The sequence below is a fragment of the Microcoleus sp. PH2017_12_PCY_D_A genome (assembly GCF_020738565.1).
In the GTDB taxonomy this organism is placed as follows: Bacteria; Cyanobacteriota; Cyanobacteriia; order Cyanobacteriales; family Microcoleaceae; genus Microcoleus.
In genome coordinates this window covers 107,051-158,821 of record NZ_JAEQCI010000020.1, presented here as the reverse complement: position 1 = coordinate 158,821, position 51,771 = coordinate 107,051, and the positions used below count along the sequence as shown (strand labels likewise).

Genomic DNA, 51,771 nt, shown 5'->3' with positions numbered 1-51,771 from the left:
TCATCGCGACTTATGTTATTCAGCCCTAATTTCCACAGTCGTCTTAAGACGACTTCAGCTATGAGCCAGGGAATTAATTCCCTGGCGGCCTGTCGGAATCGCCAGCTAACAAACCCGCCGACAAAACAAAGTTAAGCCTCTACCTTAACTCCTTTCCAAAAAGCAACATATCCTGCAATATTTTTAGCAGCATCTTTCGGAGTAGGATAGTACCAAGCAGCATCCTTATTAACCTGTCCGCCGACTTCAACACTGTAGTAACTAGCAACACCTTTCCAACCGCAAGTAGTGTGAGTGCTGCTATCCTTGAAATACTCGCGGTTGATGGCATCCGCCGGGAAATAATAGTTATTATCTACCATTTCGCACTTATCGCTCTCGGCCAAAACGGCACCATTCCAAATTGCTTTCGGCATCGGTTTATCTGCTTAAATTGAGATTCTCAAATATTGTAACTGTATTTGTGCTCAAAAGACCTAGAATAAGGTAGAAGTCAACAACCAATTACTGCAAATGTCAGGGTCGAATCCGCCAACATCTCTCGCGCCCTCATCCCTCGAACAATCCCTCAAACATTCCTTTGGCTACGACTCTTTCCGCCCCGGGCAGCGGGAAATTGTCGAAGCTGCTCTCCAACAACGCGATATGATGATTGTCATGCCGACTGGCGGTGGCAAATCTTTGTGCTTTCAATTACCGGCTTTGTTGAAACCGGGATTGACGGTGGTTGTTTCGCCGCTGATTGCCCTGATGCAAGACCAGGTGGAAGCTTTGCAGGATAATGGGATTGGGGCGACTTTTCTCAACAGCACTTTGAGCGCTATGGAAACCCGATCGCGCTCCACAGCAATTCTCGAAGGTAAAATTAAACTGCTGTACGTTGCGCCCGAACGCTTGCTGGGCGAGAGATTTTTACCGTTTTTAGATATAGTAGCTTCTAAGTTAGGAATTTCGGCATTTGCGATCGACGAAGCCCACTGCGTTTCGGAATGGGGACACGACTTTCGACCAGAATACAGACAAATGGAGCGAGTGCGCGATCGCTACCCAGACATCCCCATTATGGCACTAACCGCCACAGCCACCGAGCGCGTCCGCCAAGACATAATCCAGCAGCTAAACCTGCGAAATCCCTACATCCACGTCGCCAGCTTCAACCGTCCCAATTTATACTACGAAGTCCGCCAAAAAACCAAGCACAGTTTTGCCGAAGTCTTGCAAATCATCCAAAAAAAAGGCGGTTCAGGAATCATCTACTGCCTCAGCCGCAAAAAAGTTGACGAAGTTGCCTACAAATTGCAGCAAAACGGCATTCAAGCCTTACCATACCACGCCGGCATGAGCGATAGCGATCGCGCCACCAACCAAACCCGCTTCATCCGCGACGACGTACAAGTAATGGTAGCCACAGTCGCCTTCGGGATGGGAATCAACAAACCCGACGTAAGGTTTGTAATTCACCACGACTTACCCAAAAACCTAGAAGGATACTATCAAGAATCAGGCCGCGCAGGCAGAGACAACGAACCATCCCACTGCACCTTATTCTTCGGATTCGGCGATGTCAAAACCATCGAATACATCATCGAACAAAAACCAGACGAACAAGAACAAAGAATAGCCCGCCAACAGTTAAGGCGAGTAATCAACTATGCAGAATCCAGCGATTGCCGCCGCACAGTCCAATTAAGTTATTTCGGCGATTCATTTCCCGGCGATTGCGGCAACTGCGACAACTGTTGCAACAAAAAACCCGTAGAAGACTGGACGATTGAGGCCATGAAATTTCTTTCCTGCATCGCCCGATGCCAAGAGAAATTCGGCATGAATCACATTATAGACGTGCTGCGCGGCTCAAAAAATCAAAAAATATTGCAATACCAGCACAACCAACTTTCCACCTACGGCATTGGCAAAGATAGAAGTGCCGACGAGTGGAAAAAGTTAAGTCGTTCGCTGATAAACCAAGGTTTCTTAGACGAAAAAACAGACGGCTTTCCAGTTTTGAAACTCAACGAAAAAAGTTGGGAAATCATGAAACGCCAGCGCACAGTAGAAATCGCCATCGAAGCGCCGCGAGAAGTACAGGGAAGAGTGCGGTCTTTAGCCGTAGAAGTAGAAGGCTTATTTTCCATATTGCGAAGTCTCCGCAAACAAATTGCCGACGAACAATTCGTACCGCCTTACGTAGTGTTTGCTGATAGAAGCTTGCGAGACATGGCAGAAAAACGCCCGCAAACTCTCACAGAATTTGAGGAAGTTTACGGCGTCGGCAGTAACAAGCGAGATAAGTACGGCAAAGTTTTCTTAGAAGCAATTCACACTTTTTGCAAAGAACAAGGATTGCCAACAAGTGCAGCATCTTCTGCCGCCGCCAATCTTCCCACTCTTGCTAACGTTCCGTCTTATTCGCAGATGCAAACCTGGGAATTGTACCGCCAAGGTTTGACAGTTCAAGGCATAGCCAACGCGCGGGGCATGAGTCCGACTACTATTGCGGGACATCTGGTAGAATTAATTGATATGGGCAAGGAAGTTGATATAAATTTGTTGGTGGAATCGGAACGCCAGCAGGCTATTGTACAAGCAATTGAAGTTATTGGAGATGAAAGATTGAGAGCAATTTATGAGTATTTGCAAGAAGGTTATACGTTTGAGGAGATTAAGTTTGTGCGCGCTTGGTGGCGGCAAAATTATGTCAGTTTTTAACCGCAGATGTCGGCGGATTAGCGCGCTATGGACGCAGATGATTAATGGATAGGAGGGGAAATGAGAATTAAAAAAGTAGCTTTTTGGGATAATGAATTAGAGTGGCGTTTTGAACCAATCTATTTTTCCAATCTTGCCTTGCTAGTTGGAGTATCGGGCGTTGGCAAAACTCAAATACTTAAAGGAATTTTGGGGCTAAAAGAGATAGCGAATGGTGCTTCGTTAAACGGCTTAGCGTGGGATATTACATTTTCGACAGTAAAAAATGTCGAGTATCGCTGGCAAGGCGAATTTGAAACTAAAAAAAACTTTTCCATGATTTCTAATGAGATTGAAGAGGAAATTAATAAATTTAGAATTGTTCGAGAACATCTATTTAAAGAAGAAAATGTTATTATAGAAAGAACACCTAACGATATTATATTTAAAGGAAATAAAACACCCAAGTTATCGCCGTTTCAAAGTGTAGTTGAAATTTTAAACCAAGAAGAAGATATTTCACCTGTTCAGCAAGGGTTTAATAAAATTATTTACAGCGATAATTCGAGATCGTCTAATGGGATTTACGCTATACCAATAAGGGTACTATCGATAATCAAGGACAATATTGCCCTGGAAGATATTCAAGCGAGTAATATACCAATTCTTCTTAAGTTGGCTTTGATTGCTCGGCATTATCCAGATGTTTTCAATAAGATAAAATCAAAGTTTATCGAAATTTTTCATCAAGTGGAAGATGTTAAAATAGAAGCAATTGAAAATAATGAAAATCCATCATTTCCCAATTTTCCTGTTCAGATAAAAGAGACAGGTATCAATGATTGGATTTTTCAAAATAACATTTCTTCTGGAATGCTGAAAACGCTAATTCTTATTAGCGAACTGTATTTGTCGCCAGAAGGAACTTTAATTCTGATCGATGAATTTGAAAACAGCTTGGGAGTTAACTGTATAGATGTTGTAACTGATTTACTTTGGCAAAACCGAAATATTCAAATTATCCTCACCAGTCATCATCCGTACATTATCAACAATATCAGCATGGAATACTGGAAAATAGTAACTCGCAAAGGAGGTGTAGTAACGGTAACTGATGCGAAAGATTTGAACCTGGGAAAATCTAGACATCAGGCTTTTACGCAATTGATTAATCTAGAAGAATATAGCGAAGGAATTAAAGTTGAATGAATTTGTATTTTTTAGTCGAAGGGATGCAATCGGAGAGAAAAGTTTATCCAGCTTGGCTAAGTCATTTATTACCTGAATTAACACGAGTTCAGAGTTACGATGAGGTGAAGGACAAAAATTATTACTTGATTAGTGGGGAAGGATATCCTTCATTATATGATTTTATTCCTCCTTCGATTGAGGAAATTAACTTAAGCGGAAAATACAACTATTTTGTAGTGTGTTTTGATGCGGAGGAAAATACTGTTGCTGAAAGGCACGCAGAAATTTATGATTTTTTTGATCGGGAAAAGCTAGTATTAAAAAATACAGAACTTGTGCTAATTGTTCAAAATCGCTGTTTGGAAACTTGGCTGCTGGGAAATCGTAATATTTATGCAACACATTCTCAAAAATTAATACATCCTAAGAATCAATTTTTATTAGATTATACTAAGTATTATAATGTTTCAGTTGACTGTCCTGAAAAAATGGGAAAATATCTAGATTTTAATACTCACGCTCAGTTTCACGGAGCTTATTTGAAAGTGTTATTTGAAGCTAAAAATGCTACATATTCTAAAACAAGGCCCGGAGATGTACTCAAGCCCTTTTATTTGGAACAGCTATTGAAAAGAATTGAAGAGAAGCCAGGGCAACTGAATACTTTTCGTCATTTTGTCGATTTTTGTAAGATAGTTAAATCTAAATTGCAGTATTAAACGGCAATAATTATAGAAATTACGCAGAACCTCTATATAGCCTTTCTCAAAAAGATGACCTATGACTGATAGCTTATATAACCACTAAACTCAGAGGGCCCAAGCCCAACTACGTACCTCAATTTCTGAGAAGCTCTATATGGTAGGACTCAATGCCCTAACCTGAGAATGATAAATTATGACTCTGTGCTCCGCGTGCACCCTATACTTTACAATTGTACAATAAATAGTTGACTTCATTAGCCAGCCATTCGTTAAACAGATTGTGCAATATTTCTTGATAGCGTTCAGGGGTTAATTCCGCTGGAATAAACTTTTCAACCATGAACAAGTGATATCCTCGCTCTGTTTCAATTGGACGAATCACTTCCCCGGGTTTAGCGCTAAATATGGCAACGGCTATGTCTGGTTTTAAACTCCACCGATAAACATTGCCTTCGCAACCGCATAAATGTCGGCGATTTTCATCAATGTCGTAAAGGTGGGCTGCATCAAAAAAGCTGATTTCTCCTTCTTGAATTTCATAAAATATTTCTCGGGCAAGTTGTACGTTCGCAACAATTATTTGATAAAGAATTATTTGATCGAATTGCAATTTGCTTTGCACGAAAATCTTTTCTACGTCTTTGGCAAATAAGTGTTCTGCTAATTTTTGGGAGAGGATTCGATCGCAAATTCCGGCCTCTAAGTCTTCTACCGAAATCATCTGCTCCGCCAGCCACGCAATCGTATCCGCCGCTTTCTCCAGACGCTTCTCGCGCCGCAGCTTGTCGCCGGCAACTTGAATTTCTTCGGGAGTCACAGTTAACCCCCGTTCCTCGGCTGCTTTGTCAATAACTTTTTTCTGCAAAACTTGTTGACAAAATGGCTTTAATTGCCGCTCTTTTCTGAGTAGTTTGATGATTTCACTGGATTCTATCAATGGCTGGTAAAAGTCTTTCATATTTCTCTCTCAAGCTATAGAAGTTGATTGAGCTCATCCCCACGAGGCTTCCTGCGGGGGAGTTCGTGTTAACGGTTAGCTACAAGGTTTTATGCAAGCAAACTGATAAAATCACCATTGGTTAAAGTTGTTGTACCTGCTGCGTTTACTGTCCCCAAAACAACGGCTAAAATTCGATCGCCATTATTGGAACTAAACTTGACCAAAGTTGCGTCTGCGGTACCGTTACCGTCAGTATCAAACGCCACCAGCGCAATATCTGCGGCAGAAAGTCCGCCTGTCAGGCCGATTTTATCACCTTCAGCGGCATTGAAATCAACCAGTATATCGGCTAAAAATAGATTAGCCACAGAACTCGTTGTTTCAGGTCTAAATACAAACGTATCAGCGCCGGCACCTCCAATCAACGTATCGATACCGAAGTCGCCGCACAGAAAATCGTCGCCGTTGCCGCCAATCAGCAAATCTTGACCTCTTCCTCCCCGCAAAGTGTCATTTCCATCCCCTCCTTCGATCGCATCGTTACCTCTGTTACCTTTGACAAAATCGTCGCCGCCTCCAGCAAAAACGCGATCGAACCCGCTACCGCAAGCAATCACATCAATGTCGCTGCTTCCCTGCCAATATCCGCCGCCGTTGCTGTCGTAGGTGACAGTTAATTCCGCAGGATTTTCTGGGGGGGTGATTTCTGGCGCTGGGGTTGTATCGGCATTGCTGTTGTTGCTACTGTTAGCGGGAAGTGCGATCGACAAATTGCTGCTACTGTTATCTGTTGGCTCAGCAACGATCGTACTCTCGCCACCACCACCGGTACTTTCTGGAGACAAATTAGAAAGACTTGAATTGCTAGAAGTTCCGCCAGTCACCGCAGCAAGCGGCGCACCGTCATTATTATTTGACGGTGTTGGAGTTGGAGTTGGTGCTGGTGTTGGAGTTGAAGCAGGTGTTAGCCGTATTGGTATTGGTATTGGCGCTGGTGTTGGTGTTGGCGTTGGCGTTGGTGTTGGCGCTGGTGTTGGCGCTGTGATATTAATTGCCGGTGCAGAGTCTGTAGCAGCCGCCGCTGGAGTCGGCGCTGGAGTCGGCGCTGGAGTCGGTGCTGGAGTTGGTGCTGGAGTTGGCGCTGGAGTCGGTGCTGGAGTCGGTGCTGGAGTCGGGGCTGGTGTTGGCGCTGGTATTGGCGCTGGTATTGGCGCTGGAGTCGGCGCTGGAGTCGGCGCTGGAGTTGAAGCAGTGGCGCTCGTAGCCGGCGGAGTCTCTAAACCGCTGCTAGCTGAGGCGATCGCGCTACTAGAAGTACCACCGGGATCCCATGCTGTCTGAGTGCTGGTGCTGCTCCCAGTCGGAGAAGTCGCTGTCGCGCTGCTGGTGCTGCTCGCACCGCTGCTGTCTCCTAAGGGCGCAGGTGTTGGTGCGGGCGCTGGCGCAGGTGTTGGTATTGGTATTGGCGCAGGTGTTGGTATTGGTATTGGCGCAGGCGCAGGTGTTGCTGCTGGCGCCGAAGCAGTGGCGCTAGTAGTTGGGGGCGCGACTGTAGAAGCACTCGCTGCCGCGCTGCCGCTGCTAGATGTAGCCCCCGCAGCGTAAGCAGTCTTACTACTGCTACTGCTTCCGATCGGCGAAGTGGCTGTCGCACTGCTGGTACTGCCCGCACCGCTGCTATTTACAAAGGAACTAGACTTGCTGGAAGAGCTGGTGCTGCCCGTACCAGAGTTATTCGCCGCCTGCGAATTCAAGGTGTTTAAACTATTGCTGTTTCCAACAATATTATTTAAGGGCTCAGGAGCTAATGAATCTAAAGAAGGCATCGCGATTTATCTCCTTTTATCTGTATGGCTGTCCCGCTGATTATTTATTAAATTTGATTTAGCCATTATTATCAAAACGCCTTTTAAAATGTTGTTCTGCATTTAAATTGCATATCAAAAAAAATCAGACTATTGTGGGGTGGGCGTCCCGCCCGCCCTGAATATACAATTTAAACGTGCGACAGCTTAGCAGTTTTTGATTTGGTGAGTACAGCCAACATTTTTGGAATTACTATTTCTGATGAAACTGCCAACCGCGATCGCAAATCATTAGGGCTGACCGCTAGAGATGAACAAAGATCTGCTATCGTTCAAGGAGACAGAATAACTGTTGCCAGTGCGAGCGTAAGAGTTAGCTGTAGCTGAGGCTTCAGTAAAAGCCATATAAGGGCTAACATACACCTTTGTGTAAGTGTTAGCATCAGTCGAGGTATTTTGGCCAATAGCAAAAGCATTAGCATCAGCACTGCCAAATCCATAGGTAGCAAAAGTCTGAGCGCTACCAGCAGCGCGCGTATAACCAGCACCTACAAGTTTGCTCGCTCCTAAAACTGCCTCTACATAATCTAAATCATCAATAATCATGTTTTTTCACCGCAACAATTTTTAGTGGCTGCTTAACTGATGTGAGAAAGCAAGCCAGCCAACGCCATTAAGTATGTTGGCACAGTTCAAAACAGCTATGTAAAGTTTGGCAAGCATTTGTGACTTACTTATCTAGAGTTCGCTCCCGCATTTTTTGCATTGCTTTACATAGCTGGGTTTCTGACTGCTTGTCTGCGCTGTGGTTAGTAGCAGTAGCAGCTAAAACCAGAAGTAGCTGCGATCGAAGCACCGCTAGAGGAAGAGCTGTAAGGTGTGGTAACAGCGTTGTTGAAGGTCTGAGTCATAGTGCCCGGGCCTACGGCGGACGCTTTAGATTCAGCAGTGGCTGCATGACCGTAAACAAACACGTTCGAGCTGATGTATTTATTCAGCTTGAAATTTTCGTAAAACTGCACGTTCGAGTAGTCATTTTCTAAGTCAAAACCGCCGACTACGCTGGTGGATTCAGAAACGCTTTCGACATGGTTCAGGTCAGAAATAATCATGGTTTTTCTCCGCGATATTCAGTGTATTTTGTGTAAAAATTGCAAAATTTTGTCGGGAGTTTAAACTGTAGTTACCGTGAGGGTTTTACTGACTTTTTGACGGTCAAACTGCTGCGGCGATGCGATGGATTGAGTTTAAACTCCCAGATGATAGAGAGTCTGGCTTCAATGTGGTGATTACCAGCGGTAGTAGAAACCAGAAGTAGCTGCGATCGAAGCACCGCTAGAGGAAGAGCTGTAAGGTGTGGTCTCTGCGTTGTTGAAGGTCTGAGTCATAGTGCCCGGGCCGTAGGCGGATGCTTTAGATTCAGCAGTGGCTGCATGACCGTAAACAAACACCTTCGAGCTGATGTATTTATTCAGGTTGAAATTTTCGTAAAACTGCACGTTCGAGTAGTCATAGCCTAAGTCAAAACCGCCGACTACGCTGGTGGATACTGCAACTTCTTCGACATGGTTCAGGTCAGAAATAATCATGGTTTTTGTCCTTTTAATTTAGCGGTTGTTTGAAGCAACCTTGTTTTGTTTCGATGTACCTAATATATCTGGGCTAATTAGAGCTGTGTTGCCAATTTGGCAGATTTGTTTAAAATGAAAATCTCAATGTAACTTCATGAATATATGTTAACTATTTGCTCCACAACTACAGAAGATATCTCTACGAGTCCTGGACGCATCAACTGGGTTTGATGGAGGAAAATACTTGCTTGTAGCCCTCGATCGCTGTTGAAAAACCCGGCTGGTGAGAGTAATGAATGCGTCCAAGACGGTCTGCATTCAAACACGAAAAACAGCCTCGTTTTATACTTTACGAACGAGACTGGAATTAGATTTTAGTATTTGGCTCGATCGATCGCCCGTACAGACAAACCCTGCTCCAGCTCAACAGCATGAATGGCAGCTCGGTTTGTCTTTTTTGAGTCGCAAACACATTATCAGGGACGATCGCACAACCGTGTTGCCATTTTGGCAGAAAACTGCAAAAACCAGGCTTGTAGCGACTCAACGCTCAAAATCGGGTTGTCGCACCACTAAATTACTTGCCCCCAAAATTAAACCAGCGCGTCTTAAATCCCGCAAAAAATCCTTGATTTGGAACATCAACCGCCGGCGCCGAGATATTGGAACCTTCGCCGCCGACTTGGGTGACAAAACCTGCGGTATCTGAGTGCAACTCGCTTACAACCTCAATTGCACAACCACCTCGAACTCCGGCTCGTTTTTCCCTCACGACTTCCACATAATCTAAATCCGCAATTTTGCCCAGCGCCGGCTGAGTTTCCGATTTCCTCGTTTGGGTATTTTCCTTGAGCAAGCGGTTAGAAGTGCGGTAGGGGATATAGTCGAGAGGGTTGTAACCCGTGCACCGCAAAAGCAAAAAACAAGCCCAAGAATACTTTCCTGCCAGAATCGCTGAAATTATCTCATCCAATTGTTCGGGTTTGATTCCAACTTGGGAATGATTGGCAGAATGGTTAAATTGCGAATTCATCGTTTTATCCTATTTTGCGTAAATTAATTGACTGTTGACTGCGGTTTGTAGTGAGGACTCCCTTCCGCAGAAAGAAGGACTAAAGTCGTGACTACAAACCTGACTACAAACTCATGGCTGGGGTTTGTAGTGAGGACTCCCTTCCGCAGAAAAAACGACTAAAGTCGTGACTACAAACCTGACTACAAACTCATGGCTGGGGTTTGTAGTGAGGACTTCAGTCCGCAGAAAGAAGGACTAAAGTCCTGACTACAAACCTGACTACAAACTCATGGCTGGGGTTTGTAGTGAGGACTTCAGTCCGCAGAAAGAAGGACTAAAGTCCTCACTACAAACCTGTAAATTAATTGACTGTTGACTGCGGTTTGTAGTGAGGACTCCCTTCCGCAGAAAGAAGGACTAAAGTCCTCACTACAAACCTGACTACAAACTCATGCCGCCTTTTTGTAGTTGCTTGAGCGGATCGAGCAAAATGTCGGCTATGCTCCGCTGGCGGATGATAATTTCCGCCGTGGCTGTCTGGCCCGCTTTGAGTTTCCAGGTTTGATTGTTGGCTTTCACTGAGTCTCGATCGATACTCACTTCCACCCGGTAAACAACACCCAATCGCTCGTCGGTTTTGGCATCCGGCGAAATTGAGACAACTTTTCCCGGCATCACGCCGTAATTTTGATAGGGAAAAGCATCGAATTTGACTTGTACCGGCATTCCGGTTTTGACAAATCCCGCTTCTCGGTTCGGTAAACTCACTTCCAGCACTAGCGGAGCGTAATTCGGAGTCATTTCTGCAATAGTTTGACCCGGTTGCACGACTTCGCCGGTGTTGTGAATGTTGAGCGCGGAAATTACTCCGCTGACTGGTGCGTAGAGAAATCTTTGTTTGAGCTTGTTTTTGGCTTGAGCTAGCAGGGTTTGGGTTTCGGCAATTTTGGATTTGACTTGGTTTAATTCCATTTCCAACTGCTGAACTTTTTGCTGTTTTTCTAACTGCATTTGGCGCGCTGCTGCTTGTTTGCTGGCGGCTTCGGCTTGCAGCCGATCGACTTCTGCGAGTTGTTCGGTTAATTGGCCTTGCATTTTGCCGATCGAACTGGTGCGATCGCGCAAACCTTGCTCGACTTCAAACAGCCTTTCCTTAACCTGAGTCGCCTCAGACAGTTGACTCCTGATCGCAGCACTTTGTCTGTCGCGCACGGTTTGCTCGACCTCAAAAACTCGATCGTCAGCCTGAGTTTTCTCCCCCAACTGGCTTCTAATGACCGCATTTTCGCTTTCCCGCAGAGCATCTTCAGCTTGAAACAATACATCTTTAGACAGCGCTCCCTCATCTACCAAAGGTTTGAGCCGCCCGATCCGCTCTTTGTGGGCCGCCACTTTTGCTCGCAATTGTGCTAGCAAGTCTTGACTCTTATTTTGCAGCGGTTTCACGCGATCGCGCCTCGTCTGTTGAGAAGTGATATCTGTTTTCAATTGCGACAACAGATTTTGTGCGTGCTTTTCCAGAGGTTCGATCTGCTCCTGCCGCGCTTTCTGAGACACCACATCTGCGTGCAATTGCTCGATTTGAGACTGCGTGGTGGCTGCTGAAGCGCGAGATCTGTCGATCGCAGCTTGAGCCCCCCGCTTGTCCGCAGCAGCAATGGCGAGGCTCGCCTGAGCCTCCAGTCGAGTTCTCTCGATCGAACTAATTTGCTGCACCAATTGAATCTGATAAGCGTCCAGAATTTTATCGAGACGCTCCACCTCGCTCGAAGCATTTTCCGGGTCTAATTCCGCTAATAACTGTCCAGCTTTGATTTTTTGACCTTCTTTAATCGCGAGGTTAATAATTTTTCCCGGCTCCGTCGGATGAATTTTGTAAACATCACCTTTGGGAACTAATTTACCCTGAGCGTGGCCGACTTGATCTATTTTTCCCAAAGTTGCCCACGCTGCAAAAGCTACGGCAAACACCAGTCCTCCTAATATCAACCGCTGGGGAAAAGATACTGGCGGTTGGTCTAGTACCGAGTGCAAAGAAGTAGACCAATTATCAGCCTGAGGCTGCCGGAATTGAGCCGGATAGATATAGTCATTAGTTTTAGAAGAGCGATTTTTAGATTCAACTACTTCTAAAGTTCGGTCTGTTTTTCTGGCTTCGTTTTCTTGCCTTAAAGCTACGCCCCCATAGACTTCAGCTATCTCGTCAGGACTCGTGCTTAATTCTTTGCCATCTTGTGAAACCATGATATTTACTCCAAATAGGGACTTGGGAATTGGGCATTGGGCATTGGGAATTGGGCATTGGTAATTGGGAATTGGTAATTGGGAATTGGTAGGGAGCATCTCAGTTTTGCATTTACAGTGATGCCCCGCTCAAAAAAGGAACGCACGTGCGGACTGAAGTCCGTTCTTTAAAAAATGCTTCTTGCAAAACTGAGATGCTCCCAATTGGTAATTGGTAATTGAAAATCATCTTTAGTCTTGTGTTGGTTGCTAATGACTAATGACCAATGACTAATGACTAATGACTAATGACTAATGACCAATGACCAATGACTAATGACTTAAAGATCCAGTTGTTGCTGAGCTAGGTGATAGTAAAGCCCGCGTTGGGCCATTAATTCGTCGTGGTTGCCTTGTTCGGCTAAAATGCCTTTGTCTAAAACCAAAATGCGATCGGCATTCCGCACCGTAGACAATCGGTGAGCGATGACAAAGACAGTGCGATCGCGACTGATGCGAGCCAGATTTTGCTGGAACCTGCGCTCAGACTCGGTATCCAGCGAAGAAGTTGCTTCGTCCAAAATCAAAACTCGGGGATCGCCCAACAAAGCGCGGGCGATCGCAATTCGCTGGCGCTGGCCCCCAGACAAACTCGTACCCCTCTCCCCCACAGGAGTTTGATAACCCAGCGGCATATCTTGAATAAAAGCGTGAGCTTCTGCTAGCTTCGCCACTTCGATCGCCTCTTCCAAGCTTGCAGAATCACCAAATGTTCCTTCTTCGCCATGACTGGCGGGGTTTTCCAAATTTTTGTACAGCGTAATATTTTCCAAAATCGTTCCCGAAAACAAGAAACAATCTTGAGGGACAACACCCAACTGCACTCGCAGCGACTGCAACGAAATGTGGCGAATATCGTGGCCGTCAACAGTCAGCCGCCCTTTTTCTGGATAATAGAAACCTTGCAGCAGCTTCACCAAAGTGCTCTTACCGGAACCGCTGCGGCCGACTATTGCCACAGTTTCTCCAGCTTGCACCTCAAAGCAAAGATTTTGCAGCGTATTGCGTTCCTCATCCTGAGCATAGCGGAAAGAAACATTGTCAAACTTGATGCTTCCGTGAATGCGAGGCAGTACCAGCATTGGTTTGTAAGGGCTTTCTTCAGGTTCTGCCGAAAATACGTCATCCAAACGCTCGATCGACACCAACACTTCCTGAAACTCATCCCAAAGTCCCACCACCGAAAGCACAGGAGAAATCACGCTCCCGATCATCATATTAAAAGCCACAAATTGACCGATCGTCAATTCGTCTTGAATCACCAGCATTGCCCCGTACCACAGCAACGCCGTACTGCCCAAAGTATTAATCCCACCCCCAACTACCTGCAAAGAGTTCGCCAACTTCTGCCCCCGAAATTTAGCATTAATCATGCAGGTTAATTGGTCTTCCCAGCGCCAGCGCATTTCTCGATCGGCAGCAGTTGCCTTAATCGTCGCCACCCCACCGATCATTTCCACCAAAGATGAATTTTGCTTGGCACCTTCGTTAAAAATCTCCCGCGATACTTGGCGCAGAAACGGAGTTGCCACCAAAGTCAAAATTACGATCGGCGGAATCAAAGCCAGCACCAACAAAGCCAGACGCCAGTTATAGTAAACCATCAGTGCGATGTAAACCACAGCCATCAAAGCATCCAACCAAGCCGTAATCGCTTGGCGAGTCAAAAACGACTGAATTTTTTGATTTTCCTGAACCCGCGTCAAGATGTCGCCCACCTGACGAGATTCAAAAAATTTTATCGGCAAACTGAGAGTGTGACTGATAAACCCGCTAATTAAAGTCAGATCGATGCGGTTGGACAAGTAATCCAGCAAATACTGTCTCGTTGCCCCCAAGAGCGATCGCCAAACACTAAACAGCAGCAGTCCGATCGCAAAAACGTGCAAAGTAACAATGCTTTTGCTGACAACTACTTGGTCGAGAATTACCTGAGTAAACAGGGGAGTAACGATCCCAAACATTTGGATCAACAAAGAGATTGCCAAAATTTGGGCGATCGTAGCGCGGTAGGGCCAGATTATGCCCAGAAAATTCTTAACTTTGATGCCTTTATGTTCGGCACTGTGGTTGCGGTATAGCTGCGCTGTCGGGTCTAAAATCAGGGCGTACCCAGTCCAACTGTCAGTAAAATCTTTAATGCTCATCCACCGCTTGCCCGCCGCCGGATCGGCAACTAAAACCTGTTGATTTTTAAAGCGGTAAACTGCAACGTAGTGATTGCCTTGCCAGTGAGCTATCCAGGGATTTTGATTGCGGAGCGGAGTCAAAGAAGCTCGCACCGGACGGGTTTGAAACCCCATCCTTTCCGCTGCTTTTGCCAAACTTTTTAGCGAGGCGCCGCTGCGGCCGATTTCTGCCAATTCGCGCAAGTAATTCAGGCTGAATTTCTTACCCCAATATTCGCTAATCATGGCCAAGCAGGTAGCTCCGCAATCTGCCGTACTCTGTTGTTGAATGAAAGGGTGTCCGCTGCTCAACCATCGGCGCCGCTTGGGCTTTGGGAAGCTGATGATTCCGGATGCCGATTTGGGAGACTCGACTGCGGTTAATTTTGACGGCTCAGTTTTTGAGGTAGAGGAGGCATCTTTTGGCGCAGTTACTAAAGTTAAACTCGGAGGTTTGCGGATAATTTTGGGGCGGGTATTGCTGTCGGAAGCAATTGTGGCTTTTGCCATTTCCCACTGTTTTGAGCTAAGTTGGTAAATTAGCAGGTCTGTTGCCGCTTTCCAGTCGCTCGGCACGTCTGAATATCTCCAGTCACTCCCGATACTTGGCGGTGCTTGACCTTGAATTTTACCACTGCCAAGCCAAAAATGATTGGTGGTTTTTTGGCAGTGTTCAGCAATGGAAACTCCGGCGGAAATTGGGGTTTCTTCTAGATAAGGAAGTAAGTGCGGCCACAGAAGCTGTTGTTGGTGGGCAGGAAGCGATCGCAAATCTGTTTGCGTTTTGAAAAAAATTAATCGCTGTATCTGTTGGAATTGTTGCTGCAAGTGCTGTTGCAGTTGGGGAAATTCTTTTAAAACTAGCTGCAATTTGGCGCAGTTAATTCGAGCGAGTTGGCAGCTTCCGGCTGCAATTGCCCTGTAAGGCAGTCCGCTGGCAATAAATACGTCGTCTGTCCCAAATACTGCTCCGAGTTCCAGTACCGTCACCGAAACTTCTTGCTGTTGAGAGGCTTCTACCGCTAGCAGCCTGACTCTTCCCTGACAAACTAAATAAAAATTGCGATCGCTCTGTGCTTGTTCAACTAAATTGTTGGTATTATCCGGTGTTTGATATTGGGTGATTTCATCTCCGAGTTGAAACTCGCAAATTTCACAGGCTGTATTTAATTTGGCAATTAATGTCGGTTCGGGACTGATTTCCTCCAAGAGTTTCTCAAAAGCTGGAACAGTTGGCAATGAGGCTGGGGAGCGCTCGCAGTAATTTTGTACCCCTGAACTTGTTTTCATAGCTTTCCCTGTTGAATTTTTCTGTTAATTTTATTGACTGATAATTAACCAGACTGGGCTAATATTTTATTTTTTAGGGCCACCTAGCCGGCTGAAAAATGCTTCTTGAGTTTTGCTGCGAAAACCTCATATCCCAACATTTTTGACAACTTTTGAGATGTCGGAATTCGGTTTTTTCTAATAAAGTGCGGTGATTGCGTAAGTAGTGTTTTCGCTGGTTCCAATCATAACTTACAAAATGGCTCCTATGGCTACAGTTACAGGGTCATCTTTACACAATCTTTATAAATTATCCGTATAGTCGCGTAAAATTGTGAAGATTGTGTGAAGAAAAGCCCCGCAGGCTTCCGCCATGCATCCGTAAATACACGTAGATAGGTTAATTAAATATTAAAAGATTTCAATTCTCTATAAGTTGTGCATTCCAGAACGATTGATGTAAAGAAATGTTGCTAATTTGTAGCAGGAATTCCTGGAATTAATTGAGCGTTGAGTGGGGGTATTTAACGGGATTCAAGCAAAGAATTTGGAGTTTCCTTTTGGTGGGAAACCCATCGCTGGCGGACGTATCAACTTTGCAATGGACAAGCTCGGTTTTTTACTAAAATCTCACGCGAGTGGGCGATCGCACATAAACGCGGTGGTAGTCTATCAAGCGATCGCTCTTTCTTGAGCTTAAAACAATATATCTAAATAAACTTGACAATTTTTATTAAATGTGTATTTAAATTTCCCGATTCTTTAAAACTAGCTATTTGCCCGATCGCCATTAAATCGCATACAGTCATATAATTCAGACTAGAATATCAACTTGATATAAATGCTTGAATTATCAGCGCTGGGGCTGCTGCAACGGCAACCCCTGGACGGCTATCGACTAAAACAACAACTGGAGCTGTTTATGAACAGTTGTATCAGCGTTAACTGCGGTTTGAGAAGTGATATTTTGTCCAGTCGATCGACCGCGATAAGAAAAGTTTGTAGTGAGGACTTTAGTCCTCAGAAGAAGGACTAAAGTCCTCACTACGAACCGTTTTTATTATTGGTAATCGATCGGACACGATCTGAATGGATCGGGCAGCAAACAAACGCTACATTTATTTTCACACTTGGCAAGATTTGGCAGATTTAGCTAATAATTGCGCTATGGTAGGATTGCTAAATTGTGAAACTTAAAGATAAACTAGAAATTAAAAAGTACCTTAAATCATGCAAATTACGATCGACCTTTCCGACAATCTCCCCCCGACAGAAGCCGATGTGCGGATAGAATGGGCGATCGTACTTTATCAGCACCACAGCTATCGCGACTGAAATATTGAAGTGCGATCGGGTATCATTTTCAAGTTTTATGGTTTAGGTTGTGGTTCCCAGTCACAGATAGACTCTGGCTTGACTGGACAAGTCTTGAGTGCGATCGGATTTCCGAGCAGTTCGAGAAATCTTAGTTTAGTCAAGGATGCTAGTGGTTTGATATCCCTGATTTTATTGTTTCCGAGGTCTATAATTATCAATTTAGTTAAAGATGCTAGCGGTTTGACATCGATGATTTTATTTTTGGCGAGGATGAGAGAAGTAAGCTTAGTCAAGGATGCTAGCGGTTTGATGTCACTGATTTTATTGTTTTTGAGGGTGAGAGAAGTAAGTTTAGTTAAGGCTGCTAGCGGTTGAATGTCGCTGATTTTATTGTTATCGAGGTTGAGAAATTCTAGTTTAGTCAAGGATGCTAGTGGTTTGATGTCGCTGATTTGATTGTCGCTAAGAATGAGCGAAGTCACCTTAGTCAAGGATGCTAGCGGTTGAAGATCGCTAATTTTATTGTTGTCGAGGTCGAGAACTTTTAGTTTAGTCAAGGATGCTAGTGGTTTGATGTCGCTGATTTGATTGTCGCTAAGAATGAGCACAGTCACTTTAGTCAAGGATGCTAGGGGTTTGATGTCGCTGATTTGATTGTTGATGAGAAAGAGTTCCGTGAGACTCGAAAGTTTCCGATCGCCCGCATCACAGTCAGTAGTCCCCGCTTTCTCCAACAACACATCAACTGTATGTTTAGTTTCAGGACTCAAAGTATCTTTTTCGCGACACCAATCAGCAAATGTTTTGTTTGCCGATCGCACTTCTGCGGCCTTCACAGACAGTGCACTTCCAGATAATGCTACGATCGCACTTAAAGCAACTATTATCAACTTTCGTAAATTCATGTGTTTCTGTTTAACTTTGTTTGCTAAATGGAGAATTGCGTATCAAATACCAAAGAAACCGGGTTTTTCATCGATATTAAAGGTGGCGATCGAAGATTTTTGCAAAAAACCCGGTTTCTGCCTCAGCCCGATCGATGAAAAGATAACAACAACTAACAAAACATAGCCTCTCCCAGGTACAGACAGGTAGGGAAACTGTCCCGGTTCGATCGCGCCCCTTCACATATAAATTAATAATAGATTCAGAAACAACGCTTTAAACTCACACAAATCCCAAAAACAGCTATGAACAACACATCCTATCAAATGAGCGACATTGAACGCGCCAACCTCAGCCGGACGATCGACTATAGCGGCATTCGATCGATACCGGAAATCTGGGCGATCGTCAAACAGCGATTTCCCCAAACCGTCGCCCTCCACGATCCCCACAGCAACCCAGAAATCAAGTTTACCTACAGCGACCTCTACCAACAAATTCAACAATTCGCCAGCGGCTTACAAGCCCTCGGCATCAACGCAAATTCAGAAGAAGCAGTCCCTCCCCGCGTCGCCCTCTTCGCCGACAACAGCCCCCGCTGGCTGATAGCCGACCAAGGCATCATGACCGCCGGGGCCGCCAACGCCGTTAGAGGTGCCACCGCTGACCCCGAAGAACTCCTCTACATCATCCAAGACAGCGGCAGTACGGCCTTAGTAGTCGAAAACCTGGCTTTACTCAAAAAACTGCAAGCCCGCCTCCCCGATTTGCCGATCGAACTCATCGTCCTTCTCTCCGACGAGGAACCAGAAACCAGCCCCACCCTAACCACAGTCAAATTTTCCCAAGTCATGGCCACCGGCGCCAACCGCCCCTTCAAACCTGCGAACCACAGTCCGCACACCCTTGCAACCCTCCTCTACACCAGCGGCACCACCGGCAAACCCAAAGGCGTCATGCTGACTCACGGGAACCTGCTGCACCAACTCACCACCTTCGGCACAATTTTGCAACCCGAACCGGGCGAATCAGCCCTCAGCATCCTCCCCAGTTGGCACGCCTACGAACGCACAGTCGAATACTTCTTGCTTTCCCAAGGATGCACCCAAATTTACACCAGCATTCGCTATTTCAAACAAGACTTTAAAACCTGCAAACCCCAGTACATGGTCAGCGTTCCGCGCATCTGGGAATCGATTTACGAGGCAGTACAAAAGCAATTTAGAGAACAGCCACCCAACAAACAAAAATTGGTGAATTTTCTGCTATCTGCCAGCCAGCAATACATTGAAGCCCGCCGCATTTTCCAAGGTTTAACTCTCAGTTTAAAACCTGCTTCTGATTCCGAAAAACTCATTGCCCGCATTAAAAGCATTCTGTTGTCTCCCGTACACGCGATCGCCGAAAAACTCGTTTACCAAAAAGTCCGGGAAGCTACGGGAGGACGTTTTAAGTGGGCGATTAGTGGCGGAGGTTCCTTAGCCGCGCATTTAGACAATTTCTTTGAAATCGCAAATATCGGTTTGTTAGTGGGATACGGTTTAACTGAAACATCTCCGGTTTTGACAGTCCGCCGCCCTTGGCACAATCTTAAAGGTTCGGCCGGACAGCCGATCGCCGGTACCGAGATTAAAATAGTTGACCCGGAAACGAAACAGCAACTGCCAACAGGCCAGCGCGGTTTAGTTTTGGGACGCGGGCCGCAAATCATGCAGGGATATTATCTCAATCCGCAAGCTACGGCCAAAGCCATTGACTCAAACGGCTGGTTCGACACCGGCGATTTGGGCTGGCTGACACCGGGAAATGACTTAATTTTGACTGGGCGGGCCAAAGATACGATCGTCCTCAGCAACGGCGAAAATATCGAACCGCAGCCCATCGAAGACGCCTGTGTCCGCAGCCCCTACATCGACCAAATTATGGTAGTAGGTCAAGACCAAAAATCGATCGGCGCGGTAATTGTCCCCAATCAAGAAGCCGTCCAGAAATGGGCCGAAACTCAGAATCCTCCCATACACGAAATTGACTGGAATAGCAAGGCAATTCAAGACTTATTCCGCAAAGAATTAAACCGGGAGGTGCAAAATCGCCCCGGATACCGCGCGGACGATCGCATCGGCCCGTTCCGGCTGATTCAGGAGCCGTTTTCGATGGAAAATGGAATGTTGACCCAGACCCTGAAAATTAAGCGTCCGGTTGTGACGGAACACTACCGCGATATGATTGACGGGATGTTTTGAAATATTCGCTGGACTTGGGGAATGGAAAAGCAAAAATTATCCCAACACCCGAGTCCCCACTGGTGTCAACAAACAGCCTGAAAACCTTTGTATCTCTCGTTTATAGCAGAGGCAAGCTCCCCCTAAATCCCCCGTATAGTCGGGGGACGAAAGAGAAGATTCTTATCCCCCCCTTAAGAAGGGGGGCTAGGGGGGATCTGGCCTGAATCGCCAGACAGAAGACTGATAATAGGTTTGACCTTAAGTTGACACCAACACCCGAGTCCCGAGTCCGAGTCCTCAGTCCTCAGTCAGACGGAAATATTTGCGAACTAATGACTGTTGACTAATGACTAATTCCTAATTCCCAATTGACAAGCAACAAATTTATGGAACCACAATTACTCTTGAAGCGATCGATTAACGTTAAAGTCGTCGTTACTCCCCGCTGGAAAGAAGAAGCTCAACAGCAACTCCAAGCCCAAATCAATCAAATAGATTCTCAGCTACAACAACTAGAAATGCAAGGGCAGCGGATGGTTTCAGAAATCCAAAAGTCAAGCCTGCAACCCCCCGGCCCGCAAGTAATGCAGCAAATAGAAAACATTCAAGTGCAGGTGAATCAAAGAAAAAGCGAACTGCTAGAACAGAAAAACCAAAACCTGCAACAGCTTCAGCAAGTGCAGGTGCTAGACCTCGAACAAGAAGTGAGTCAAGGTCAAATTGACGGCACGTTCACCGTCGGGCTGGGAGAAAACTTGATTCAAAAAATGCAAGTAGAAGTTCTCCTCCGCGACGGCATTGTCGAAGAAATTCGAGGTGATATTTAGAAATTAGAAATTGGTAATTGGTAATTGATAATTGGTAATTGGTAGGTAATTTTGAGTTGATAGCCGCACATCTTCGGACTAGAGGCTGGCATAATAATAATTATTGCCGATTGCCGATCGCCAATTATCAATCGCCAAATACCGATCGCCAATTACCAACTCACAAGGACTTTTTACAGATGATTCGCGAAGTTTTCATGCCAGCCCTGAGCTCTACCATGACAGAGGGCAAAATTGTTTCCTGGGTCAAATCCGCCGGAGACAAAGTAGAAAAAGGCGAAACGGTAGTCGTAGTTGAATCCGACAAAGCCGACATGGATGTCGAGTCTTTCTACGAAGGCTATCTAGCAATAATTATTGTACCAGCCGGCGAAGTTGCCCCAGTGGGAGCTGCGATCGCCCTAGTAGCAGAAACAGAAGCCGAAATCGCAGAAGCCCAGAAACAAGGAGCAGGCGCCCCAGCAGCCTCCGCCCCAGCAGCCTCCGCCCCAGCGCCTGTCGCAGCTACAGCATCAGCGGGTTTGCAGCAAAACGTCAGCCGCCAAAACGGGCGCAGCGTCGTTTCTCCCCGCGCTCGCAAATTAGCCAAAGAGTTTAAAGTAGATTTAAATTCAATCAAAGGCAGCGGCCCCAACGGTCGCATTGTTGCAGAAGATGTGGAAGCAGCAGCCGGGAAAGCCCAACCAGCCCCGGTTCAGCAACCGGTAACAGTCCCCGCAGCACCCGCACCCGCAGCACCCGCACCCGCAGCAGCCAAACCCGCACCCGCACCAATTCCAGCGGTAGCGCTTTCCGGTAACAGAGTACCGATGAATGCGCTGCAAAATGCGGTTGTCCGCAATATGGAAGCAAGTTTGAGCGTGCCCTGTTTCCGCGTCGGCTATACAATTACTACTGACAATCTCGACAAACTCTACAAACAAATTAAGTCCAAAGGCGTCACGATGACGGCTTTACTGGCAAAAGCAGTAGCAGTAACTTTACAAAAACATCCTCTGCTAAATGCTTGTTATGTGGAGTCGGGAATTCAACACCGCGCTGATATTAATGTGGCGGTAGCGGTGGCGATGGATGGCGGCGGTTTGATTACGCCGGTGTTGCAAAATGCCGATCGCCTGGACATCTATTCTCTCTCCCGCAGTTGGAAAGATTTAGTCGATCGCGCCCGCGCCAAGCAGCTAAAACCTGACGAATACAGCACGGGAACTTTTACTCTTTCCAATTTGGGAATGTATGGAGTAGATAAGTTTGACGCGATTTTGCCCCCGAATCAAGGCTCGATTTTGGCGATCGGCTCTTCGCGCCCCCAAGTCGTAGCTAATGAAGAAGGTTTGATGGGAGTCAAGCGGCAAATGCAAGTTAATATTACTTGCGATCACCGGATTATTTACGGTGCTGACGCCGCATCTTTCTTGCAGGATTTGGCGAAATTGATTGAGACAAATCCTCAGTCTTTGACACTTTAATCCGATACTGTAGGGTGTGCAACGCGCACCGTCCGATCGATCGATGTCGGCATGATATAGCCTTTCTCAGAAAGGTTCGCGGACGTAGTTGGGCTTGGGCCCTATACGTTTAAGAGTTATAGAAGCTTTCAGTCATACCTCATCTCTTTGAGAAAGGCTATATCTAAGTCAACCGTCCGATCGATCGATGTCGGCATGATATCTAATTCAACCGTCCGATCGATCGATGTCGGCATGATATCTAATTCAACCCGTGCGCAGTGCACACCCTACAAACTAATTACTCGATCGCACAGTCAGAACTTGCGGCGGAGTCGCATCCGGCGGATACAAGAAATCCACCTGCACCAAACGGCGTTCCCCCGGCTTCATATTCACATTCACCAAAGGTTCCCCCTGCTGTCCCCGCCGCTGCACAATGTGAATGTACCGCGTCAAAGTCTTCCCCGTATCATCATTAAACATCACCCGCACCGTACCTCGGAAAAATATGCGATTTTCCGGCGGATCGTAAAACATCAATCCCCCCGATTCCTTATTTGCCTTAATCGGTGTTTGCATTCTAATGCTCACAGCTTGCGACTCGCGAGACTTGTTATAAAGTGGAAAAGTTAAATTGTATTGAATCCCGTAATTACCGTGAGCAAAATAAGCAGTATCGGGATAGCGAGCTAACATTTTAGCGCTTTGAATTTGACCCGTCCCAAAAGTACCCGTATCAGTAGTGCTCAAAGCATAGGAAAATGACTCGCCGCGCTTGGGAACAGTTAAATAATCGGTTCTCGAATTGTCAGTAATTTTAGCTTTCCACTCGGAACCTTCAGCGACTCCCGCCACGCGCCCGTAAATTTTTTGCAGTGGATTTTCGCCTCTAGCAGTGGGAGCCAAATCTCTCGGCCCAGCTAAACCTTTGGTGTTTAAAATATTTTCCCACTGTTCTAAAGTTGGATATTGCTCGACTCCTTCTTTAGTTTGAGGAGCAAACATCGCCAAACTAGCTACGTAAACCGAATTGCTGCTCGATACTCGCATTAAAGTCGATCGCCCATTGGAAGAAGGCGTGACATTCCCCACAGGTATCGGCAAATTCATCACCATTCGGCTTTGATTCGCCGGAATCTCGATCGCAGCAGGCAAAATGGCTTGTCTGTGCCCCCGCAGCACATCGCTCGTAATGCGGCTGCCAGGCCCCGCAAACACAGTCCCGAATCGATTTTCTAAATACGACGGCAAATCGACAAACAAAGCATCCGGGCGAGTTAAATAAGTCGCTCCTTGCAGGATATTTAAAGTAACAGGTTCCGAATTGGGATTGTGGACAATTATGCCTTGAAATAAAGTGCGGGTTTCGGCGCGATTTTTAGCTTTAGCAATGTGGTGGGCGAAGATGTCAAATCGGCCTTTGAAGGCAAAGTTTAAGTGTGCAGAAGGTACTTGTTTTTCTTCTTGCGGAAATGTGGAGAGCAAAATGCCTTCGGTTTGTACAACTTCCGGGCTGTTGCTGTTGAAAACGGGGATGCTGTCGAGTTTTCCCGGCAAAACGCGCACTTGCTGGGGCACTGTCACGGTTTTCAGCGGGCTGCTGCTGGGTTGCGGTGGTGGCAAATCCAGTTCATTTTCCGGTACCGGGACTTCTGGCTGGATGATGAGTTCTTGGGCGGGAGGTGTCGGGATTGCTTGAGCTAAGGGTAGAATTGGTAACAAAAACATAGCTGTGAGCGCGTTTAACTGAACTTGCAAATTGCTTTGACGCAAAGCAATCGACACAAAACTTTACCACAACTAGGTTGACATTTCCTTGAGTTTTGGGATTTTAGGTCAATTTTGGCGGATATAGTCAAATTTAGGACAAATTTTCAATGACGATAATTTTAACCAACGACGACGGCATAGACGCTCCAGGGATTCAGGCACTTTTGCAGGCTGTAGATGGCAAGGCAATTATGGTGGCCCCTCAGGGGCAATTGTCGGGCTGCGGGCATCAGGTGACTGCTCACAGTCCGATTCATGTCGATCGGCGATCGGAATTTGAATATGCTGTAGGGGGAACACCCGCAGACTGCGTGCGTATCGCTCTCCATCACGTTTGTCCCCAGCCGGATTTAGTGCTTTCGGGAATTAACGCGGGCGGCAATTTGGGCGTTGACGTGTATATTTCCGGTACGGTTGCGGCTGTGCGGGAAGCAGCAATGCACGGTATTCCGGGTATCGCGATTTCCCACAGGATTAAAAGGCCGCTGGAAATTGACTGGGATGTCGCGACTCGCTGGACATCGCGGGTGTTGGCCGATTTGCTCAACCGGGAATCTAAGTCTGGGTGTTTTTGGAATGTGAATTTTCCGCATTTAGCGCCGGGAAGTGCGGAACCGGAAATTGTGTTTTGTCAGCCTTCAACTGAGCCGCTACCTGTGGTTTACCGCCAAGAGGGAGAATACTTTTATTATGTGGGAGAGTATGGAAATCGCGATCGGGCGCCGGGGACTGATGTTGATGTCTGTTTTGGCGGTAATATTGCTGTGACTGAGATATCGCTTTGATGGGATTTGATGCTCTAACTATATGTTTTTATCGATAAATTCTTAACAAATAGCGTTAGGTGCGATCGGCAATGCAATAGTTTGATATTCCTAGCTAAAAACTGATTTGAATATACTTTAGGCTGAGTGCAGCAGATACCCTAAATAAAAGAGCGTGTCCTCTCAATTACTCATAATAGACAAGGTTTGTAGTGAGGACTTTAGTCCTCATAATCTGAGGACTAAAGTCCTCACTACAAGCCAATCTTATGATTGCGAGCATTCTCGGCGGATACGATCTAATAAACCAGTTTTCGGATGAGCCGAAAATGGGATAGTTAAATATGTTGAAAGTTGAGAGCAATGACAATCGCACAAAATTAATCGCCGTCCCGAGAATGGCAGCTATCTCTACTTGCGATCGTCCGTGCTACCATAATTTTTCTTGTCATTCTTCGGCTTAGCAACACCATCAGGTTGTTTCTTGGGCTTTTTGACTTCTTTGTTGCTTTTTCTTTCTTTTGACATGAAGATTCCTCAATTTTTACTCATAATAACATAGATTGAAATATCTGCTTGAGCGCAAGTAAAGCGAGCTGCCTCACACAGATGTTACTCGCTGTTAGTTTAGTATAATCTTTGGTAAATTATCAGCTAGGTTTTGCACAAATAGCATCTACCGTTAGGCATATCCATCAATCCCTCATCGGTACAAGGTCTGAAATTAATTTTAACCGGACAGTTTTGAGGTCGCCATCTGAAACCCTTGATTTACCCGAAAGCCTATTGTGTGCCTCCCCAAGCGTTGCCTTCCTACCGATCCCCGTGAAACCATTATTTTACGGTTGACAGTCAAAAACAGCCCTCTGTGTTGCAAAAATAACTCAGTATATTGAGAAATATAAAGTTAATTTTCAGCTTTCTTCAAAGTGCGATCGCCACCGCTCCATTAGATATAAAATTTTTATAAAGAGTGAGTATTTCTAGATAAATTTTCGCTATTAGGAATCAGACCCCTATGGAAGTAACCGAGCTACTCAAAGACTACGAAAATGGCTGTAGAGATTTTGCTGGCGCCGACCTGGGCGGAGCCAACCTCAGCGGAGCTATCTTGGACGGAGTAAACCTTTCGCGGGCTAACCTGTCGTCCGCTAACCTCAGTCGAGCGCATCTGGCCAAAGCAGAACTCAACGGCGCAAACCTTTGCAGGGCAAATCTGAGTTTTGCCAAAATGGGTCAAGTCAGATTAGCTGACGCAGAGCTTACGAAAGCCAATATCAGCGGAGCTTACCTCGTCAAAGCAAAACTTCCCAGGGCGAAGTTGAGCGGCGCCCAACTCATCGGTAGCAACCTGCGGGGCGCCATCCTCTGGAACGCTAATTTGTGTGCGGCAGACTTGCAATTCGTCAACCTGCGGGGCGCTAACCTCACGGGAGCAAACCTTAACTGGGCTAACTGCACGGGGGCCAAGCTCAGCGGTGCAAAGCTCTTTGCCGCTGAATTAACAGGCATCAATCTCAGGAAAGCTTACCTCAACGGCATCGACCTCAGCAGGATAGACCTCAATGGCCTAAACCTCAGCGAAGCCAAACTCAACGGGGTCAACTTGGAAAGCTCGAACTTGGTAGCAGCCAATCTCAGCGGTGCTCAGTTGCGGGGCGTCAAGTTGACGGGAGCAGATTTAACCAGAGCAAATCTGGTGGGAGTTTCTTTGGTGCAAGCAAACCTCGATTGGGCTAGGCTGTGTTATGCCGACTTGAGCGAAGCCGATTTGAGCGGCGCAACTTTCATCGGAGCCAACTTTGAGGGTACTGTGTTAGCCGGCGGATCGACAAACGCTGCACCTTTGAAATATGGTGTCTATTTAACTGTGACGGGTTGTGTCGCAGCCTAAGCATTCAGCAAAAATCTACTCTCGCAGTGGTTTAACTTTTGATGCAGAGATGATTACTTTTGTGAGGGTGCTCCAGCCACCAGAAATTTACCGCTATTTTCCCGAGTTTGTCGCCTCACTATTGAGCTTACCCGATTAATTTCGCGACTCGCAAAGCAGAGGTAATCGCTCCTTCGTGCAAGCCATTCCCCAAATAAGCTCCCGCATGATAAGTGTTGTTCTCGCCGTTAGTCTCGATAACTTCGTCTCGGTATCGAAAAGACTCGACAGTATACAGCGGCGTGTGATGTTTTTGAATGTGAATAATGTGCTGTTTGTCGATCGCCTCCTCCAACTTAAACGCTAAACTGTACTCTCGCGGCGATGTGATGCCGCAAAGCTGATTCAAGCTCGCATTGTAGCCCCAGCCCTTGTCCGTCTCGAAAAAATCGAATTCCGATAACTTGCGAATACCGTAGCGATCGTACATCGAAGTATCCGAATGCAGCACAGTCGTGGCATAATTGGGTTTCCACGCCGCAAACCGCTTCGTTTCCGCCTCCGTCGGGTCAGCCAACAGCCTCATCACTTGGTCTGGCGGCATCGCAAAAACCACCTTATCAAACTCCTGAATTTCCCCATTAGCCAGCACAATTTTTACAGCATCAGCACTTCTAAAAATCTTGGCAATCTCCACATTCAGCAGTATATGGCCCTTAAACCGCTCCAGAATCTTTTCAATGTAAGAATAAACTCCGCCTTTAATCCTCACCCAATTTACCGAAGCATATTCCCGCAGCACAGGCATCGCCAATTGGGCTGGAAAATCGTCCAGCAATTCAAACGGTATAGAATAGCTGTACATCGTCAGCAACTTCAGCCAATCATTGCGGACGCACGACCTTTTCAAAGTCTGAGAAAGCGGCATATTGTAGAAATCGTGCTGTTTGGCAAACCGCATTTTCAAAATAAATCCAGCCGAACGAGCGTAGAGACTGTCGAGTTGCAAATACTCAATCAAGCGTTGCATTCCCGTAAAATTTTTTTGAATAGCAACCGCTGACAAAAAGTGACCGCCATCTTTAAAAAATAGCGATGAACCAATCTGCACGGGTTCTAATTCAACGCCTAGCTCCTGCATTAAAGCCGCGAAATTGTAAAACACAGTGGGAAATTCTAGCACCCCATTTTCTAATATTTCATTGCACTCAGATTGATTCGGCAAAACATTTTTATTCAGCGTGCGAATGTGTCCGCCTAAAATCGGCTGACTTTCCAACACAGTGACGTGGTGTCCCTGTTTGTTGAGCCAGTAGGCTGTAGCCATACCGCTAGCTCCGCCCCCAACAATTGCAATTCTCATGGTTCTCTCCTAAATTGATGTGGGATTGTTATTAATTGAATGCTTGTATTCCCCGCAGGACACGGCAATGTTCCGAGGTGTCAATTTAACCCGAAAAAACTTTGTATCTCTCGTTTGTAGCGGAGTCTCGATCCCCCTCTAAATCCCCCTTCTTAAGGGGGACAAAACGAAAAATTTTTGTATTTCTCGTCGCTCGCCGAGACCAGATCCCCCTAAATCCCCCTTAAGAAGGGGGACTTTGATAACTTCTTGTCCCCCCCTTCTTAAGGGGGGCGCCGGGAGAATCGGGAAGACTTTAAAGCTCTTGTCCCCCCCTTCTTAAGGGGGGTTAGGGGGGATCGGGGCCTCAGCATCAAACAGTAGATCCATGCTAGATTTGATGCTAAGCTGACACCAATAGGCACAGCCATCTCCTCATAGATATCAGCCAATTTTCGATCGCCCAAACCTCAACCCAAGCCACCAAATATCGCAGTTATTTAACTGTGATTCCTCACCCTAAAATCGCATCGCCGGACAAACGTTGATAAAGCAGCGCCCCCGTCCAAAATGTCGGCGCAAAGCCTGGATAGCCCGAGGAAGCGTTGCAAAAATAGAAATTGTTGAGGGATGTTTCGTGATTTAGCCGATCGACCCCCATGTTTTTCGGAGTCAGGGTAGAACCGTAGGAATTGCCGTTAGGACACCAGCAGAAGCGCTCGTTAGTCGTAGGACTTCCGGTAATATGAAACACCATGTGTTTGCGGAAATCTGGAACATAGTGTTTTTCAACTACGTCTAAAATCGAGTCTAAAATCTCTTGTTTCTTCTGCCTGTAAGCTTTGCGATCGGTCTCCCAAAGCTGTTTAAAATAACTGTAATTAGCAACAGTTAGAAATTCCACAATTTGACAATCTTCGGGACAATCCCGCCGCGCTTCCGTTAGTAAAGTCGGCGTGGTAATTGCAAAACTCGGACGAGAAAAATCATTTTTGTCATACATTTGAGCAAAAGCTTCATTCAGATCCAAGTGTTCCGAATGAAACGTATTCCACTTGCCAAATCCGTAGTCTCGCAGGTCGATATCTTTGACAACGCAGTACACCATGTAATTGGATGCAGAATACTCGTAGTCGAGTTTCCGCCGCACTGTTTTAGAGAACAGTTCCTCACCAATCATCTTGGCTGCTCTTTTGGGGTCGAGGTTGCAAATCACGGTTTCGCCCGTGAATTCATGGGTTTGATGGGTAGTCAAATCCATCGCTTCAACTCCCGTAACAGTTCTATCTTTCACCCTAAAATTCGTGACTTCATGGTTGAGCAGAACTTTCCCGCCGTTGGATTCAATGACTTTAACTAAAGAATTGATAACATCTTCAAAATGCTGCGTCGGGTAAAATGCACCTTCTTGATAGCCTCGAAACAAAGCAATCCAAGCATAGAAAGACAACTGGTTAGGAGGTAGCAAAAAGTCCGGCCATTGCAGGGCTAATAAAGTTTGGGCGGCTTGCGGGAGTTGGAATTTATCGAAAACGTCTTGCAGTGTGCTGTTGAGGTGTTGGACAGCGCAGAATACGTCACCGAAATTTTTGATTAATTCAATTGGTTTGACGGGAGGAGCGAGTTTTCTGAGTCCTTCGCCGGTTTTTTCGACTTCGTTGACGAATTTGCGAATTCTCTCGCTTGCTTCGGGAAACAGCGCCGACAATCGCCGGATCAATTCCTCTGCTTCCGAGGGAATATCGAGGGCGTACCCAGGCATTCTCATGCGATCGAAGCCATTCGGATCGTAGCGCTCAAAGGTGACATCGCGATCGAGATTGAGTTTTTTGAGGACTCGATCGACTGTATGTCCTTCGCCGCAGTCCCAAACGTAGTGAAATTGGGCATTAAACGTGTATTTTTTGGCCATGGTAAAGGTGTGGCCAAAGCCTCCGGGATGCTCGTGAGCTTCCAGGATGTACACGATGAGGCCGGAGTTTGCCATCAAGGCTCCGAAAACCAGTGCTGATAAACCACTACCGACGATGAGGTAATCTGTTTTCATGGGATATTTCCTCGATCGATTGAATCGGGCGATCGTTGTAGAAGGAAGAAGGAAGAAGTTCGGCAGCGGATTTTGTAGCGGATTTAACGGATGTAACGGATAGAATTCCCGATTACCCATCATGGATTACCGATTACCCATCAGTTCTGTCGTCATTAGGAAGAAGTAATCGACCGCATCGGTTTCAGCAACTAAGAACTTTCTCACCTACTTATATCTATCTAAACTAACTCTAAATTTTCAGAAAAGTGTAAAGTCAACCAATAGGATTGCTACGCGAGCTAGTTAAAGTATTGTATTTAAGCCGTTTTGCGGTTTCTGTTAAGATTTATTAAGATAACACGGCGGTTAAAACCGCGTCTATACAAACAAAGTCGGCCTGCGCCGACTGAAAAAAATTATGTAAAACGTAATTTTTACTACTTGTTCTTCAACCCGCGTCGCCCGGTTTTGTTTGTATAGGTTTCAACAGCGCGGTTTTCTGGGTTTCTACCTTTTTGCGTCAGTCTTAAGGTATAGAGTCATCTCCCCAATTAGGATGATGTTAATGAGAGGCGCGAGGTTTTATTTGTGCGGAACTATCACATCAAAAAAAGTATCATCCAAATCGTAACCAAACATCTGCGACATCGCCATCAACTTCGATTTACTCTTGATTCCCTGCTGGTTCAACCAATCAGTCAACACAAAAATTTTGCTCATCAAAAACATTTCTAAAGCTTCGGGATTGTATTGAATGCCTTGGGTGCGGTGGAACTGGTGCGGCACCAACATCGCGGCATAGCGGGCCAATTCTCCGGCTTTCCAATCGAGCAAAAACGGCAGCCAAGGATAACAAGCATCCAAGCGAATAAACCACAGCCGCACTTCGGGAAGTTCCGAGATTTCTCGGGGATCTAATTCTTCGCGCGGATACTCTATTTCAAATTGTACCTGCTGTTCGTTTTGGGCGATCGCCCCTTCGGCGAGCCACTGTTCAATAACAGTCCGCACCGGAGACAAATCTAAGCTGTTTATGCGATCGGCATCAATCGCTATCATAATACTCATAAAAAGTCAACCTTATAGCATTAAGTAAGTCCTTATCTATAATACCACCAATTAGCAGGTTTGTAGTGAGGACTTTAGTCCTTCTTCTTGAGGACTGAAGTCAGGTTTGTAGTGAGGACTTTAGTCCTTCTTCTTGAGGACTGAAGTCAGGTTTGTAGTGAGGACTTTAGTCCTTCATGAATGCGGACTGAAGTCCTCACTACGAACCTTGTAGTGAGGACTTTAGTCTTTCTTCTTGAGGACTGAAGTCAGGTTTGTAGTGAAGACTTTAGTCCTTCTTCTTGAGGACTGAAGTCCTCACTACGAACCTTGTAGTGAGGACTTTAGTCCTTCATGAATGCGGACTGAAGTCCTCACTACGAACCTTGTAATCGTTAATTTTTCCGCAGAATATCACCCATTTTTTCCAAACTTGCTATCCTGCAAAGAATTCCCAATTCCCTGGATAATTCCCCGCCCGATCAAACCAATTCCCCGCCCTATAACCTGCGTCAAAACGTAAACAACAGCCCTACCCAACAGCGAAATAACCGCGCGAACCCTAGGTGCGATCGCATCCCGAGTTTCCAGCACCAAAGTTAAAGCCAACTGCAACCCAGACAACTGTGCTAACTCCTGATTTCTGGGAGCATAAATAGAAATTCTCTTAATTCCTGAATCGCCCAAAACAAACAGCCAAAACCTGCTTTCAAAAATAGCTTTCGGTTCCACAAAATAGCTATCCCAGCGGTATCTCCACGATAAATCATTCCGAAACCGCTCAATTTCTCGTGTGGAAATTAACTTGCCATCGTAAAAAGTTTGCTTGATTTCCTCAATATCCGCAAAATTATTCAGCAGAGGCTGCACTACTGAGCTAGCAACTTGAATTACCAAATTTTCCAATAAAGCTTCAGCTCGCTGCATCGCTTGCGGGCTGCCAGCAATACAAGAAATATTGTCAACTGTTAGCGGAATTTCAAATAGCAAATGTGCAAATAAATCAACTGTCATCGGAATTTTGTCAAGGATTTCCGTGGCAACTGCTTTTTCATCTGCGAGCAGCACCGGCACCACTTCTATGCCGCTGCCTCCCCATAAATTAGCAGCGATTCCCCCTTGACTTTCTGGCAGTAGTTTTAAGCTTGTTTGACTGCTGTCAACAACCAGATTTTCTGCCGTTTGCAGCGTATAGTACCTGCCAAAAAAATCTATGATTGTCGATTCCCACAAATCCCGCAAAATAGCAGGCATTTTTTCCGACAATTGAGTTTGCTGCACTTGCCCCAAGAGCAATTCCTCCAGCAACTCGCGTAACTTCCGCAGGATGGAATTCATCAATTCGCGCTGTTTTGTCGATCGCAAAATATCGATTTCCAAAGGCACGCCAGTCAAATTGATCAAATTAAACTGCAATTTAGCAGCCACCGAGTCAAACAAGCTGCCTTGCCAATTATTTGCCAGCACCAAAGATTCACCCGAACCTCGGGAATTCGTGACTTGCAACTGAGAATTATTCCACAAACTCTCTGGTATTCCTTCTCCCCTCGCACTTCTCCCGTATTCCTCTACCTTCTCCCCTCTTCCTTCTTCCTTCTTCCTTCTTCCCTCGGACTTCTCTCCTTTTTCTTCCAATAACTGACTGACAATCCAACGAGCAGCCAGCAATTCTCGGCGGCGCCCGCTGACTACAAGCCTATCTAAAATAGTGACTAAATCTGTCGAATCTGTCACTGTAATCTGTTCTAAATCAGCTTTGACAATTGCCAAAGCTGCATCTATTTCTCGCAATCCAGACACACAAAAATAAGCCAGAATTTTTTTGTGTACGGGCGTATCAATTGTCAGACTCTCAGCATTTTCTTCTGGATTGGCTGCGGAATTTTCTATTGTTTTAACCGTCGGTGAATTTAGCTCTATTTGAGAGTTAGCTGGCGTATCTGTCGGCCAATAAGTGCCGCCAGATGCTACGGCGCGAATAGCTTCTATTGTCTCGGAAATATCTCTATCTTTAGGACAATAGCCCTTCGCGCCCGCAGCTTGTAACTGCCCCAACTGCTCCGGTGTCAGCGGCCCGCCTAGGAGCAACAGCGGTAGGTTGGGGTACAAGCTTTTGAGTTCGCCACAAACTGCCAGCGTCTGTATTAGACCCGATCGCAAACTTAACCTCTCAACAGCCAAAATTACCAAATCAACGGGCTTCTTGGCCCCGAGAGAGGCGATCGATCGAGCTTCCAGAACCCCCAAAGCCTCGGTTCCCGTATCCACATCTGCGACAACTTCCAAGTCTGGATACTGCTCGCAGGCGACTCTGAGCCCCAGTCGGAAAATGGGGTCGGGATCGATCGACAGCAGTTGCAAATTACTCACTCGATTTTAAATTTGAGATTAAAGAGGTCGATCGTGCCAAAACCCAATTACTCCGGAATCAAATTAGCATCAGGAGGTCCAGCCGGCTGAGGAATCGAAGGCGGCGGTTCCGGAGCCGGAGCCGGAGGAGGAGCAGGTTCCGGAGCCGGAGCCGGGGCCTCCTGTCTGGCGGGCGGATAGTAAGGTTCCGGCTCCCGAGCCGGCGGATAGTAAGGTTCCGGCTCCCTCGCGGGCGGATAGTAAGGTTCCGGAGCCGGAGCTGGAGCCTCTTCTCTGGCGGGCGGATAGTAAGGTTCTGGAGCCGGAGCCGGAGCCTCTTGTCTGGCGGGCGGATAGTAAGGCTCCGGAGCCGGCGCGTACTCTTCCTGTCGCGGAGCCGGCGCGTACTCTTCCTGTTGCGGAGCCGGCGCGTACTCTTCCTGTTGCGGAGCCGGCGCGTACTCGCGAGCGGGCTCCGGCGGCGGCGCAGTGTTGGCTCTGAGTTCGGCGCTCCAGCGCCCGATCGCACCTGCTGCCTCTGAGTGCAGCGCCCTACCGTAACCGACTTGGGAAGCCATATTAATCGCCGCCGACAGACTACCTTGAGATGCTAATTCCGCAGCTCGATCGAGAATCGGACGATCTTGAGCAACTTGCAGTTCGCTCACCCACTGATAGACATTATCCTGAGCTTTAGCGTAAAGAGTCCTACCGCTCTTAATTTCCGAAGCTTTGTCAATAGCCGCGGTCAGTTTTCCTTGCTTGGCCAGGGCGATCGCCTCATCTAAAAAAGGCTGATCTTGAATAACTTCTATGCGTTTCGTCCACTGAGCCAGGAGAGTTTGCGCCTCTACTCTGCGGGGACGGTTTTGAGAGATCAGAAGTACCTGAGCAATGCCGCCCTTAAGTCCTTCAACCGTTCCCGGTGCTACCAACTGCTTCGCCAGGTTCACAAAAGCTTGGTCTTCGATCCGCTGAATTTCGCGGCGCCAAGTAGCCACCAAAGTTTGAGCGTGAACCCGCCGCGGCTGACGAGGCCCGATGGTTTGCGCTTGCTCGATCGCCATCTGAAGCGCCCCGATTTGACCGAAACTCGCGATCGTGCTTGCCACTTGCAGCCGCAGTAAATCTTGAAACTGCACCTGTAAACTTTCAACTTGAACTTGAGCCTGCTTGTACAGAGGTCGGCCCGGAGCAATTTGGCTAGCAGCCCCCTGCCCTTCGAGCAAAGTAAAAATATGTTGTGCCAGTGGCGTCGATACCGACTGGTTCCACATCACCGCCTGAGCCCTACCCAACTGCATCAAATCTTGAGCTTCCGCAAACAGCGGCGAATCTTGGGGCACCACAGAAGCAGCCTCGATCGCCCCCGGAAGGTCCTTCCCCTTCAACCGCTTAGTCGCCATTGCCAGCAAAGTCCGGCTCCAGCCCTCAATTTCCTTTTCTGCTTTACCGCGGGCAAAAAGCTGCGGGTCTATTTTGCGAGCCAGGACGATCGCCTCAGCGAACTTTTGCGGAGTTCCCTCCTGCGCCAAATTTCTAGCCTCTTGCAAGCGCTGCCAGCCGTTTCTTTCCAGAGAAATTTGCTGAATCAGCTCGTTGTAGCGCTTCTGACTCCAGAAAATATTTTCCAGCTTAAACAGAGCTTGAGCGTAATCCCATGCCTTCCTCAAATCCTCACTTTTCAAAGCTGCTAGCGCTGTATCGTAGAGTTTTTGCCCCTCCTGCCAATTTTTTTCCCAAGCAGTCACAGCATCCTGTACCTCTGGGTAAGACGGACTGGTTTTCGGAATTTTCGCCACAATCGCCAGAGCGCCCTTCAAATCGCCCAGCTCAATTTTTGCCCTGGCAAATGCGAGCATGGCTTTCGACCATTCCCCGATCAAATGTTGGCCCTGCGAGTATAGCGGGTGTTCTTTCGGCCAAGCCTGCACCAGTCCTATTGCCGATTCTAGCTGTTCTAGCTTGCCCGATTTAGCAGCTTGCTGAGCGCAGTAAAGTCGCTCTCCGTCCGCCGCCAATGGCGACAGTTGCTGGCAATTCGGTGGCGGCGGCATCGTCAGCAACCACAGAAATGCAGCAGCACCCGTTACTCCAAATCCCACCAGGAGACTCAGCCAGATCAGTTGCCACTGCCAAAAAGTTCTTTTCCCCTCTCCCGGCGACGCCTCGTTAGAAAAACTCGCATCGCCTGTCGCCTCTGCACTCAACTGTGCCGTCGGTTTGGAAGATGGGTTGTATTTGGGTGGTGTGTGGAATTGGTCAGATTGTCGTCTCGCCATTACTTCAGCTTGTCCTGTAATGCGCTCTCTGCGTGACACTCCCACATCAAATCATCGATTGCGATGTGAGCTTCTGAACTCCTGTTAAGGAGATCGAGAACTTCCTTCAAGGTACTGGCAATCTTTCCCTCTACGGCGTTTTATAGTGAGGTTCGTGTCGCGCCCCACTGGTTGCTTCCGAGCATTTTCGGCTCAAGAAGCACGTAAATCATACCAGTTATCCAACAATTATTCACTGCTTCCCGGTGCAGTTTAGCTGAAAAAACAGTAGAAAGCCCCGTCAGTCTAGCGATTTTCGATTTTCGATCTTCGATTTTCGATTTGACTCCACAGATAAATTTGGCAGGGTTCTGAAAATGTTGCTACACAAAATTTCCTTCGATTCGGGCCGACTAAAAAATCAAGCGGGTACTAAACCCGGATTTTGTCTCAACTTGGTACGTGTAGCGGGTCGAACTATTTTTTTTGCTTATTGCTAAATTTTATTTCCCGATCGGCCAAAAGGCCCATCGAGTTTCATTTTTCGCGTACTGTGGCGAATTCCGGCGCGCGATGGCTATCTGTGCCCGATCGAGCGCTTCTCAATACTTAAATCATTTTATACCTGCAACAGCCATAGCAAGAATATCCCTTTTGCTTCTAACAGAGGCTGTCTCATCGGTTACGAAGCTTGTGGCGTATCGCTAGCAGTTGATGCTTCCGTAGCTGGCAGGGCCGATCTATATCCGTAGAAATCTATCCGGTAGTCTACAATTTTGACACCTGTTTGCTGTTGGATTTGTTCGATCAAGTCGATCGGCAATTCCACATGAACGTCGAGAATCTGAGCCGTATCCAAACAATTGACATGAGAGTGAGAGTCGCTGACATTCCCGTACAAGCGTCCCTCCGAGCGTTCGATGCACTCAATAATCCCGGCTCTCGACAAAGCTTCCAGATTTTGATAAACAGAAGTATGACCGATTCCCTTTGCTTGTTGGTTCAGGCGATCGTAAATTTCGCGAGCCGAGAGGTGTTCTTTTGCATCCCACAAAAGCTCTAGAATAAATCGACGCTGGCGGCTCAAGCGCATTCCCATCGCCTGACAGCGGTTTAAAGCATCTTCTAATGAACGAATTGGTTTCACAGCTACCGCCTTCTAAAGCCCGATCGATTTTTTATTCGGGTACAATACATTGCACGCCGATCTATATATACCTTAATTCTAACGCAGGGTTTCCCAACACTAGAAGCTAGAGGGCAAAAATCTCGAAGATAGTGAATTTTTTATCGTTGCCGGATTAGCCCGCTGCCAGCACGCATCAGAAAATTCTACTTCTCAAAAATATTGCCTTAACTCTATCTTCTACTAGACCTCTTGCAAAAATAGCTAGGACGGGCCAAGAGGGCCCATCCCACAAAAAGTTTTTTTTCTTGTGGAATGGGCAGGAGAGCCCGTTCCAAAATTTGATTAAAAGGGCTTTTGCAAGAGGTCTACTGCAACAACTCCTAGTTCGAGGATTTGATGGCGTGAACCAGTAACTTGGCGATTTCCGAGAGTTGCTTTTTGTTGAAAGTTTTGAGCAAAAGCTTGACTACCGCCTTCGGTTCGGCCGGAAGAGCTACTTGCTTCGACGCTGCTGCTGGGGCTGCGGTTGCGCTTACCTCTGCTGCTTTTGGGCTTGCTGCAAAAAGTAGCAAATTTTTACTCGGAGCGATCGTCTTGACTTTCCCAGTTTGCACCAAATCTCCCGCATCCTTGAGCTCTTTGATAATCAGCGGAGCTAAGACTTTATAAGAGTTTTTGGGATTAACGATCGCCCCTCTAGCAGTTTTAACTAAATTTTGCCAAGGCTCAATTTTACCTCCCAACTTATAGAGGCGAACGCAGACACCAGCCAACTCCTCGCGACTAGCAGCAGATTCTTTCTGCTTGAACACCTGCAACATCTCTTTAAGCAAAACCATCACTTCAACAGCAAAATTTGCCGGCGCGGCGCCCGCTGTTGGAGCCGCCCCGGGTGCACGAGTTCCAGCAGTAGCAACCGCCGCAACTTTGCCCGCCGCCAAGTTGTTGAGATGAGTTTCCAGTTGAGCAAAAACTGGCATCACCTGCTGGACGAGTTTTTCTCCCTCTTCATTCCTCAAGCCAAAAGGCCCTTCCAGTCGCGCCAGCAAGTCTTTAAGCGTATCAACTCCCTTTAAAAATAGAGATTCTGCCGTTTGGTCAACCTGCTTGACGGGCCCGTCCTTGAGTACCTTAAAACAATCTTCCAAGCGGTGAGCGGTTGTTTTAATACTATCCAAGCTGAGCATAGCCGCCCCTCCTTTCACGGAGTGGGCGGCTCGAAACATCTCCTGGACGCTTTCGGGGTCTTTCATCGTGGACTTCAAATCCACCAAACCATTTTCTAGAGTATCGAGGTGCTCCTTAGCCTCCTCTATAAACAAACGCATTATTCGGTCTTGCTGATCTGACACGACAGTCCTCCTAACAATCTCAGCACCCTCCAGAAAGCACCCTCTTCGCGGGAGGAAACACGACTCCTGCCAAAAGTCAGAAGCTCCCATGCAAAATATTCTAGCCTGCCTCAGCTAACAGACTGACAATACTCCTGTCTGGGCGGTTTTAACTCTCTTTCCTGGTGTGCTGGAGATCGCGATCCTAGAGTTCTGAGGGAGTGTCTGGAGCGATTTCGATGCCCATTCCTTGTTGCATCATCTGCTGATCCGTAATCAAGTCGTTCAATTCCTTGACTTCGACGCCGATGTTTTGGCAAGCCTCTTTGAGTTCCCGCTCAAAGGTGTTGAGGTCGCTTCCGTAGCCGCATAGCTCGGCGGCTGTGGTGATTCCTTGTTGGGCGTTGGCTTTGGCGCAGTCGATCAATTCAATGCCTTTGAGGGGTTGGGAGGATGCCATAGTATCAAACCACAATTTATCTTTTGTCCCACTGTACCTAGAACGTTGAGGTCGATCGATCTATCGAAAGGCATGAAAAATCTCACCTGTATTGCGTGCTACCAATTCATCGCTATTTTTTGGGATTTCTGGGCAAAATAACAGTAGTTAGGATTTTCTAACCCTTACTGTGCCTAACTTAGGCTAGATTACTGTGAGAAATGTTTCCAAATCTCAAATGCACTGGGTGTGGAGCGTCCGGCACCGCCTGTTTGCGTCTGTTCTGTTCGCCATAGCAGCCGCTGTTTTCCTGCCGCCTCACTATTTCCTGCTGACTCGGATGCTGTGCATTTGGAACGCGGGCGCTGTGAGTTTCCTGCTTTTGACTTGGATGCTGATGCTGCAAGGCACTCCCGAACTGATGCGCCACCACGCTCAGCAGTTGGACGCTGGCCGTTTGACAATCTTAAGTACGATCGTGGCCGCCGCTTGTGCTAGCTTATTGGCGATCGTCTTCTTGCTGCGCGATACCAAAGGCCTGCCCCCAAATTTGCTCTTGCTGCACTTGGGGCTTTCTGTGCTGACAATTGTTGGCTCTTGGATGCAGGTGCACACTATCTTCACGATGCACTACGCCCACGGCTACTACGGAAACCGCAGCAAGCAGCACGGCAGCTACTCGCAGGCGGGGGGTTTGGATTTTCCGGGCGACGACGAACCAGACTACAAAGATTTTTTATATTTTTCCTTTGGGATTGGGATGACTTGCTTTCGTTGCAGACGTGCAGACTACTTCTCGTTCCATGAGATTTCTGGTGCTTTTTCACAGCGTGCTCTCGTTCTTTTTCAACACCGCTATTTTGGCTATGAGTGTCAATATTATTGCGGGATTGAATGGATAGGATTTAGTAGCAGATGCTGCATTTTTTTGTAGATTCGCGATCGATCTTGTTTTAGGGCGCTGCTTATTGCCAGAATTCCTGAGTTGGAGGCAGGAAAGTCAGGCTAATCACCAAATTTGCAGAAGTCAATAAAAAATGTTACTATGATAACCAGTTATAGGGAAACTAGCCGCCTCTCACATAATTTGTGGTATAAACGAAAAAAATCAATACAATAAGATAAAAATGAACCTATCTCAAAAATCATTTAAGTTAATATTGGCAGGGAACACAAATGTACCTGCAATGATCAATGCCATTATCGCAGCTACCCTTCGGGCTCGAATAGATACAGAAAACCCCGATTTAACTTTTCGTCAAGTACATATCTTTCATACAGAACAATCATTGAAAGCTCTGACAGCTTCAACATCTTGGCAAAATGCTTTGAGCTACCATGAGATTTCCTCGACGAGTTTAGTACATCATGTCGCTAAAATAGAAGACTCTAATGATGAAAAATTTAGAGATCTTGTAGAGCAATTACGGACGATCGTTAATCCGATTGACAACGCACATAGTTACATTGATTTAACAAATGGTATTTCATCTCTCAAATCTATCCTTGCGGTTTTTGCTTATGTACTTGATATAAAAAATATTTATTCACTGGAAATCGATTTTTCTAAGGATGATCCGACCAGAAAAAAGCAAGCTGGTCTTTTTTATCATGAACTTGAGAAAGAAGGTGTCAAGATACAATATCGCAACTTTCCGCCGATACGGGAGTTTGATACTTTTGGCAAGCTAAATTACACAGAAGTTCTACGCCACCGTTCAATTATTGATGAACTCGTAAGTAGTTTGACAAATTTATTACCATCTGGGCTTGACCTTGAGCATTTGCGAGAGTCACTGCTATCTGGGGTTCATTCTCGTTTGTTGGGTGAGGTAACTGAAGAATCATATAGCCACCGCCATTCCGTTTTTGCATCCTCTGCTAGCATTGAAGAGGTTGCAAATATTATTCTTACCATTGTTAAAACAGCAGAGTTGGAAAATAAAACACTTGGTGTAAAACTAGAAGAAGTTAGAGATATTTTTGCCAAAAACCCCAAATATTTTGTTAACTTAAAAACGCTAGAGCATCTCACAAAGCTAATTACTTCGGTGCGTAATGATATAGCTCATCCCTCTCAAAAAAATGGATATTCAAAAGAAATAACAGCTATTCAATCTCGTTTATCCTCTCAGTTAGCATTTGCCTTTTTGCAATTTACGACTAAATCATTAGGTGCTTTTCTCGATCAAAATGGTCAACTCGTAAATATCCAAACTCTTGAAATAACTGTCGAAGAAGATGAGACAATTTTTTATTTTGGGTTTGATGGTGATTCTACTGGTGACTATTTGGATATGGCATTTGGGAAATCAAGCGAGGATGAAGTTAGGACACGGAGTAAGACCGTAAAAGGAGCAATTGATGCGTTGAAGAACTTGATACGCAAAGAGACGAAGGATAACAACAGTGTAATTTTTGCCGAGGGTGACAACCTCCTCTTCAAATCGCGTTATAAAGTGAGCTTACTCAATGAATTAAAAAGAATTTACAAAGATAAGACCGGATTAACTGGAAGCATAGGATATGGCAAAACTTTGCCAGAGGTTGCATTGGCAATGCGTTTATCTAAGGCAAAAGGTGGAGACAGCATTATGGGTATAGGTTTACGAGACTCTCAAGAAGCAAGTAACGCAGAGTTAACCGCAGACTAACTGGGTTGGTGCGGATGTGGTAGTCCTGCTTTCTTCCATGATGCAATTCCATGCAACTCTTTCTGCATAATAATTGATCGTGCGAAAGTCCGGCGTTTCTGCACCACTACCGTAAGTAGGCTGGAGCAACAACATCCACTACCCAATTTGTTTCAACTAAAACTGCCTTGGGCTTCACTTGGCAACCTTACTCCATCTAGGCCCACCAGCCCTCACTTCGCCAATTTGGAGAAGGGTAATTATTGATTCGCCTAGTAGGTTTCTTAAGTCATTTGGGAAGTTGTCCATACTAGCAGTCAGCTTCAGTTTCTCAAGCCATCGCTGAACTCGCGATTCAAACTCAATAGCAGGGTTGCCTTTCCATTGCTCATCTGCAGGTGGTAGCAAATAATCGGGAAGTTTCGCTTCACCAACTACATCAATTGACTCACCATTGTACTTCTCTAAGGAGTCGCGGAGGAGAATCACACGATCGCCAGCTACGACAAGTCCAACTGAACAACCAATGGATGCCATAGTGCGTTTAAGCTGTTCAATAGCGTTTCGATCGCCCATACCTATGTCTTTGAGCTTTACCTCAACGATTATCAGATATTCCCCCTCTTGGCTTGTCACAATAATATCTGGTTGGGATGTTTTCATCATGGCATTCGATCGCAGCGAATTTATTGGGTATGCAGTAAATTACTTTTATAGACAAGCGATCGACAAATGTGCGATCGCAGCTAAGCCCTTAATATCACCTAGCAGCCCTAATATAGCGAATTGTCAATTGTCCGTGACTCGAATTCGCATTCCTCGAATGCAGGGACGACCGCCACACTGACCCGCGGTTTGGGTAATGCGGGTTAACCAGCAAGTCGTTGAGCTCCTGACGGGGTTGCCTGCAAGTTGCTTGGTTTGTTTCCATTTTACCGAGTAATCATGTCCAAACCTTATTTTTGCGTAATTCCTGATTTTGCTTGCCAAGTCGAAGTCATAACGAGTATGATTTAACAAGAAGCAAAAAAGACAGCCGCCATGAGGATAGAAGAAATACCCCTCAACCAGATTCGCCGCCCCCTGCCCCGAGTCAACGACCAAACTAAAGTAGCCACCCTCATGGATTCCATCCGCGAGGTAGGTTTAAACGAACCCATCGACGTGCTAGAAGTAGATGGCCAGTATTACGGATTTTCTGGCTGCCACCGGTACGAAGCTTGCCAGCGTCTCGGTTTAGAAACCATTCGCTGCAAAGTCCGCCGAGCTCCCCGTGCTGTGTTGCAAATGCACCTAGCCTGAGCATTCACGACAGGCAAATATTCGATCGCCCAAAACTGTCAAAACAGTCTCAGATGTTCGATCGACAATCACCACTAACAACCTCAAAAACTATGACTGCCAACAACCACAAACAACACCTTTACCCGACGCGCATTGATATGTCAGCCGGCACCCGCTCGAACATAGTCGGGCTGCTCAACGCCACGCTAGCAACCACTCTGGACTTAAAAACTCAAGTCAAGCAAGCCCACTGGAACGTCAAAGGCATGGACTTCTATCAGTTGCACTTGCTGTTTGACGAAATGGCCGGGGAACTCGAAGAATACGTCGATACGGTTGCCGAACGGATCACAGCTTTAGGCGGTTTAGCTGTCGGAACAGCCCGCACAGCAGCCGCAGATTCGATCCTGCCAGAATTTCCTTTCGACATCCTAGACGGCAAAGAATACGTCACTGCTTTGGCCGATCGCTACGCACCCTACGCCCAACACCTGCGAGTGGCGATCGACAAAGCATCAGAACTCGGCGACGCTGACACCGCCGACTTGTACACCGAAATTTCGCGGGCAATTGACAAGCGTTTGTGGTTCCTAGAAGCGCATTTGCAAGCTTCTGCGGCAACTGCAACAGCCGCCGCTCGCGAACAAGTTGCCGTCAAATAGCCACTTCTGTTGTGGGGTGGGCATCTTGCCCGCCACAGGCAAGATGCCTGTACCACTTTCTGTTGTGGGGTGGGCATCTTGCCCGCCACAGGCAAGATGCCTGTGCCACTTTCTGTTGTGGGGTGGGCATCTTGCCCGCCACAGGCAAGATGCCTGTGCCACTTCTTTTGTGGGGCGTTGCTCCTAGTCCGCCCCAAAGATGTATTTCCTTAAGGCTCGTGACAGTTTACGATCGAGAATATGTCCATTTATTAATTTGGATGAATTTTTCGTGGCAGCTAATATTCCCGATTATGCTCTTCAACTGCAACGGCTGATGCAACAGGCCGGGATTTCGAGCGATCGAGAACTCAGCCAAAAAGCAGGAGTTCCCGAAATTCAGGTCATCCGCCTGCGTCGCGGCTTAGCTTTGAAAACCCGAGCCGACATCCTGCTCAAAATCAGTCAAGCTTTGCAAATTTCCTTAAATGAACTGCTCGCAACCTTGGCGCCAGACTTTGTAGAGTTAGAAAAGGCACCACCGACAGCCTTAGAACAAGAATATCAGCGCCTCCAAGCTGCGATCGCACAGCAGCGAGAATCTTTGATGCAGGAATTCCAGCTCGCTAGCGTGCAAATTTTAGAATCTTGGATGTTGCAGTGGCCGACTGCTGCGAGCAAAGCTCAGGAAAATCATAACTTGCGGGCCCAGAAGCTGCTGCCGTTGCTGCGGCCAGTCGAGCAGTTATTGGAGCATTGGGGCATAGAGTCGATCGCCCCAGTCGGAGCAGAGATTCCCTACAACCCGCAACAGCACCAGCTCATCGAAGGAACAGCCCAGCTTGGAGAACCCGTCAAAGTCCGCTATACAGGCTATACACAAGGCGATAAACTCCTCTACCGCGCCAAAGTTAGCTTAGTTTGATGCCATTCTGCATTCAGCAAAACAAAAATTGTCCCCCTCTCAAAATTCACTCGCGGTGGCGAAGCGCTGGGAGTATCATCAGCGTTCCCATCCGCAAAGAGCGCCATCTCTTGCACTCAAAAATATTCTCCCGTTCTCTTATTTTCCCTTTTTCTTATTTGGATCGGAGTCCATCTCGCAGCTATACTTAGCCTAGTCTGGCTAGAAATTCTGACATTCCCACCGCAAAATATGAGTCCTGTAGTTAAAATTATTCAGCCCTCTGGCATTTTAGACGGCACCAAGGCAAGTCAATTCCGCCAAGAAATTAGCGACCTAGTGGAAGCGGGAGCCGATGTGGTATTGATAGACTTCACTGATGTGACTTTTATGGATAGTTCTGGTTTGGGCGCTTTAGTCTTGGCGCTCAAAACAGTCCGGGCCGCTGGGAGTCAATTAGTCGTCTGTTCTATCAACGAGCAAATCCGCATTTTATTTGAACTCACCAGCATGGATCGAGTTTTCGAGATCTTTCCGACCCGGGATGCTTTTAATAGCAAAATTCTTTCAACTTAGTAATTTTTTTGGCTGCTGCCTTCTTGCTATTTGGTCGTCAATGTGGTGCAAGAGGTCAGCTAGCCAAAGTTGATCCTGAGTAAAGACCAATCATCATCAAAAACTGCTTTAGCGTTCAACTTTTGAGTGTATCTCAAAACCAGCTCTAACTGGTCGGCAGTTCCACCGTTGTAAGATGCGAGCAGATCGATGAAAGGGTCTAGCCCCCAGATATTGCCGTCAGGTTGGTGAATCTCGTATACTCCGTCGCTAAAGATGTAGAGAGTGCTTAAATCCTCGACATCGCAGCAATTATCGACATAGGGGGCGTCGGGGAACATCCCGACTGGCATTCCGGGGGTTTTTAATTGCTTGATTTTAGCAGTGCTCGCAGGGGACTGGGAAATCAACACGGCCGGGGGATGGCCGGCGCTGGCATAAGTTAGCTGTCGAGTAATGCGGTTGTAAACGCCGTACCAGATGGTGAAATATTTGTCATTTTGGTAGCTCATCTGGAAGGTGGTGTTGAGGGCCCGCAAAACATCGCTGGGTTTGTAGTAGTCAATGTTGGGCAGTGCGCGCGATCGCAACAAATTCAGCACGGCCACCGAAGGCAGGGCCGCCCGCAAACCGTGACCGGCTACGTCGAGCAAGTAAATCGCCAAATAATCGGCATCCAACCAGTTGTAGTCGAAACAATCTCCGCCTAACTGCCGGGAAGGAATGAATTTTGCCTCGATGCTGACAGGTTCCGTCATCGGATCTGGCAGCAGCGATTGCACGTACTCGGCTGCTTCGGCTAACTCTGCTTCCAGGCTTTGCTTGGCAATTTTCAAATCTCGGCTGAGTTGGTGCAGCCGCAATCCGGCGCGTACTCTCGCCTGCAATTCGTTGAGTTCTATCGGCTTGGAGATAAAATCGTCGGCACCGGCGTCAAGCCCTTTGACTCGATCGGCGATCGAACCCAAAGAAGTCAACAAAAAGAATTGTGTAGTTGACAGTTCCGGATCTGCCTTAACTCGACGGCAAACATCAATGCCGGTCAAGCGCGGCATGATCCAATCGCAAATTATCAGCGCCGGACGCATTTTTTGCGCCTGGGCTACGCCGTCTTCGCCATTGCTTGCTACTGTCACTTCGTAACCCTGTTTTTTCAGGGTTCTTCTCAGCAGTTCTTGAACAGCCGTATCATCGTCAATAACCAGAATTTGAAACATGGCACTCTGGTACTACAAGTCTTTCAAAGGTCTGGGGGTCATTTAAAATATATCCTGTGAGGGCGACTGTCTGAGATTGAGTATAGTCTATTGACACTCTCAGCGCTGAAGCGACTGAGATTCTTGGATCTGCGAACGACTTTAAAACCCACTATCCTGACGGCAATGCTTAAACCAATTACCCGCGCTACAGCGCCAACTAACGAGCCTAACTTAGTGAATCCTTTCTTAGTCTATCTCCTCAAGCGTACTAGGGTACGAGCCTAGCGTTCGGGTGTGCCCCGCCCTACGTTTCCGGTCAAGCATTGTTTGTTTCTCTGTGGGTGGGATTTTCTGTTGGATATCCCTAGCTGTTTTGAGAGTTTTCGCCGCTCTTTGCCCAGTTCTTTACGCCTAAAAGTGTGTCTTGCAACCGTTTCACTATGGCGAGGGAGTCTAACCCCGACAGTTCGATTATACCAAAACCTACGCACTTTAGACCAAATATCGCGGGGACTCGCATTCCCCCGGGTCGCTTGTATCGAGCGGGCTAAAGCCACTGAGTTTTACGCTTACCGAGTGTTTCTATAACATCGCTTTTCAGGTAAATGCTTTTGCCGGCCAGCCATCAAGTTCAATTTACCTTTAAATTTGATGCAAATTTTTGTTGGGTCGAACTTCACCCAGTTTATCAAGAACTTGGGTTTAACACCCCGTCCTTCTAGGACGGCTTTAATTGTAACTTTTCATTACACGCTTACCTGTTTTGTGCTGACTGCGGTAGCATAAGATTGGAGGTAAGAGCAATGCTAGTTTTTGAGTTCAAAGTTTACGGAAAATCAAGTCAGTTCCAAGCGGTAGGTGAAGCAATTCGTACCAGCCAGTTTGTCCGCAATAGCTGCTTGCGCTATTGGATGGACAATCCTAAAAAGAACAAGTACGACTTGAACAAATACTGTGCTGTATTAGCAGCAACTTTTCCGTTTACAGACGAACTCAACTCTCAGGCAAGGCAGGCAAGTGCAGAACGTGCTTGGGCAGCTATCTCCCGGTTCTACGAAAACAGCAAGAAAAAGATTCCTAGCAAAAAAGGATATCCACAATTCCAGAAAGACTGTCGTTCTGTTGAATACAAATCGACTGGGTGGAAACTTGCTTCGGACAGAAAGTCGATAACTTTTACCGACAAAAAAGGAATCGGCAAACTCAAACTCAAGGGTACTCGCGATTTGCATTTTTACTCCTTCAGCCAGATTAAACGGGTTCGACTGGTAAAACGCGCTGACGGTATCTACGTTCAATTTTGTATTGATGTTAATCGAAAGGAAAATACAGAGCCAACAGGTAAGACGATTGGATTAGATGTTGGATTGAAGGAGTATTATACCGATTCAAACGGAGTCACCGTTGAAAACCCTAGATTCCTGAAAAAAGGTGAACGTGTTCTCAAACGCAGTCAGCGTCGAGTATCTAGAAAGGTTAAAGGTTCAAAAAACAGAGGTAAAGCCCGACAGATTTTAGGTAAGCGCCATCTCAAAATAAGCAGGCAGCGTAAAGACCATGCTGTGAAACTGGCAAGGTGCGTAGTTCAGTCAAACGACTTGATAGCCTACGAAGATTTGAGAATTAAAAACATGGTGCAGAATCATTGTCTAGCCAAGTCTATTAACGACGCATCTTGGTATCAGTTCCGCGTCTGGCTTGAATATTTTGGAAAAGTATTTGATCGCGTAACTGTTGCGGTGAATCCGCAATATACCAGTCAAGAATGCTCCCTTTGTGGTGAAGTTGTCAAAAAAACGCTATCCACCAGGACTCACGCTTGTAAATGTGGGTGTTTGATGGATAGAGATGAAAACGCCGCTAGAAATATCCTAAGTCGGGGGTTGGGTACGGTAGGGCATACCGGAACCTTTGCAGTAGAGGCAAGTAACGCTTTGGAAGAATCGACCTCTACTTTGGTTGGAGAGATCCAATTAGAGCAAGTCGGCTCGTAGATCAAAGAATCCCCACGCCTCGATAGCTGGGGAGTGTCAAGGAACTATAATTTTAGTGACAGACCGTGATTGAATTACAAGGTTCCGAAAAATTGCAACCCCTAAAGAAAGCGGCTCTTCAAGTCAATACTGGTCAGAGTGCTTTAGAGCCAGTTTTGTCCTGGTTTGCTCAGTTGTACGAGCAGCGAATTCCTACAAGTGTGTGGATACGCTGTCAGTTGGCTTTGGCTGAGGGCTTTACAAATGCGGTGCGTCACGCCCACGAGGGCCAACGGCCGGATTTGCCGGTGGAGATTGACGTATTGGTGTCTGCTGAATCTGTAGAAATTAAAATTTGGGATTCTGGCCCTCCCTTTGATTTAGACCAAAAAATTCAAGATATGTCGAAAACGATCGATCCTGAAGCTTCCGGCGGGCGGGGCCTCAAGTTGATGAAAGACATCGCAGACAGTCTCAGTTATACGAGAACGGCTGATGGTCGTAACTGTCTGTCGATCGTCAAAAATTATACTCCTATCCCCGATCCGGCGGACGAAGATGATATTTTGCAATTGCCGGACGAACTTTTGGGTTAATCGGCTCATCCGCTTTTAAACGCGGGATAAAGGGTTCAGCCAAAGCAGAATTGTCCGTTTTAATTGATTTAATTCTCGATACACTTCTTGTTTTACCCATTGGCCAAGAGCGTCGAAGGGTGTAAAAATTTGACCGACAGGCCAGCTAACATCTTGACCTAAGGGCGTTTGATGGTTGCCCGCCAGAGTCTGGAATGTAATCATGTCGGGAAATCTCTGTTTGAGCAAACCTGTTAACAGCAGGGTTTGGTCGATGTTGTCGCCGTTAAATTTGACTAACAGATTGCGCCGGATTTGATACCTATCTTGCACGAGGCGGTTGGTGTCTTGCGGGGAAGGGGTAAACTCTACGTTAAAGACGGGGGAAATTTGCTCGACGATCGGGATTGCTTCGGATGCCGCATAATTGTTGAAGGAGATCAGAATATTGCCGGCTCTTTCTACGTCAAACACCGAACCGATCAGCAAGTGCAGTTTGCATCCCATGCTGTGCCCCATGCCGTAGACGGGGAGATAGGAAGATTTGAGCAATTTGGTGGCGCGCAACCTGTCGAGGGCATTTTCAAATTTGTTGAGGACATCGCGGGCGATCGCAATATGATCCAAGGTATTGACAAACGGCGTTGCTACTACCACATATCCTTGATTCCCCAAAGCCTCTAACAGCCACCGATAGGTGAGTTGCGGTGCAGTAGCTACAAATGCGCCGCCGAGAAAATGTACGATCGCGATCGGTTTTGAGTTTGAGGGAATTAATACCCAGTTGCCAGAAATTTCTTGCCAGTCCATAAATTCAATTTAGTTAAAAGTAAAAAGGCGATCGTTCTCTGAAGGTATCAGGTAGAAGGTACAAAGCATAATTTTTGTTAACTTTTTGCTTTTACTTTCTGCCTAACAAATAGGTTTGCTACCCATTTTAAAATTCAAAAAACTTGGCTTTTTACTTACACCTTATTTATTCTAAGTGTTTTGGCAGCAAATAGCACGGCGGGTACACCCTGCTATTTCCCGATCGCTCGGGCTGAGGCTGGCGGCTTAATATAACACTATACGCGATGGTTAACGCTTTGTTGCGATCGCTCTGGCGTCGCGCGATCGAGCGTATCTATTTTTCAGAGGCTTTTATCTCCAAGACGGTTCAGATCGAACCGTCTTAGATCAAAACCTGCATACAAATACAAGAGCCTTTAGGAAAAACCGCTGACTTCCGACGATCGCTGGGGATTAAATTCTGCTGCATGACGGGTGCTTTCTGTCGTTTGACGGCTCAACTTCTCGTGAGATTTCATCCATTTCCACTTGTTCAGAGTAGCTTGAGGATTGAGGGCTGTGGTAGCGATGCCATAAATCAGAGTCAGTACAATCTCCCGATTCAACCAACTTTGTCCCACCTTTCTCATGTAGTGCAGTGCCAAAACTTCTCGGAATTTGTTGAGCCTTGGCAAAAAGGGCAAATTGTTAAAGCACAACTGTTCGTACTCGTTGAGCGATAACTCTTTTTCTCCCCGCAAGCGCCGCAGTTGGTTTTCCTTGACACACTCAGAAGCTATGCGCTTTTTCAGCCAGTGCTTATCGGTGAGAGAGTTTCCTCTAATTCGATAATTTCCCAAAGGTGCTGTCGCCGCTAGCAAGCCGTGCTTTTGAGCAATTTTGGTAAATAACTCTGTATCTTCTCCTACCTGCCAATCTTCTGCAAAGCCGCCTTCTTTGAGCAGAATGAAGCGATCGACTACCACAGAAGACGGGAAAACCCAAGGACTTTCGCCTGTCTGCTTAATCGCCTGCATTTCTGCTTTAGTTGTAGGATAGGTAGGAACGTAACTCAACTTGTTGCCATGCTTGTCTAAATACCGCAAAGCGTGAGCAACTGCTTTGACTTCGGGATTGTCTGCGAGCATCTTCAAACAAACTTCTAGCTTGTTGGGTTCCCAGGTATCGTCGCTGTCTAGAAACGCTACATACTTGCCGGTTGCCCGCTTGATCATTAAATTTCTTGACTTGGAAACCCCATAATTGTGGGGATTTCTATAGAACTTAATTCTCGAATCTTGCTTGGCCAGCCTAGCACCAACTTTGCTAGTATTGTCCGTCGAGCAGTCATCAACAATTAAAATTTCTAGATGCTTGTGGCTGCCATTAACTACGGAGGCAACGGCCTCGGCCAGGGTTTCGGCTGCATTGAATGCAGGAATGATTACACTGACTTTTGGGCTGTTCATAACTTGAATTAGTTGTGGTTTGGTAGTTGTTCGCTGAAGTATCGTCTTCGCCACATATGACCCCTGAAATTAGAATACGAAGCAAGTAAGGATTTTCCGCTGAAACTGAAAATTGCTGGCTGCCAAACGCACTGACTGGGATCTAGTGCGATGAAAGCTCGCGTTTTAGCAGTTAAGTTGCAAAGCATAATGTCCCGCGCTAGATGATTCCAGCTTCCACCCCCTGGCGTGTATGCCAGCAAGGGCAAAAATAGGATGCTGTTTCCCATCGTTCGTCTATCTACATAGAATCAACAGTGCTTTCCGCAAAGGATTATACAGCTTTATTAAGTTTTATGACAGGAAATTTAAAAAATTAACTTCCTATATCAAACTTCCTGCCTTGGGGGAAACAAGAGGTTAACTTACAGGGCGAAATAGTTATCTAAACTTAGTCAAAACTTGCTGGAAAAGATAAGTCTAGAAAGGCTATAATATCTGCCATGCCGAAAACCAAGGCTCAATTATCCGGTTTGTAAACCGATTGGCTGAAAATAGTGGGTGACTCATGGCTAAAAGCGACCGCTAGAATTGTTTTTTGGATTAGGATGGGCTACATCCGAATTTACGCCTGTGGACAAGTTGCGAGCCGACTCCCTTGGGTGAAGTAGGAAGCAGACCCTTCAAGAGCAATCTTGATTGAATAGTGAGACTTGAGAAAGTTTAGCTAAGTTTTGTGTAGCAGAAACAGAGTTGGCTAGGGAATAGTGCGAAAATTTGGATTTTAGCCGTGTTTTCCGCTACTTAGTAGCTAGGCTGTTGATTTATACAGCCGTACTGCGCTTATTTACCTATAGCCAATATAACAGGCTGGAAGCCTGAGTGGGATCAGCCTAGCGGGGGGAAAACCCTCAATATGGGTATCGCAACCGATTTGACAGCTAATTTTTTTGGCGAATTCCCCTCTGTTCAATCCTTTGAGGGCTTTTGCCAGGGCGATCGCATTTTAGAGGGCCTGTGCAAAGAACCAATTTTTATTAACAACTCGACTGATGCAGAGATTGTCCACCAGTCGAGTTGTCAACAAACAGGCGGGTATTACCTACCCTAGAAGTCGA

At 46.5% G+C, this 51,771-nt stretch carries 41 protein-coding genes and 3 pseudogenes; 19 read left to right on the top strand and 25 right to left on the bottom strand.

Annotated features, from left to right (window positions below; all coding sequences use genetic code 11):
* Window positions 1-131: 131 nt before the first annotated feature.
* Window positions 132-416, bottom strand: coding sequence for a DUF427 domain-containing protein (locus JGK39_RS05430; protein ID WP_293182457.1), 285 nt, complete (start codon window positions 414-416; stop codon window positions 132-134).
* 97 nt (window positions 417-513) lie between these two features.
* Between JGK39_RS05430 and recQ the strand changes: the two genes are divergently transcribed.
* The 3 genes from recQ to JGK39_RS05415 are packed head-to-tail and all read left to right on the top strand — an operon-like array spanning window position 514 to window position 4,598.
* Window positions 514-2,709 (top strand): DNA helicase RecQ, encoded by a 2,196-nt coding sequence (recQ, locus tag JGK39_RS05425; RefSeq protein WP_293252043.1) that lies wholly within the window; start codon window positions 514-516, stop codon window positions 2,707-2,709.
* A 60-nt stretch (window positions 2,710-2,769) separates the two neighbouring features.
* Window positions 2,770-3,897 (top strand): AAA family ATPase, encoded by a 1,128-nt coding sequence (locus tag JGK39_RS05420; RefSeq protein WP_293295851.1) that lies wholly within the window; start codon window positions 2,770-2,772, stop codon window positions 3,895-3,897.
* Window positions 3,894-4,598: a hypothetical protein gene (locus JGK39_RS05415; RefSeq protein WP_293252047.1), complete on the top strand. Its 705-nt coding sequence runs from the start codon at window positions 3,894-3,896 to the stop codon at window positions 4,596-4,598. The genes JGK39_RS05420 and JGK39_RS05415 overlap by 4 nt, the downstream gene beginning before the upstream one ends.
* Window positions 4,599-4,800: 202 nt before the next feature.
* Here JGK39_RS05415 and JGK39_RS05410 read toward each other — a convergent pair whose 3' ends face one another.
* From JGK39_RS05410 to JGK39_RS05370, 9 genes are all read right to left on the bottom strand, one after another.
* Window positions 4,801-5,541, bottom strand: a complete 741-nt coding sequence (locus tag JGK39_RS05410) for a peptidylprolyl isomerase (RefSeq protein WP_293252049.1) — start codon at window positions 5,539-5,541, stop codon at window positions 4,801-4,803.
* 89 nt (window positions 5,542-5,630) lie between these two features.
* Complete coding sequence (locus tag JGK39_RS05405; RefSeq protein ID WP_293295853.1) at window positions 5,631-7,349, bottom strand: calcium-binding protein; 1,719 nt, start codon at window positions 7,347-7,349, stop codon at window positions 5,631-5,633.
* Between the two features lie 270 nt (window positions 7,350-7,619).
* A complete protein-coding gene (locus JGK39_RS05400; RefSeq protein ID WP_293252059.1) occupies window positions 7,620-7,934 on the bottom strand; it encodes a hypothetical protein in 315 nt (104 codons plus the stop codon).
* A gap of 203 nt (window positions 7,935-8,137) precedes the next feature.
* Entirely contained in the window at window positions 8,138-8,440 is a 303-nt protein-coding gene (locus tag JGK39_RS05395; RefSeq protein ID WP_293295855.1) for a hypothetical protein, read from the bottom strand.
* A 177-nt stretch (window positions 8,441-8,617) separates the two neighbouring features.
* Entirely contained in the window at window positions 8,618-8,917 is a 300-nt protein-coding gene (locus tag JGK39_RS05390) for a hypothetical protein (RefSeq protein ID WP_293252063.1), read from the bottom strand.
* A 349-nt stretch (window positions 8,918-9,266) separates the two neighbouring features.
* The gene (locus tag JGK39_RS05385; protein ID WP_293252065.1) at window positions 9,267-9,446 is read right to left on the bottom strand and encodes a hypothetical protein; all 180 of its coding nucleotides are present in this window, start codon (window positions 9,444-9,446) and stop codon (window positions 9,267-9,269) included.
* A gap of 30 nt (window positions 9,447-9,476) precedes the next feature.
* Window positions 9,477-9,932, bottom strand: coding sequence for a HetP family heterocyst commitment protein (locus tag JGK39_RS05380; protein WP_293252067.1), 456 nt, complete (start codon window positions 9,930-9,932; stop codon window positions 9,477-9,479).
* Between the two features lie 423 nt (window positions 9,933-10,355).
* A complete protein-coding gene (locus tag JGK39_RS05375) occupies window positions 10,356-12,257 on the bottom strand; it encodes an HlyD family efflux transporter periplasmic adaptor subunit (RefSeq protein WP_293295857.1) in 1,902 nt (633 codons plus the stop codon).
* Between the two features lie 221 nt (window positions 12,258-12,478).
* Window positions 12,479-15,655, bottom strand: a complete 3,177-nt coding sequence (locus JGK39_RS05370; RefSeq protein ID WP_293252071.1) for an ABC transporter transmembrane domain-containing protein — start codon at window positions 15,653-15,655, stop codon at window positions 12,479-12,481.
* An 820-nt stretch (window positions 15,656-16,475) separates the two neighbouring features.
* On the opposite strand from JGK39_RS05370, the pseudogene JGK39_RS05365 reads away from it, so the two are divergent.
* Window positions 16,476-16,586: pseudogene (locus JGK39_RS05365) on the top strand (PadR family transcriptional regulator); the annotation flags it as partial.
* 418 nt (window positions 16,587-17,004) lie between these two features.
* Here JGK39_RS05365 and JGK39_RS05360 read toward each other — a convergent pair.
* Window positions 17,005-17,856, bottom strand: coding sequence for a leucine-rich repeat domain-containing protein (locus JGK39_RS05360; RefSeq protein WP_293252073.1), 852 nt, complete (start codon window positions 17,854-17,856; stop codon window positions 17,005-17,007).
* A 285-nt stretch (window positions 17,857-18,141) separates the two neighbouring features.
* On the opposite strand from JGK39_RS05360, the gene JGK39_RS05355 reads away from it, so the two are divergent.
* From JGK39_RS05355 to JGK39_RS05345, 3 genes are all read left to right on the top strand, one after another.
* On the top strand, window positions 18,142-20,079 hold the full coding sequence (locus tag JGK39_RS05355; protein ID WP_293252075.1) for a long-chain fatty acid--CoA ligase: 1,938 nt from the start codon (window positions 18,142-18,144) through the stop codon (window positions 20,077-20,079).
* 368 nt (window positions 20,080-20,447) lie between these two features.
* Window positions 20,448-20,888, top strand: a complete 441-nt coding sequence (locus JGK39_RS05350; RefSeq protein ID WP_293252077.1) for a YlqD family protein — start codon at window positions 20,448-20,450, stop codon at window positions 20,886-20,888.
* Window positions 20,889-21,067: 179 nt separating this feature from the next.
* A complete protein-coding gene (locus JGK39_RS05345; protein WP_293252302.1) occupies window positions 21,068-22,354 on the top strand; it encodes a dihydrolipoamide acetyltransferase family protein in 1,287 nt (428 codons plus the stop codon).
* 276 nt (window positions 22,355-22,630) lie between these two features.
* On the opposite strand, the gene JGK39_RS05340 is transcribed toward JGK39_RS05345, so the two are convergent.
* Window positions 22,631-24,064 (bottom strand): DUF3370 domain-containing protein, encoded by a 1,434-nt coding sequence (locus JGK39_RS05340; protein ID WP_293252304.1) that lies wholly within the window; start codon window positions 24,062-24,064, stop codon window positions 22,631-22,633.
* Window positions 24,065-24,213: 149 nt separating this feature from the next.
* On the opposite strand from JGK39_RS05340, the gene surE reads away from it, so the two are divergent.
* Together surE and JGK39_RS05330 are read left to right on the top strand one after the other, a co-directional pair.
* Window positions 24,214-24,891: a 5'/3'-nucleotidase SurE gene (surE, locus tag JGK39_RS05335; protein WP_293252079.1), complete on the top strand. Its 678-nt coding sequence runs from the start codon at window positions 24,214-24,216 to the stop codon at window positions 24,889-24,891.
* Between the two features lie 997 nt (window positions 24,892-25,888).
* Window positions 25,889-26,764, top strand: a complete 876-nt coding sequence (locus JGK39_RS05330) for a pentapeptide repeat-containing protein (RefSeq protein ID WP_293252081.1) — start codon at window positions 25,889-25,891, stop codon at window positions 26,762-26,764.
* A gap of 127 nt (window positions 26,765-26,891) precedes the next feature.
* Here the strand turns inward: JGK39_RS05330 and JGK39_RS05325 are convergent, their stop codons facing one another.
* From JGK39_RS05325 to JGK39_RS05290, 8 genes are all read right to left on the bottom strand, one after another.
* Window positions 26,892-28,106, bottom strand: a complete 1,215-nt coding sequence (locus tag JGK39_RS05325) for an FAD-dependent oxidoreductase (protein WP_293295859.1) — start codon at window positions 28,104-28,106, stop codon at window positions 26,892-26,894.
* Between the two features lie 493 nt (window positions 28,107-28,599).
* On the bottom strand, window positions 28,600-30,132 hold the full coding sequence (locus JGK39_RS05320; RefSeq protein WP_293252085.1) for an NAD(P)/FAD-dependent oxidoreductase: 1,533 nt from the start codon (window positions 30,130-30,132) through the stop codon (window positions 28,600-28,602).
* 564 nt (window positions 30,133-30,696) lie between these two features.
* Window positions 30,697-31,182 (bottom strand): CRR6 family NdhI maturation factor, encoded by a 486-nt coding sequence (locus JGK39_RS05315; protein ID WP_293252087.1) that lies wholly within the window; start codon window positions 31,180-31,182, stop codon window positions 30,697-30,699.
* 393 nt (window positions 31,183-31,575) lie between these two features.
* Window positions 31,576-33,531 (bottom strand): DUF3685 domain-containing protein, encoded by a 1,956-nt coding sequence (locus JGK39_RS05310; RefSeq protein WP_293252089.1) that lies wholly within the window; start codon window positions 33,529-33,531, stop codon window positions 31,576-31,578.
* Between the two features lie 47 nt (window positions 33,532-33,578).
* On the bottom strand, window positions 33,579-35,831 hold the full coding sequence (locus tag JGK39_RS05305; protein WP_293252091.1) for a hypothetical protein: 2,253 nt from the start codon (window positions 35,829-35,831) through the stop codon (window positions 33,579-33,581).
* 622 nt (window positions 35,832-36,453) lie between these two features.
* Complete coding sequence (locus JGK39_RS05300; protein WP_293252093.1) at window positions 36,454-36,918, bottom strand: Fur family transcriptional regulator; 465 nt, start codon at window positions 36,916-36,918, stop codon at window positions 36,454-36,456.
* 362 nt (window positions 36,919-37,280) lie between these two features.
* Window positions 37,281-38,228 (bottom strand): Hpt domain-containing protein, encoded by a 948-nt coding sequence (locus JGK39_RS05295; protein WP_366048719.1) that lies wholly within the window; start codon window positions 38,226-38,228, stop codon window positions 37,281-37,283.
* 208 nt (window positions 38,229-38,436) lie between these two features.
* Window positions 38,437-38,691 carry a hypothetical protein gene (locus tag JGK39_RS05290; protein ID WP_293252095.1) on the bottom strand — a complete coding sequence of 85 codons (255 nt, stop codon included), beginning with the start codon at window positions 38,689-38,691 and terminating at the stop codon, window positions 38,437-38,439.
* A 217-nt stretch (window positions 38,692-38,908) separates the two neighbouring features.
* Between JGK39_RS05290 and JGK39_RS05285 the strand changes: the two are divergent.
* The 3 genes and pseudogenes from JGK39_RS05285 to JGK39_RS05280 form a co-directional block, all read left to right on the top strand.
* A pseudogene (locus tag JGK39_RS05285) lies at window positions 38,909-39,379 on the top strand (DUF1345 domain-containing protein); the annotation flags it as partial.
* A 94-nt stretch (window positions 39,380-39,473) separates the two neighbouring features.
* Window positions 39,474-39,572, top strand: coding sequence for a hypothetical protein (locus JGK39_RS33580; protein ID WP_366048770.1), 99 nt, complete (start codon window positions 39,474-39,476; stop codon window positions 39,570-39,572).
* Window positions 39,573-39,797: 225 nt separating this feature from the next.
* Window positions 39,798-41,324 carry a mCpol domain-containing protein gene (locus JGK39_RS05280; protein ID WP_293252099.1) on the top strand — a complete coding sequence of 509 codons (1,527 nt, stop codon included), beginning with the start codon at window positions 39,798-39,800 and terminating at the stop codon, window positions 41,322-41,324.
* 174 nt (window positions 41,325-41,498) lie between these two features.
* Here the strand turns inward: JGK39_RS05280 and JGK39_RS05275 are convergent, their stop codons facing one another.
* Both JGK39_RS05275 and JGK39_RS33575 read right to left on the bottom strand, forming a co-directional pair.
* Entirely contained in the window at window positions 41,499-41,969 is a 471-nt protein-coding gene (locus JGK39_RS05275) for a hypothetical protein (protein ID WP_293252101.1), read from the bottom strand.
* A 129-nt stretch (window positions 41,970-42,098) separates the two neighbouring features.
* Window positions 42,099-42,167: pseudogene (locus JGK39_RS33575) on the bottom strand (DUF433 domain-containing protein); the annotation flags it as partial.
* 177 nt (window positions 42,168-42,344) lie between these two features.
* Between JGK39_RS33575 and JGK39_RS05260 the strand changes: the two are divergent.
* The 4 genes from JGK39_RS05260 to JGK39_RS05245 all read left to right on the top strand — a co-directional run bounded on the left by JGK39_RS05260 (window position 42,345) and on the right by JGK39_RS05245 (window position 44,708).
* Window positions 42,345-42,605 (top strand): sulfiredoxin, encoded by a 261-nt coding sequence (locus JGK39_RS05260; RefSeq protein ID WP_293252105.1) that lies wholly within the window; start codon window positions 42,345-42,347, stop codon window positions 42,603-42,605.
* A gap of 92 nt (window positions 42,606-42,697) precedes the next feature.
* Window positions 42,698-43,249, top strand: a complete 552-nt coding sequence (gene dps, locus JGK39_RS05255; RefSeq protein WP_293252107.1) for a DNA starvation/stationary phase protection protein Dps — start codon at window positions 42,698-42,700, stop codon at window positions 43,247-43,249.
* A gap of 199 nt (window positions 43,250-43,448) precedes the next feature.
* A complete protein-coding gene (locus JGK39_RS05250; protein ID WP_293252109.1) occupies window positions 43,449-44,153 on the top strand; it encodes a helix-turn-helix transcriptional regulator in 705 nt (234 codons plus the stop codon).
* Between the two features lie 231 nt (window positions 44,154-44,384).
* The gene (locus JGK39_RS05245; protein ID WP_293252111.1) at window positions 44,385-44,708 is read left to right on the top strand and encodes an STAS domain-containing protein; all 324 of its coding nucleotides are present in this window, start codon (window positions 44,385-44,387) and stop codon (window positions 44,706-44,708) included.
* Window positions 44,709-44,767: 59 nt separating this feature from the next.
* Here the strand turns inward: JGK39_RS05245 and JGK39_RS05240 are convergent, their stop codons facing one another.
* Window positions 44,768-45,904, bottom strand: coding sequence for a SpoIIE family protein phosphatase (locus tag JGK39_RS05240; RefSeq protein WP_293252113.1), 1,137 nt, complete (start codon window positions 45,902-45,904; stop codon window positions 44,768-44,770).
* A gap of 785 nt (window positions 45,905-46,689) precedes the next feature.
* On the opposite strand from JGK39_RS05240, the gene JGK39_RS05235 reads away from it, so the two are divergent.
* Both JGK39_RS05235 and JGK39_RS05230 read left to right on the top strand, forming a co-directional pair.
* On the top strand, window positions 46,690-47,880 hold the full coding sequence (locus JGK39_RS05235) for a transposase (protein ID WP_293252115.1): 1,191 nt from the start codon (window positions 46,690-46,692) through the stop codon (window positions 47,878-47,880).
* Window positions 47,881-47,945: 65 nt separating this feature from the next.
* The gene (locus JGK39_RS05230) at window positions 47,946-48,455 is read left to right on the top strand and encodes an ATP-binding protein (protein ID WP_293252117.1); all 510 of its coding nucleotides are present in this window, start codon (window positions 47,946-47,948) and stop codon (window positions 48,453-48,455) included.
* 15 nt (window positions 48,456-48,470) lie between these two features.
* On the opposite strand, the gene JGK39_RS05225 is transcribed toward JGK39_RS05230, so the two are convergent.
* On the bottom strand, window positions 48,471-49,244 hold the full coding sequence (locus tag JGK39_RS05225; protein ID WP_293252119.1) for a DUF1350 family protein: 774 nt from the start codon (window positions 49,242-49,244) through the stop codon (window positions 48,471-48,473).
* 398 nt (window positions 49,245-49,642) lie between these two features.
* Window positions 49,643-50,674, bottom strand: a complete 1,032-nt coding sequence (locus JGK39_RS05220; protein ID WP_293252121.1) for a glycosyltransferase family 2 protein — start codon at window positions 50,672-50,674, stop codon at window positions 49,643-49,645.
* Between the two features lie 895 nt (window positions 50,675-51,569).
* On the opposite strand from JGK39_RS05220, the gene JGK39_RS05215 reads away from it, so the two are divergent.
* The gene (locus JGK39_RS05215) at window positions 51,570-51,764 is read left to right on the top strand and encodes a hypothetical protein (protein ID WP_293252123.1); all 195 of its coding nucleotides are present in this window, start codon (window positions 51,570-51,572) and stop codon (window positions 51,762-51,764) included.
* Window positions 51,765-51,771: the final 7 nt, after the last annotated feature.

Excerpts from the sequence above, each read along its gene's own strand:
- JGK39_RS05430 (WP_293182457.1), bottom strand. The coding sequence starts at position 416 with ATGCCGAAAGCAATTTGGAATGGTGCCGTTTTGGCCGAGAGCGATAAG.
- recQ (WP_293252043.1), top strand. The coding sequence starts at position 514 with ATGTCAGGGTCGAATCCGCCAACATCTCTCGCGCCCTCATCCCTCGAA.
- JGK39_RS05420 (WP_293295851.1), top strand. The coding sequence starts at position 2,770 with ATGAGAATTAAAAAAGTAGCTTTTTGGGATAATGAATTAGAGTGGCGT.
- JGK39_RS05415 (WP_293252047.1), top strand. The coding sequence starts at position 3,894 with ATGAATTTGTATTTTTTAGTCGAAGGGATGCAATCGGAGAGAAAAGTT.
- JGK39_RS05410 (WP_293252049.1), bottom strand. The coding sequence starts at position 5,541 with ATGAAAGACTTTTACCAGCCATTGATAGAATCCAGTGAAATCATCAAA.
- JGK39_RS05405 (WP_293295853.1), bottom strand. The coding sequence starts at position 7,349 with ATGCCTTCTTTAGATTCATTAGCTCCTGAGCCCTTAAATAATATTGTT.
- JGK39_RS05400 (WP_293252059.1), bottom strand. The coding sequence starts at position 7,934 with ATGATTATTGATGATTTAGATTATGTAGAGGCAGTTTTAGGAGCGAGC.
- JGK39_RS05395 (WP_293295855.1), bottom strand. The coding sequence starts at position 8,440 with ATGATTATTTCTGACCTGAACCATGTCGAAAGCGTTTCTGAATCCACC.
- JGK39_RS05390 (WP_293252063.1), bottom strand. The coding sequence starts at position 8,917 with ATGATTATTTCTGACCTGAACCATGTCGAAGAAGTTGCAGTATCCACC.
- JGK39_RS05380 (WP_293252067.1), bottom strand. The coding sequence starts at position 9,932 with ATGAATTCGCAATTTAACCATTCTGCCAATCATTCCCAAGTTGGAATC.
- JGK39_RS05375 (WP_293295857.1), bottom strand. The coding sequence starts at position 12,257 with ATGCTCCCTACCAATTCCCAATTACCAATTCCCAATTACCAATGCCCA.
- JGK39_RS05370 (WP_293252071.1), bottom strand. The coding sequence starts at position 15,655 with ATGAAAACAAGTTCAGGGGTACAAAATTACTGCGAGCGCTCCCCAGCC.
- JGK39_RS05360 (WP_293252073.1), bottom strand. The coding sequence starts at position 17,856 with ATGAATTTACGAAAGTTGATAATAGTTGCTTTAAGTGCGATCGTAGCA.
- JGK39_RS05355 (WP_293252075.1), top strand. The coding sequence starts at position 18,142 with ATGAACAACACATCCTATCAAATGAGCGACATTGAACGCGCCAACCTC.
- JGK39_RS05350 (WP_293252077.1), top strand. The coding sequence starts at position 20,448 with ATGGAACCACAATTACTCTTGAAGCGATCGATTAACGTTAAAGTCGTC.
- JGK39_RS05345 (WP_293252302.1), top strand. The coding sequence starts at position 21,068 with ATGATTCGCGAAGTTTTCATGCCAGCCCTGAGCTCTACCATGACAGAG.
- JGK39_RS05340 (WP_293252304.1), bottom strand. The coding sequence starts at position 24,064 with ATGTTTTTGTTACCAATTCTACCCTTAGCTCAAGCAATCCCGACACCT.
- surE (WP_293252079.1), top strand. The coding sequence starts at position 24,214 with ATGACGATAATTTTAACCAACGACGACGGCATAGACGCTCCAGGGATT.
- JGK39_RS05330 (WP_293252081.1), top strand. The coding sequence starts at position 25,889 with ATGGAAGTAACCGAGCTACTCAAAGACTACGAAAATGGCTGTAGAGAT.
- JGK39_RS05325 (WP_293295859.1), bottom strand. The coding sequence starts at position 28,106 with ATGAGAATTGCAATTGTTGGGGGCGGAGCTAGCGGTATGGCTACAGCC.
- JGK39_RS05320 (WP_293252085.1), bottom strand. The coding sequence starts at position 30,132 with ATGAAAACAGATTACCTCATCGTCGGTAGTGGTTTATCAGCACTGGTT.
- JGK39_RS05315 (WP_293252087.1), bottom strand. The coding sequence starts at position 31,182 with ATGAGTATTATGATAGCGATTGATGCCGATCGCATAAACAGCTTAGAT.
- JGK39_RS05295 (WP_366048719.1), bottom strand. The coding sequence starts at position 38,228 with ATGCGTTTGTTTATAGAGGAGGCTAAGGAGCACCTCGATACTCTAGAA.
- JGK39_RS05290 (WP_293252095.1), bottom strand. The coding sequence starts at position 38,691 with ATGGCATCCTCCCAACCCCTCAAAGGCATTGAATTGATCGACTGCGCC.
- JGK39_RS33580 (WP_366048770.1), top strand. The coding sequence starts at position 39,474 with ATGAGATTTCTGGTGCTTTTTCACAGCGTGCTCTCGTTCTTTTTCAAC.
- JGK39_RS05280 (WP_293252099.1), top strand. The coding sequence starts at position 39,798 with ATGAACCTATCTCAAAAATCATTTAAGTTAATATTGGCAGGGAACACA.
- JGK39_RS05275 (WP_293252101.1), bottom strand. The coding sequence starts at position 41,969 with ATGATGAAAACATCCCAACCAGATATTATTGTGACAAGCCAAGAGGGG.
- JGK39_RS05260 (WP_293252105.1), top strand. The coding sequence starts at position 42,345 with ATGAGGATAGAAGAAATACCCCTCAACCAGATTCGCCGCCCCCTGCCC.
- dps (WP_293252107.1), top strand. The coding sequence starts at position 42,698 with ATGACTGCCAACAACCACAAACAACACCTTTACCCGACGCGCATTGAT.
- JGK39_RS05250 (WP_293252109.1), top strand. The coding sequence starts at position 43,449 with ATGTATTTCCTTAAGGCTCGTGACAGTTTACGATCGAGAATATGTCCA.
- JGK39_RS05245 (WP_293252111.1), top strand. The coding sequence starts at position 44,385 with ATGAGTCCTGTAGTTAAAATTATTCAGCCCTCTGGCATTTTAGACGGC.
- JGK39_RS05240 (WP_293252113.1), bottom strand. The coding sequence starts at position 45,904 with ATGTTTCAAATTCTGGTTATTGACGATGATACGGCTGTTCAAGAACTG.
- JGK39_RS05235 (WP_293252115.1), top strand. The coding sequence starts at position 46,690 with ATGCTAGTTTTTGAGTTCAAAGTTTACGGAAAATCAAGTCAGTTCCAA.
- JGK39_RS05225 (WP_293252119.1), bottom strand. The coding sequence starts at position 49,244 with ATGGACTGGCAAGAAATTTCTGGCAACTGGGTATTAATTCCCTCAAAC.
- JGK39_RS05220 (WP_293252121.1), bottom strand. The coding sequence starts at position 50,674 with ATGAACAGCCCAAAAGTCAGTGTAATCATTCCTGCATTCAATGCAGCC.
- JGK39_RS05215 (WP_293252123.1), top strand. The coding sequence starts at position 51,570 with ATGGGTATCGCAACCGATTTGACAGCTAATTTTTTTGGCGAATTCCCC.